The sequence below is a fragment of the Sphingomonas sp. BL2 genome, assembly GCF_056680015.1.
In genome coordinates this window covers 2,565,556-2,621,579 of record NZ_CM155261.1, presented here as the reverse complement: position 1 = coordinate 2,621,579, position 56,024 = coordinate 2,565,556, and the positions used below count along the sequence as shown (strand labels likewise).

The 56,024-nt window shown below is 65.6% G+C and carries 56 protein-coding genes and 1 pseudogene (2 of these 57 only partly in view); 34 read left to right on the top strand and 23 right to left on the bottom strand.

The features are described from left to right. A protein-coding gene (locus AC1ME3_RS12265; RefSeq protein ID WP_480953376.1) for an AMP-dependent synthetase/ligase crosses the window boundary here: on the top strand, positions 1-283 show its 3' end. It extends 1,502 nt beyond the left edge of the window; 283 of the gene's 1,785 nt are visible here — the last part of the coding sequence; its start codon lies off the left edge, out of view; the stop codon is at positions 281-283. A gap of 156 nt (positions 284-439) precedes the next feature. Here AC1ME3_RS12265 and AC1ME3_RS12260 read toward each other — a convergent pair whose 3' ends face one another. Further along, the gene (locus AC1ME3_RS12260; RefSeq protein ID WP_480953375.1) at positions 440-3,343 is read right to left on the bottom strand and encodes a M16 family metallopeptidase; all 2,904 of its coding nucleotides are present in this window, start codon (positions 3,341-3,343) and stop codon (positions 440-442) included. 147 nt (positions 3,344-3,490) lie between these two features. On the opposite strand from AC1ME3_RS12260, the gene AC1ME3_RS12255 reads away from it, so the two are divergent. The 15 genes from AC1ME3_RS12255 to AC1ME3_RS12185 all read left to right on the top strand — a co-directional run bounded on the left by AC1ME3_RS12255 (position 3,491) and on the right by AC1ME3_RS12185 (position 15,784). Further along, positions 3,491-4,378, top strand: a complete 888-nt coding sequence (locus AC1ME3_RS12255) for an aspartyl/asparaginyl beta-hydroxylase domain-containing protein (protein WP_480953374.1) — start codon at positions 3,491-3,493, stop codon at positions 4,376-4,378. A 98-nt stretch (positions 4,379-4,476) separates the two neighbouring features. Then, on the top strand, positions 4,477-5,502 hold the full coding sequence (locus tag AC1ME3_RS12250) for a patatin-like phospholipase family protein (protein ID WP_480953373.1): 1,026 nt from the start codon (positions 4,477-4,479) through the stop codon (positions 5,500-5,502). A gap of 151 nt (positions 5,503-5,653) precedes the next feature. Further along, positions 5,654-6,226, top strand: a complete 573-nt coding sequence (locus AC1ME3_RS12245; RefSeq protein WP_093398839.1) for a NifU family protein — start codon at positions 5,654-5,656, stop codon at positions 6,224-6,226. After that, positions 6,226-6,819, top strand: coding sequence for a malonic semialdehyde reductase (locus tag AC1ME3_RS12240; protein ID WP_480953372.1), 594 nt, complete (start codon positions 6,226-6,228; stop codon positions 6,817-6,819). Before AC1ME3_RS12245 ends, AC1ME3_RS12240 begins: the two co-directional genes overlap by 1 nt. Positions 6,820-6,933: 114 nt before the next feature. Beyond that, on the top strand, positions 6,934-7,551 hold the full coding sequence (gene tsaB, locus AC1ME3_RS12235) for a tRNA (adenosine(37)-N6)-threonylcarbamoyltransferase complex dimerization subunit type 1 TsaB (protein ID WP_480953371.1): 618 nt from the start codon (positions 6,934-6,936) through the stop codon (positions 7,549-7,551). Next, on the top strand, positions 7,548-8,039 hold the full coding sequence (locus tag AC1ME3_RS12230; RefSeq protein ID WP_480953370.1) for a GNAT family N-acetyltransferase: 492 nt from the start codon (positions 7,548-7,550) through the stop codon (positions 8,037-8,039). Before tsaB ends, AC1ME3_RS12230 begins: the two co-directional genes overlap by 4 nt. 74 nt (positions 8,040-8,113) lie before the next feature. Continuing rightward, positions 8,114-8,536: a Fur family transcriptional regulator gene (locus tag AC1ME3_RS12225; RefSeq protein ID WP_056047123.1), complete on the top strand. Its 423-nt coding sequence runs from the start codon at positions 8,114-8,116 to the stop codon at positions 8,534-8,536. A gap of 43 nt (positions 8,537-8,579) precedes the next feature. Continuing rightward, the gene (locus tag AC1ME3_RS12220; RefSeq protein ID WP_480953369.1) at positions 8,580-9,254 is read left to right on the top strand and encodes a lysophospholipid acyltransferase family protein; all 675 of its coding nucleotides are present in this window, start codon (positions 8,580-8,582) and stop codon (positions 9,252-9,254) included. Between the two features lie 291 nt (positions 9,255-9,545). After that, positions 9,546-10,862, top strand: coding sequence for a tRNA (N6-isopentenyl adenosine(37)-C2)-methylthiotransferase MiaB (miaB, locus tag AC1ME3_RS12215; RefSeq protein WP_480953368.1), 1,317 nt, complete (start codon positions 9,546-9,548; stop codon positions 10,860-10,862). A 385-nt stretch (positions 10,863-11,247) separates the two neighbouring features. Further along, positions 11,248-12,252, top strand: a complete 1,005-nt coding sequence (locus AC1ME3_RS12210; protein WP_480953367.1) for a PhoH family protein — start codon at positions 11,248-11,250, stop codon at positions 12,250-12,252. 50 nt (positions 12,253-12,302) lie between these two features. Beyond that, the gene (locus AC1ME3_RS12205; RefSeq protein WP_480953366.1) at positions 12,303-12,557 is read left to right on the top strand and encodes a type II toxin-antitoxin system VapB family antitoxin; all 255 of its coding nucleotides are present in this window, start codon (positions 12,303-12,305) and stop codon (positions 12,555-12,557) included. Then, complete coding sequence (locus AC1ME3_RS12200; RefSeq protein WP_480953365.1) at positions 12,554-12,949, top strand: type II toxin-antitoxin system VapC family toxin; 396 nt, start codon at positions 12,554-12,556, stop codon at positions 12,947-12,949. Before AC1ME3_RS12205 ends, AC1ME3_RS12200 begins: the two co-directional genes overlap by 4 nt. 9 nt (positions 12,950-12,958) lie before the next feature. Next, a complete protein-coding gene (gene ybeY, locus AC1ME3_RS12195) occupies positions 12,959-13,468 on the top strand; it encodes an rRNA maturation RNase YbeY (protein WP_480953364.1) in 510 nt (169 codons plus the stop codon). 8 nt (positions 13,469-13,476) lie between these two features. Continuing rightward, entirely contained in the window at positions 13,477-14,376 is a 900-nt protein-coding gene (locus AC1ME3_RS12190) for a hemolysin family protein (RefSeq protein ID WP_120299875.1), read from the top strand. Between the two features lie 79 nt (positions 14,377-14,455). After that, the gene (locus tag AC1ME3_RS12185; RefSeq protein ID WP_480953363.1) at positions 14,456-15,784 is read left to right on the top strand and encodes a PQQ-dependent sugar dehydrogenase; all 1,329 of its coding nucleotides are present in this window, start codon (positions 14,456-14,458) and stop codon (positions 15,782-15,784) included. A gap of 200 nt (positions 15,785-15,984) precedes the next feature. On the opposite strand, the gene AC1ME3_RS12180 is transcribed toward AC1ME3_RS12185, so the two are convergent. Next, on the bottom strand, positions 15,985-16,182 hold the full coding sequence (locus AC1ME3_RS12180) for a putative signal transducing protein (protein WP_480953362.1): 198 nt from the start codon (positions 16,180-16,182) through the stop codon (positions 15,985-15,987). After that, positions 16,179-16,739, bottom strand: coding sequence for a pyridoxamine 5'-phosphate oxidase family protein (locus AC1ME3_RS12175; RefSeq protein ID WP_480953361.1), 561 nt, complete (start codon positions 16,737-16,739; stop codon positions 16,179-16,181). The genes AC1ME3_RS12180 and AC1ME3_RS12175 overlap by 4 nt, the downstream gene beginning before the upstream one ends. 49 nt (positions 16,740-16,788) lie before the next feature. Here AC1ME3_RS12175 and AC1ME3_RS12170 point away from each other — a divergent pair, with 49 nt between their 5' ends. Then, complete coding sequence (locus tag AC1ME3_RS12170) at positions 16,789-17,034, top strand: type II toxin-antitoxin system CcdA family antitoxin (protein ID WP_060523794.1); 246 nt, start codon at positions 16,789-16,791, stop codon at positions 17,032-17,034. After that, positions 17,035-17,325, top strand: a complete 291-nt coding sequence (locus AC1ME3_RS12165) for a CcdB family protein (RefSeq protein WP_480953360.1) — start codon at positions 17,035-17,037, stop codon at positions 17,323-17,325. It begins immediately after the preceding gene. Here AC1ME3_RS12165 and tldD read toward each other — a convergent pair. Next, a complete protein-coding gene (gene tldD, locus AC1ME3_RS12160) occupies positions 17,322-18,749 on the bottom strand; it encodes a metalloprotease TldD (RefSeq protein WP_133019330.1) in 1,428 nt (475 codons plus the stop codon). The genes AC1ME3_RS12165 and tldD overlap by 4 nt on opposite strands. A gap of 18 nt (positions 18,750-18,767) precedes the next feature. Continuing rightward, positions 18,768-19,001, bottom strand: a complete 234-nt coding sequence (locus tag AC1ME3_RS12155; protein WP_031393477.1) for a zinc-finger domain-containing protein — start codon at positions 18,999-19,001, stop codon at positions 18,768-18,770. A gap of 279 nt (positions 19,002-19,280) precedes the next feature. Here AC1ME3_RS12155 and AC1ME3_RS12150 point away from each other — a divergent pair, with 279 nt between their 5' ends. The 3 genes from AC1ME3_RS12150 (at position 19,281) to AC1ME3_RS12140 (ending at position 23,024) form a co-directional block, all read left to right on the top strand. Next, a complete protein-coding gene (locus AC1ME3_RS12150; protein ID WP_480953359.1) occupies positions 19,281-20,219 on the top strand; it encodes an ABC transporter ATP-binding protein in 939 nt (312 codons plus the stop codon). Further along, positions 20,216-21,793 carry an L-aspartate oxidase gene (nadB, locus tag AC1ME3_RS12145; RefSeq protein ID WP_426281300.1) on the top strand — a complete coding sequence of 526 codons (1,578 nt, stop codon included), beginning with the start codon at positions 20,216-20,218 and terminating at the stop codon, positions 21,791-21,793. Before AC1ME3_RS12150 ends, nadB begins: the two co-directional genes overlap by 4 nt. 118 nt (positions 21,794-21,911) lie before the next feature. Continuing rightward, positions 21,912-23,024 (top strand): serine hydrolase, encoded by a 1,113-nt coding sequence (locus tag AC1ME3_RS12140; protein WP_480953358.1) that lies wholly within the window; start codon positions 21,912-21,914, stop codon positions 23,022-23,024. 190 nt (positions 23,025-23,214) lie between these two features. Here the strand turns inward: AC1ME3_RS12140 and AC1ME3_RS12135 are convergent, their stop codons facing one another. The 5 genes from AC1ME3_RS12135 to hflK form a co-directional block, all read right to left on the bottom strand. Next, positions 23,215-24,459, bottom strand: coding sequence for a M20 metallopeptidase family protein (locus AC1ME3_RS12135; RefSeq protein WP_480953357.1), 1,245 nt, complete (start codon positions 24,457-24,459; stop codon positions 23,215-23,217). Between the two features lie 172 nt (positions 24,460-24,631). After that, positions 24,632-26,275 (bottom strand): helicase HerA-like domain-containing protein, encoded by a 1,644-nt coding sequence (locus tag AC1ME3_RS12130; protein WP_480953356.1) that lies wholly within the window; start codon positions 26,273-26,275, stop codon positions 24,632-24,634. Between the two features lie 111 nt (positions 26,276-26,386). Next, positions 26,387-27,943 carry a Do family serine endopeptidase gene (locus tag AC1ME3_RS12125; RefSeq protein ID WP_480953355.1) on the bottom strand — a complete coding sequence of 519 codons (1,557 nt, stop codon included), beginning with the start codon at positions 27,941-27,943 and terminating at the stop codon, positions 26,387-26,389. Positions 27,944-28,045: 102 nt separating this feature from the next. Further along, the gene (hflC, locus tag AC1ME3_RS12120) at positions 28,046-28,912 is read right to left on the bottom strand and encodes a protease modulator HflC (protein ID WP_235518904.1); all 867 of its coding nucleotides are present in this window, start codon (positions 28,910-28,912) and stop codon (positions 28,046-28,048) included. Next, entirely contained in the window at positions 28,909-30,042 is a 1,134-nt protein-coding gene (gene hflK, locus AC1ME3_RS12115; protein WP_480955822.1) for a protease modulator HflK, read from the bottom strand. Before hflK ends, hflC begins: the two co-directional genes overlap by 4 nt. Before the next feature lie 70 nt (positions 30,043-30,112). On the opposite strand from hflK, the gene AC1ME3_RS12110 reads away from it, so the two are divergent. The 4 genes from AC1ME3_RS12110 to AC1ME3_RS12095 all read left to right on the top strand — a co-directional run bounded on the left by AC1ME3_RS12110 (position 30,113) and on the right by AC1ME3_RS12095 (position 32,423). Continuing rightward, entirely contained in the window at positions 30,113-31,063 is a 951-nt protein-coding gene (locus tag AC1ME3_RS12110; RefSeq protein ID WP_480953354.1) for an Mrp/NBP35 family ATP-binding protein, read from the top strand. A gap of 98 nt (positions 31,064-31,161) precedes the next feature. Continuing rightward, positions 31,162-31,593, top strand: coding sequence for a CoA-binding protein (locus tag AC1ME3_RS12105; protein WP_480953353.1), 432 nt, complete (start codon positions 31,162-31,164; stop codon positions 31,591-31,593). Positions 31,594-31,648: 55 nt separating this feature from the next. After that, entirely contained in the window at positions 31,649-31,984 is a 336-nt protein-coding gene (locus AC1ME3_RS12100; RefSeq protein ID WP_480953352.1) for a hypothetical protein, read from the top strand. A 10-nt stretch (positions 31,985-31,994) separates the two neighbouring features. Beyond that, positions 31,995-32,423 (top strand): hypothetical protein, encoded by a 429-nt coding sequence (locus tag AC1ME3_RS12095; protein ID WP_480953351.1) that lies wholly within the window; start codon positions 31,995-31,997, stop codon positions 32,421-32,423. Between the two features lie 300 nt (positions 32,424-32,723). Here AC1ME3_RS12095 and AC1ME3_RS12090 read toward each other — a convergent pair whose 3' ends face one another. Continuing rightward, entirely contained in the window at positions 32,724-34,013 is a 1,290-nt protein-coding gene (locus AC1ME3_RS12090; protein ID WP_056489170.1) for a homoserine dehydrogenase, read from the bottom strand. Positions 34,014-34,104: 91 nt separating this feature from the next. On the opposite strand from AC1ME3_RS12090, the gene AC1ME3_RS12085 reads away from it, so the two are divergent. Beyond that, the gene (locus AC1ME3_RS12085) at positions 34,105-36,852 is read left to right on the top strand and encodes a [protein-PII] uridylyltransferase (protein WP_480953350.1); all 2,748 of its coding nucleotides are present in this window, start codon (positions 34,105-34,107) and stop codon (positions 36,850-36,852) included. A 112-nt stretch (positions 36,853-36,964) separates the two neighbouring features. On the opposite strand, the gene AC1ME3_RS12080 is transcribed toward AC1ME3_RS12085, so the two are convergent. From AC1ME3_RS12080 to AC1ME3_RS12065, 4 genes are all read right to left on the bottom strand, one after another. Further along, on the bottom strand, positions 36,965-39,877 hold the full coding sequence (locus tag AC1ME3_RS12080) for a TonB-dependent receptor (RefSeq protein ID WP_480953349.1): 2,913 nt from the start codon (positions 39,875-39,877) through the stop codon (positions 36,965-36,967). A 553-nt stretch (positions 39,878-40,430) separates the two neighbouring features. After that, on the bottom strand, positions 40,431-40,961 hold the full coding sequence (gene infC, locus AC1ME3_RS12075) for a translation initiation factor IF-3 (RefSeq protein WP_031396176.1): 531 nt from the start codon (positions 40,959-40,961) through the stop codon (positions 40,431-40,433). A gap of 112 nt (positions 40,962-41,073) precedes the next feature. Continuing rightward, complete coding sequence (thrS, locus tag AC1ME3_RS12070; protein WP_480953348.1) at positions 41,074-43,065, bottom strand: threonine--tRNA ligase; 1,992 nt, start codon at positions 43,063-43,065, stop codon at positions 41,074-41,076. Between the two features lie 75 nt (positions 43,066-43,140). Continuing rightward, complete coding sequence (locus AC1ME3_RS12065; protein ID WP_480953347.1) at positions 43,141-43,956, bottom strand: LD-carboxypeptidase; 816 nt, start codon at positions 43,954-43,956, stop codon at positions 43,141-43,143. Positions 43,957-44,008: 52 nt separating this feature from the next. Between AC1ME3_RS12065 and AC1ME3_RS12060 the strand changes: the two genes are divergently transcribed. The 7 genes from AC1ME3_RS12060 (at position 44,009) to AC1ME3_RS12030 (ending at position 48,957) form a co-directional block, all read left to right on the top strand. Continuing rightward, on the top strand, positions 44,009-45,406 hold the full coding sequence (locus tag AC1ME3_RS12060) for a UDP-N-acetylmuramate--L-alanine ligase (RefSeq protein WP_480953346.1): 1,398 nt from the start codon (positions 44,009-44,011) through the stop codon (positions 45,404-45,406). 24 nt (positions 45,407-45,430) lie between these two features. Next, on the top strand, positions 45,431-45,685 hold the full coding sequence (locus AC1ME3_RS12055) for a DUF6356 family protein (RefSeq protein ID WP_107953758.1): 255 nt from the start codon (positions 45,431-45,433) through the stop codon (positions 45,683-45,685). A gap of 178 nt (positions 45,686-45,863) precedes the next feature. Then, complete coding sequence (locus AC1ME3_RS12050) at positions 45,864-46,268, top strand: hypothetical protein (protein WP_480953345.1); 405 nt, start codon at positions 45,864-45,866, stop codon at positions 46,266-46,268. Then, positions 46,265-46,468, top strand: a complete 204-nt coding sequence (locus AC1ME3_RS12045) for a helix-turn-helix transcriptional regulator (protein ID WP_480953344.1) — start codon at positions 46,265-46,267, stop codon at positions 46,466-46,468. The genes AC1ME3_RS12050 and AC1ME3_RS12045 overlap by 4 nt, the downstream gene beginning before the upstream one ends. A 1-nt stretch (position 46,469) precedes the next feature. After that, positions 46,470-47,399 (top strand): alpha/beta fold hydrolase, encoded by a 930-nt coding sequence (locus tag AC1ME3_RS12040; RefSeq protein WP_480953343.1) that lies wholly within the window; start codon positions 46,470-46,472, stop codon positions 47,397-47,399. 20 nt (positions 47,400-47,419) lie between these two features. Further along, positions 47,420-48,187: an alpha/beta hydrolase family protein gene (locus tag AC1ME3_RS12035; RefSeq protein WP_480953342.1), complete on the top strand. Its 768-nt coding sequence runs from the start codon at positions 47,420-47,422 to the stop codon at positions 48,185-48,187. Further along, positions 48,184-48,957, top strand: coding sequence for a tetratricopeptide repeat protein (locus tag AC1ME3_RS12030; protein ID WP_480953341.1), 774 nt, complete (start codon positions 48,184-48,186; stop codon positions 48,955-48,957). The genes AC1ME3_RS12035 and AC1ME3_RS12030 overlap by 4 nt, the downstream gene beginning before the upstream one ends. Positions 48,958-49,001: 44 nt before the next feature. Here the strand turns inward: AC1ME3_RS12030 and AC1ME3_RS12025 are convergent, their stop codons facing one another. Further along, positions 49,002-50,111 (bottom strand): fatty acid desaturase family protein, encoded by a 1,110-nt coding sequence (locus tag AC1ME3_RS12025; protein WP_480953340.1) that lies wholly within the window; start codon positions 50,109-50,111, stop codon positions 49,002-49,004. Between the two features lie 177 nt (positions 50,112-50,288). Between AC1ME3_RS12025 and AC1ME3_RS12020 the strand changes: the two genes are divergently transcribed. Beyond that, positions 50,289-51,440: an N-acetyltransferase gene (locus tag AC1ME3_RS12020; RefSeq protein WP_480953339.1), complete on the top strand. Its 1,152-nt coding sequence runs from the start codon at positions 50,289-50,291 to the stop codon at positions 51,438-51,440. Between the two features lie 43 nt (positions 51,441-51,483). On the opposite strand, the gene AC1ME3_RS12015 is transcribed toward AC1ME3_RS12020, so the two are convergent. From AC1ME3_RS12015 to AC1ME3_RS11985, 7 genes and pseudogenes are all read right to left on the bottom strand, one after another. Beyond that, positions 51,484-51,810, bottom strand: a complete 327-nt coding sequence (locus AC1ME3_RS12015) for a hypothetical protein (protein ID WP_480953338.1) — start codon at positions 51,808-51,810, stop codon at positions 51,484-51,486. Then, positions 51,811-52,599, bottom strand: a complete 789-nt coding sequence (locus AC1ME3_RS12010; RefSeq protein WP_480953337.1) for a transporter — start codon at positions 52,597-52,599, stop codon at positions 51,811-51,813. Then, entirely contained in the window at positions 52,596-53,366 is a 771-nt protein-coding gene (xth, locus tag AC1ME3_RS12005) for an exodeoxyribonuclease III (protein ID WP_480953336.1), read from the bottom strand. Before xth ends, AC1ME3_RS12010 begins: the two co-directional genes overlap by 4 nt. 7 nt (positions 53,367-53,373) lie before the next feature. Beyond that, complete coding sequence (gene erpA / locus AC1ME3_RS12000; protein ID WP_056057508.1) at positions 53,374-53,712, bottom strand: iron-sulfur cluster insertion protein ErpA; 339 nt, start codon at positions 53,710-53,712, stop codon at positions 53,374-53,376. A gap of 47 nt (positions 53,713-53,759) precedes the next feature. Further along, a pseudogene (locus tag AC1ME3_RS11995) lies at positions 53,760-54,356 on the bottom strand (M23 family metallopeptidase); the annotation flags it as partial. Between the two features lie 443 nt (positions 54,357-54,799). Beyond that, positions 54,800-55,252, bottom strand: coding sequence for a peroxiredoxin (locus AC1ME3_RS11990; RefSeq protein WP_480953335.1), 453 nt, complete (start codon positions 55,250-55,252; stop codon positions 54,800-54,802). Then, positions 55,245-56,024, bottom strand: partial view of a bifunctional [glutamine synthetase] adenylyltransferase/[glutamine synthetase]-adenylyl-L-tyrosine phosphorylase gene (locus AC1ME3_RS11985; protein WP_480953334.1) — the 3' end only. It continues 1,830 nt past the right edge of the window; the window shows 780 of its 2,610 coding nt (coding positions 1,831-2,610); the start codon falls outside the window, past its right edge — the gene reads right to left on this strand; it ends in the stop codon at positions 55,245-55,247. The genes AC1ME3_RS11990 and AC1ME3_RS11985 overlap by 8 nt, the downstream gene beginning before the upstream one ends.

The window sequence follows — 56,024 nt, the reverse complement described above, 5'->3', positions numbered from 1 at the left end:
GCTGATCGTGCCCGATCCCGAGTGGACGCAGGAATGGTGTGCGGGGAATGGCGACGCGTGCAGCTTTGCGCGACTGGCTGAGAATAGCGAGTTCCGCACGGCGATCGGGCATGCGGTCGAGCGGGTAAACGCGGACCTGACGGTCACGGAGCGGGTGCGGCGGTTCGTGCTCGCGGATGGGCCGTTCACGATCGAGAACGAGCAGCTGACGCCGAGTTTGAAGATCCGCCGGCATGTGTTGAAACAGGCCTACGGCGAACGGCTGGACGCGCTCTACAAATAACCCTCTCCCCCACGGGGAGAGGGAGGGGCCCGCGCGCCCTTGCGTGTGGGAGGGTGAGGGGCGTGAGGCTCGCAACGCCTCCGCCAAAGCCCCTCACCCTTCCGTCGCCAAGCGGCTCCTCCCTCCCTCTCCCCTGAAGGCAGAGGGACTAGGCGGTCACTTCTTCGCCGCAGCCGGCACCACGGCCATCGTCCAGTCCTTCTCCGGCCGCAGATACTTCGCGGCCGTCGCCTGCAACTCCACCGGCGTGGTAGCCACCAAGTCCGAAGCGATCCGCTGCGTCGCCGCGATCCGCCGCGGATCGAACGTCGCGCCGCCAAGCTGCTGCAACCAGAACTGGTTCCCGGTCGAGGCGCGCAGGATATACTGCCCCATCGGCTTCTTGATCCGGTCCAGCTCGTCCGCCGCGATCGGCGTCGACACCAGTTCCGCCGCGATCTGTCGCGCGATCTGGAAGAAGAACGACACCTTGTCCGGCGCCACCTGCCCGATCGCGACCATCCGCCCGCCGGTGGTCATGCCCACCGGCCACTGGCTCGACACGTTCGGGCTGTAGCTCGCGCCCGCCGCCTGCCGAAGCCGCTCGAACAAGCGATCACTGAACACCTGCGCCAGCACATCCAGACGCCGCGCCTCGACGATGTTGTCGATCCCGCCACCCGTCGGCCATGCGATTACCGCCGCCGCCTGGTTCTCAGGCCCGGTATGCGCACGCATCACCGGCGTCGCGTTGTGCGCGGGGAAGCCGACCGGCGCCCCGACCGTCGACACCGCCGTCCGCGGCTTCATCGCCCCGAACGACTTCGCCACCGCGGCGATCGCATCCTCGGTCTTCACGTCGCCGAAGATCGAGACCTCGACCGGCCCGGTCTTCAGGATCGGCTCCCAGAATGCGCGGAAGTCCTTTGCATTCAGCGCCTCGACGGTCGGCTTCGACGGCGTACCCCAGCGCGGATCGCCCGCCCGCAGCAAGCCTTCGAGATCACGCGACAACACACCGTCCGGCGACGAATCATACCCCGCAAACCCCGCCAGCGCCGCAACCCGAGCACGCGCCACTGGCGCCGGATCCCAGGCCGGGAACGCGAGTTTCGCCGCCATCAGCCGCAACTGATCGGCATAATCCGCCGGCGACGTGATCGCGCTCAGCGTGAACGCATCGTCGTCGATCCCGAAGTCCAGCCCGATCCGACGCCCCGCCGTCAGCTGGTCGAGATCGCCCTGGTCGAGCTTGCCGATGCCGCCCGCGACCAGAGCGAGATCACCCGCCCAGGCCGGCGTCGGCCGGTTCGACGGGATCGCGGTATACCCACCACCGAACCGCACGCGTACATACACGCGCCCAGTCTCGCCCGCGTTCGGGAACAGCAGCACGCGCGTTCCGTTGGCGAAGTTCACCTGCTCCATGTCGAAAGCGGTGATCTTCTCACGACTGGCGACGACGCCCGGCTTGCCGAGCGACGGCAGCTTCGAGAAATCGACCGCAGCCTGCGCACGACGCTTGCCCGCAAGACCCGAAACATCGGCCTTCAACGCAGTCGCCAGCTTGGCCGCAGCACCCGCATCGGGTGTCTGCGTGTTCACGAGAGCGCGCGTCGTGCCTTCGAAGATCGCCTTGCTCGACGCGAGCAACGTGGCGGGCGTGAACATGCCCTTCGCCTTGGCGTCTTGCAAAATCTTGTACGATGTCTCCGGCCCGGCCACCGTCTCGCGAATATCGAGCGCGCTGACCATGTCGTCCGCCTGCTTCGACCCCGCCTCGACCTTCGCCGTCTCGACGCTGGTCCGCATGATCGTGTCGAAATCGGCATATTCGCGGTCGACTTCGGCCTGGCTCGGCGCGTTGGTCTGCGCGTCGGCGATCACCGCGCGCACGTCCTTCAACGCCGCTTCCCAGTCGGTCCCGATCGGCACGATGTTGACGCTGGTCAGGTTCGCCGAGCGCGACACGTCGTCGATCGACACGCCTGCCTGGAGGAAGCTGCCGCCCGCCCGCGCGCGCGTCTCGAGCCGCCGGCTGATCAGGCGTGTCGCCAGCACGTCGACCTCGCGCCGCTGGTTCATGATCGCGGTGTCGTCCTTATACTCCCAGGGCCGCACCACGCCGAGCGTCACCACCGCGGGAATAGCCGGCTCGGCGATCGTCGCGGAGACCGGCGCCTTCGGATCGGGCTTGCCGAAGCTCGGCGCCGGCACGAACGGCCCGATGCCCTTCCAGTCCGCGAAGTTCTTGACGATCAACCGCCCGAACAGCGCCGGATCCATGTCGCCCGAGATGATGACGACGGTGTTCTCCGGCCGATACCAGCGATCATGGAACGCCTTTACCGTAGCACCAGTCGCCGCCTCGAGCGTCTTGATATTGCCGATCGGCGAACGATCCGCGAGCGGCTGCCCGGCGAAGAACGTCGCGCGGATCGCATCGCCGAACCGCACCTGCGGCCCGGGCTGCTCGCGCTGTTCGGCCAGCACGACCGGACGCTCGGCGGTCACGGAGGCATCGGTAATGACCGGCTTCTCCATCATCCCCGACATGATCTTCAGGCTCTCGTCCAGGCCGGACTCGGTCGCCGACGGAAGATCGAGCTTGAAGGTGGTCGAAGTCGGCGTCGTCTGCGCATTGGTATCAGACCCGAAGGTTGCCCCGAACCGCTGCCACACGCGCTTGGCCTCACCGTCCGGCACATATTCCGAGCCGCGGAACGACAGATGCTCGATAAAATGCGCGAAGCCCCGCTCGCTGTCGGTCTCGTTCAGCGAGCCCGCGTCGATCCGCACGCGCACCGACACCTGGCCCGGTGGCACGCCGTTCTTGCGCACCGCAAACCGCATGCCGTTGGGCAACGTGCCGAACTTCCACTCGGGATCCCGCGTGAGATCGCTGCCCTTGTAGAGCCACGCGGTCGTATCGATTCCCGGCAGCTCGGGAAGCGTCGGCGCTTCCTTCGTGGGGGTGGATACGGCCTGCTGCGTCGCCATCTGGCCGCTCGCCGGAATGGCGACGCCGAGGATGACGGGGAGGAGGACGGGAGCGCGGTACAAGCGCGAAAAGGACACCATGGTTCACCTGTAGCGGTCGCGGGCGTCGCTCGCCAGTGCCCTGCCTCGGCACCGGGCGCGCGGTGCCATCATTTCGTCCAACACTGCCGGTATATCGTGTCCGAACAAGGGGATCGGCGCCGTCGCGCGCCTGGATACAGGGTAGAGATGACGGTCGAAGCCGAACTGGGGCACGAACTGGGCCACGAACTGGGGCAGTGTTCATTGTGGCGGGATTCGGGCGAACCGGCAGTACGCCGCGGCGCCCGCGTGCCCGATCTGAACGTGATCTCGGGCGCACCCAAACCCGGCGCGCCGATGGTCGCCGAGGCCAACCGCCCGCTGATCATCCGCGTCGGCAAGCATTTGCGCGGCGTGTTCGACCGCATGATCGCCTCGTCCTCGCTGGTCGCCAACGATCCGGTGCTCGACGTCCGCGACTTCGCCTGGACCGCGGGCCTGCGAGAGAACTGGGCCGCGATCCGCGACGAGGCCGTCCGCGTCGCGCTGCAAGGCGAAGCGTCGCCCAGCCTCGCGACGATCTCGCCCGATCACCGCTCGATCGCCGAGGTCGACAAATGGCGTTCGTTCTTCCTCTACGGCTACGGCTACCCGATCGAGGAAAGCCTCGCGCGCTGCCCGCACACGGCAGCAGCCGTCGCGCGCATTCCCGGCCTCAACAGCGCGTTCTTCTCGATCCTCGCGCCGGGCACCCACATCCCCGAGCATCGCGGCGTGACCAAGGGCCTCATCACCTGCCACCTCGGCCTGATCGTCCCGCGAGACGGCGACGTCCGCATGCGCGTCCACGACCGTACCGTCCGCTGGGCGGAAGGCGAGACGCTCGTGTTCGACGACACCTATCAGCACGAGGTCTGGAACGACACCAGCGGCACCCGAGTCGTGTTGCTGATCCAGTTCGAACGCCCCTTGCGCAATCCCGGCAAGTGGATCGCCGACCTGTTCCTCGGCGTCGTCCGCCGCTCCGCCTTCGTCCAGGACGCGGTCCGCAACATCGGGAGCTGGAACGCCGCGGTGAAGCAGCTCGACGTCTGAGCGATCCCGCGTGAGAGGTTGCACCGATCCGGACCGATCTCCGGACGTCGTTGTGGTCGTCTACTGATACGCTCAGGCCAGCAGTGGGAGAGGGCGCCGTGGACAGTGATCGTGCGAGACCGAGATACATCCTGACGATCGATGGCGGCGGGACGCGCGGGCTGATCCCCGCGCTGATCCTCGCCGAGCTGGAGCGTCGGATCGGCCGGCCGCTGCACGACTGTTTCGATCTGATCGCCGGTACGTCGACCGGTGGAATCATCGCCGCCGGCCTCACCGCACCCAGCGAGGTGGATCCGAAACGGGCCGCCTGCACTGCGAACGACCTCGTCGATCTGTACCGTAACGAGAGCAAGCGGATATTCCCGCACATCTTCGGCATCCCCCTGCGCGTACCGGGCTGGCCCTATAGCGCCCGGCCGCTCGAACGGATCCTGGCGGCGCGGATCGGCACACGCGTGACGACGCGCGATGCGCTGACGAACATCGTCATTCCGGCGTATGACCTGCTGGCGCGCAAGGCGGTGTTCATGGCCGGCGGCCCCGACTATAACCGCAAGCCCGGCATTCCCGAGCGGGTTTTCCCGCTGCATATCGCCGCGCGCGCGACATCGGCGGCCCCGACGTTCTTCAAGCCGGCCGCGATCGACGATCCCACCAAATTGGAGCCGGATCTGCTGATGGTCGATGGCGGCGTGTTCGCCAATGATCCGACGATCGCGGCCATCATCGAGGGGCGCAAGCTCGGCTGGCATCTCGGCGACATCGAGATCCTGTCGCTGGGTACGGGCCGGTCCGATCGCCCCTATCCCTCTGCGCGGAACTGGTCGTTCCTGGGCTGGGTGAACCCGTTCCGGGGCGTGCCGATCTTCTCGATCCTAATGCAGGCCGGTTCCAGTACGATCTCCTATCAGGCCCGGCGGCTGGACATCGCCGCATATGACCGCGCCGATTTCGCGTTGCCCTCAGGTGATGGCGGACTAGACAATTCGAGTGCCGCGTATCTCGCCGCCCTCACCACGCTGGCCGAGGCCTGGATCGCCGCCAACGATGCCGTGCTCACCCGCTGGGCCGACAAGTTACGGACCAAGCAGTCAGGTCCGCCGCTGCCGCTCGCGGCGTAAGCCCACGACGCAATTTACACGTGTCGCGTTGCCCGACAGCCAGCGCGCGGTACCGGCGCGAACGCGTTAGCCGGAATGCCCTCACCCCTCGAAAGAAACCGTTTCCCGTTCCGCGCTTGATCCCCCGCCCCCTTCGGGCCACATGCCCCTCATGCTCATCGAAACGGAATCCACTCCCAACCCGTCGACGCTGAAGTTCCTGCCGGGACGCACCGTCATGGAAGCCGGCACGCGCGACTTCGCCACGCCTGAAGAAGCGGAAGTAAGCTCGCTCGCCGACGCGATCTTTGGCCTTGGCGACGTCACCGGCGTGTTCTTCGGCCGTGATTTCGTCTCGGTCACCGCCGCGCCCGGCACTGCCTGGTCGGACCTCAAGCCCGACGTGCTCGCGATCCTGCTCGATCACTTCTCCGCCGCGATGCCGCTGTTCAAGCCCGCGCGCGCCGGCTTCTCGGTGCCGTCCGACGAGCCGGCACTGTCGGATGATCCGGCCGATGCCGACATCGTCGCGCAAATCCGCGAATTGATCGACACGCGCGTGCGGCCTGCGGTAGCGAACGACGGCGGCGACATCGTCTATCGCGGCTTCGACAAGGGCAAGGTGTTCCTCCAGCTCCAGGGCGCCTGCGCCGGCTGCCCGTCGTCGAGCGCCACGCTCAAGAACGGCATCGAGCAGCTGCTGAAATACTACGTCCCCGAAGTCACCGAAGTGAGGGCCGTCTGATGCGGCAGAAACTCGACGATACCGTCCTCGACGCGGTCTTCCGCGATGCCCGCAGCTACAATGGCTACACCGATCAGCCGGTCGCTGAGGCCGAGCTGCACGCGATCTGGGACCTGATGAAGTGGGGCCCGACCTCCGCGAACCAGCTCCCCGCGCGCCTGATCTGGGTCACCAGCGACGAAGTCAAGCAGAAGCTCGCCGACGCCTGCAGCGCGCAGAACCAGCCGAAGATCCTGAAAGCCCCCGTGTCGGTGATCATCGGCATGGACACGAATTTCCACGAACACCTGCCCGAGCTGTTCCCGCACGCCGATGCGAAGTCGTGGTTCGACGGCAACGCCGAACTGCGCGAGGCGTCGGCGTTCCGCAATTCGACGTTGCAGGGCGCGTATTTCATCATCGCCGCGCGGATGCTCGGGCTCGATACCGGGCCGATGTCGGGCTTCGACGCGGGCAAGGTCGATGCGGCGTTCTTCCACGACACGCCCGCGGTGCGGACCAACTTCATCTCGACGCTCGGCCACGGCGATCCCGCGACGATCTACGCCCGCTCGCCCCGTCCCGACTTCGCGAAGTTCAACACGATCGCTTGATAAGTAGCCCTCTCCCCCTCGGGGAGAGGGTTGGGTGAGGGGCTGTTCCAGGCGACGCACTGCTTGGCTGCCCCTCACCCTAGCCCTCTCCCCGAGGGGGAGAGGGAATAAGACGTGCGCACTTTAGTTATCGAAACATCCACCACCGCCTGCTCGGTCGCCCTCCTCGAACACGGCGCCGTCATCGCCCGCACGCACGAAGTCGTCGGCCGAGGCCATGCCGAGCGCCTCATTCCGATGATCGCAGAGCTGCCGGAAGGCGGCCGCGCCGGCCGCATCATCGTCGATTGCGGCCCCGGCAGCTTCACCGGCGTCCGCGTCGGAATCGCCGCCGCGCGTGGCCTCGCGCTCGGCTGGGGCGCGAAAATCGCCGGCTTCTCCTCGCTCCCGCTCATCGCCGCCGCTGGTTTCGCCGACCGCTTAACCGACGATATTGCGGTGATCATGGAAGGCGGGCATGGCGAGGTCTTCATGCAAGCGTTCTCCGCCGATCTGTCGCCGCGATCCGACATGGTATCGCTGAAGCCCGACGCCGCGCTCGCCGCGCTGGCAGGACGGCGCGCAGTCGGCAACGGCATCCGCTGGCTCGCCGCACTCGACGACGGCTTGGACCTCACCGAAACGCTTCCCGACGCCGCTTCCGCGATCCTCCTCCCATCAGAACTGACAGCGCTCGCGCCAAGCCCGATCTACGGCCGCGCGCCCGACGCCAAACCGTCGGTCCCGAAATGATGGCCACGCGCCAGGCCGCCACGCGCACCGTCACGCTCCGCACCGGCGACGCGCGCGATCTCGCGATCGTCGACGCGCTGATGACCGAGGCGTTCGACCCGCGCTACGGCGAGGCATGGACGCGCAGCCAGTGCCTCGGCGTGCTAGCACTGACCGGCGTCCACCTGACGATCGCTTTCGTCGACGATTTCCCCGCCGGTTTCACGATGACCCGGTCGGTCGCCGACGAAGCCGAACTCTTGCTGATCGCGGTCGCGCCAGACTATCGCCGCCGCGGCGTCGGCACCGCGCTGATCCGCGCGGCGATCGCCGATTGCTCGGTCGGTAGCATCGCCAGGCTCCATCTCGAAGTCCGCGCCGGCAACGACGCGGTCAAGATGTACGACGCGCACGGCTTTACAAAGGTCGGCGAACGCCGCGCCTATTACCGCGGCAAGACCGGCGTCGCGTATGACGCACATACATATTCGAAAGATATCAACAGTTAAGGCTTATTGCGAGTCACTATCCCTTTTCGCAACAGCGCGGAGGCCCTACATGGCACTCAACGAGGGAACGACACATGCCGCGCAAGATCGATCTGGAAGCACTCTGCAACGAGAAGGGCCTGCGCATTACCGAGCAGCGCCGCGTCATCGCTCGCGTGCTGTCCGAGGCGGACGACCATCCCGACGTCGAGAAGGTCTACGAGCGCGCGTCGCAGATCGACCCCGGCATCTCGATCGCGACGGTGTACCGCACGGTCCGCCTGTTCGAGGAAGCCGGCATCCTCGACCGCCACGATTTCGGCGACGGCCGCGCGCGTTACGAGCCAGCCCCGGAAGCGCATCACGATCACCTGATCGACGTCGAGAGCGGCAAGGTGATCGAATTCGTCGATCCCGAACTCGAGCAGTTGCAGAAGGCGATCGCGGAGAAACTCGGCTTCCGCCTGGTCGATCACCGCATGGAACTCTACGGCGTCGCGCTCACCCGCAAGGACTGACGCGATCGGCCGGATCCGCCTTGGCGCGCGGTTGGCGGCGCTGTTGCTAGCGCTGATTCTCGCGCTGGCGGTGCACGGGACGTGGCGGCTGTTCGGGCGGAAGTCGCCATGGCCGCCGCGCTTTCTCGGGTTGGTCGCGCGGATCGTCGGCGCCAAGGCGCATGTCGCCGGTTCCCCGCTTCGCCATGACGTCGTCTTCGTCTCGAACCATCTGAGCTGGATCGACATCCTCCTCCTGTCCGGCGCGACCGGCACTGCGTTCGTCGCGAAATCCGAACTCCGCAGCGCCCCGCTGGTCGGCTGGCTGTGCACGCTCAACCACACCGTCTTCGTCTCGCGTGCGGACCGCATGGCGGTGACCGCCCAGATCGCCCAGATCCGCGACGCGTTGGCGGCCGACTGGCCCGTAACCCTCTTCCCCGAAGGCACTACGGGAGACGGCACCACGCTCCTACCCTTCAAGGCCGCGTTGCTAGCCGCGCTCGATCCGCCCCCGCCCGGTGTGAAGGTCCAACCGGTCCGCATCGATTACGGCGCAGCCACCGACGAACTCGCTTGGGTCGGCGACGAGCCCGGCCAACACCACGCCGCCCGCGTGCTTAAGCGCCGGGGCACATTCGTTGCGACACTGAAGTTCGCCGAACCGTTCGCCCCCGCAGACTATGGCGACCGCAAAGCCATCGCCGCCGAAGCCCGCCGCCGCATGGAAGCGCTGTAGCCCGAACAAAGAATGTTCCCCCGCGAAGGCGGGGGCCCAGACTGGACTCCCGCCTTCGCGGGAGAACAAGGGAGGGAAGCTCCCACCTATCCCCAATCTCAGCCACCACCCCGGCGAAGGCCGGGGCCCAGTTGGAAAGGTCGCAGTAACGAGGCGCAGAGCTCAGTTAGCGACGTCCCCCAACTGGGCCCCGGCCTCCGCCGGGGTGGTGGCACTTTCCAGGGTTGGCTTCGTGACAGGCAGGAGCAACGCCCCCTCCCCCCACGCGCACAAATTTGGTAGGGCCTCCGCATGTCTCCCCCCAAAACCTTCCACGTCAAATCCTTCGGCTGCCAGATGAACGTCTACGACGGCGAGCGCATGGCCGAACTGATGGCCGCCCAGGGCCTCACGCAAGCCGACGCGGTCGACGCAGACGTCGTCGTCCTCAACACCTGCCACATCCGCGAACGCGCCACCGAAAAGGTTTATTCGGACATCGGCCGCCTGCGGAAGGACCAGCGCCGCAAGTCCGGCAAGACGCCGATGATCGCCGTCGCCGGCTGCGTCGCACAAGCCGAGGGCGAAGAGATTTTCACCCGCGCCAAGGTCGACATCGTCGTCGGCCCGCAAGCCTATCACAACCTCCCCGATCTCGTTGCGAAGGCCGCCGCCGGCACGCCCTCGCTCGACACCGACATGCCGCTGCTGTCGAAGTTCGGCGCGCTCCCCGCCCGGCGGAAGGTCGCCCCCTCGGCGTTCCTCACCGTGCAGGAAGGGTGCGACAAGTTCTGCACCTACTGCGTCGTCCCCTACACGCGTGGTGCAGAGATCAGCCGCCCGTTCGCCGCGATCGTCAACGAAGCAAAAGCGCTGGTCGACGCCGGCGCGCGCGAGATCACGCTGCTCGGCCAGAACGTCAACGCATGGTCGGAAAACGAGCGTGGCCTTCACGACCTGATCCGCGACCTCGACCGCATTCCGGGCCTCGCGCGTATCCGCTACACCACCAGTCACCCTAACGACATGACGCAAGGCCTGATCGACGCGCACCGCGACATCGAGAGCCTGATGCCGTTCCTCCATTTGCCTGTGCAGGCCGGCAGTGATCGCGTCCTCAAGGCAATGAACCGCAGCCACACCCGCGACTCCTACCTCCGTCTCCTCGACCGCGTCCGCGCAGTCCGCCCCGACATCGCACTCTCGGGCGACTTCATCGTCGGCTTCCCCGGCGAGACCGATGCCGAGTTCGAGGACACGCTGAGCCTCGTCGACGCGGTCGGCTACGCACAGGCGTACAGCTTCAAATACAGCCCCCGCCCCGGCACCCCCGCGGCGTCGATCGTCGAACAGGTCCCGGAATCGGTCATGGACGAACGCCTCCAGCGCCTCCAGGTCGCGCTCAACCGCGACCAGCACGCCTTCAACGCCGCCACCGTCGGCCGCACCTGTTCTGTCCTGCTCGAACGCGCGGGAAAACTCCCCGGCCAGCTGATCGGCAAGTCTCCCTGGCTGCAATCGGTCCACCTGATCGGCAACCACGCGATCGGCGACCTGGTCGAAGTAACCCTCGCCGCCGCCGGCCCCAACTCCCTCACCGGCATCGAACGGATCGCCGAAGCCGCCTGATCTCCCTTCTGATCCTCCCCCGCCAGGGGGAGGTGGCAGGCACTTGCCTGACGGAGGGGGAGGGCGCGATAACCGCAGTTGCGTGTCCTCCCCCTCCGTCGCCTGCGGCGACACCTCCCCCTTGCGGGGGAGGATCGCAACGGCGTCCCTGAGGCGTTGGAACGATACGCGCGGCTCGCGAAAACCACCCCCCGCGATTTCGCTGTCCTACACCCCGATCGCCTGCCACACTCGCCTCCGATGCAGCTTCGCCCACGCGACTCGAACCATCTCTCGGCCAGTGCTCCGGCGCGGCTTGAACGCGTCGCCCGCGATGCTCATCTTCCTTTCAAAGGTTACGGTTCGACGCTTCTAGGCGTAACCTTTGACACTCTGAAAGGACCGTATGAGCCGTAAACCCGTTCCCGCCCAGTCCGGTGACCGCGCCCGAGTCGAGCTGCTGTTCGACAAGCCCCAATTGCTCGTCCGGCTCTTCGGCCAGTACGACCAGAACCTGGTAGCGCTCGAAAATCGCCTCGGCGTCTACATCACCGCTCGCGGGAACAAGATCGGCCTGGAGGGCACCGCCGAACAGGTCGCGAAAGCCCGCGACGTGCTCCACGATCTCTACGCCCGCATCCAGCGCGGCGAAGACGTCGACGCTGGCCTGGTCGACGCGTCGATCGCGATGGCGGACGAACCCGTTCTCGAGGGCATCATCCGCGCCGATGCCGGTGGCGGCGGTGCCCCGCCGATCATGATCCGCACGCGGAAGAAGACGATCGTCCCGCGGACGCCGGCGCAGGCGCACTACATGCGCGAGCTCGCCAACAACGACATGATCTTCGCGCTCGGGCCGGCAGGTACGGGCAAGACTTATGTAGCGGTCGCACAGGCAGTGCAGCAGCTCATCAACGGCAGCGTCCAGCGGCTGATCCTGTCGCGCCCTGCGGTCGAGGCCGGCGAACGCCTCGGCTTCCTGCCCGGCGACATGAAGGAGAAGGTCGATCCGTACCTCCGCCCGCTCTACGATGCGCTCTACGACTGCCTCCCCGCCGAGCAGGTCGAACGCCGCATCGCATCTGGCGAGATCGAGGTCGCGCCGATTGCCTTCATGCGCGGCCGCACATTGGCCGACGCGTTCGTCATTCTCGACGAAGCGCAGAACACCACGCCCGCGCAGATGAAGATGTTCCTCACCCGTTTTGGTCAGAACAGCCGGATGGTGATCTGCGGCGATCCGAAGCAGGTCGACATCCCCGGCGGCGTCGCGGCGTCCGGCTTGGCGGATGCAGTCCGGCGGCTCGAGGGCGTCCAGAGCATCTCGATGTGCCGCTTCACCGTCGGCGACGTCGTCCGCCACCCGATCGTCGGCCGCGTCGTCGAGGCGTATGAAGGAACCGATGGTTGATGCTCAGGATATCCCGGAGTATATCTTCGGGATATCCTTGGAGACAGGCGATGGCATCTCTATACATAAAGAACACAGATACCGCGGACCTCGCACGGGAGGTCGCTTCATTGCTTGGCACCAGCAAGACTGCTGCGGTCCACGATGCCTTGCTCCATCGAAAGCGTGCGCTGGAAGCTGAAAAGTATGGGAGCATCCACGATCGCATGAGAGCATGGCGGGCGGCTCATCCGCTCGGTGAATCGACGGGACTTGAGGCCGACAAGGCATTCTACGACTCGCTCAACGACGAAGACGACGATTGATCGCGTTCCTCGACGCATCCGCGATGGTCGCGATCATGACCAACGAACCCGAGGCTTTCGCGTTGGAGAAGCGGTTCGGTAGCGCCGAGGAGGTCTTGTGTTCAGCGATATCGCTTTGGGAAGCAACGCGTGCCATCGCACGGAAACGTTTGGTCCCAACTGCAACTGCACGGGCGGAGATCGAAAAGTTCGTCGCTGACTTCGCAGTTCGGCTCGTGCCGATCGGTGCGGCAGAAGCTCGCTCTGCCATTGCCACCCATGAACGCTACGGCAAGGGCCGCCACCCCGCGAAGCTGAACATGGGCGATTGCTTCGCCTATGCCTGCGCGAAAACCCATGGCGCGGAACTTCTCTACAAGGGTAATGATTTCGCCCTGACCGATCTCGCCTGAAGGACCTGCATGCTCGAAATCGCGCTCTCTTCCGACGCCCCCTGGCCAGAGCAGGATTGGGACGCCCTCGCTTTCCGTGCGGCAACGGCAGCGATCCAGCGGACCCCGCACGGCGAACTGCTGACCAGCGCCGCGACCGTCGAGATTTCGATCCGCCTCGCCTCCGACGAGGAGGTCCACACGCTCAACAAGCAATACCGCCAGAAGGACAAGCCGACCAACGTCCTGTCCTTCCCGATGGTCCAGCCCGATCTGCTCGCCACGGTCAGTCAAAATTCGGACGATGGCGAAGTCCTCCTCGGCGACATCATCCTCGCGCACGGCGTCTGCGTCGCGGAAGCGGCCGAGCGCGGCATCTCGGTCGAGGATCATGCGATGCATCTGATGGTGCACGGCACGCTGCATCTGCTAGGCTATGACCATATCGACGACGACGAGGCCGAGGGCATGGAGCAGATCGAACGCGACGCGCTCGCCGCCTTGGGCCTCCACGACCCTTACTTGATAACAGAGGACTGACGACCACGATGGCCGATGGCCCCAATGCCGGTAACGGCGATAGTAGCGACAGTATCTGGCGCGGGCTCAAGGGCCTGATCTTCGGTGCTCAAGACGAATCCCTTCGCGATCAGCTCGAGGACGCGATCGACCGGCACGAGGGCGATCCCGCCCCCGATGCGAAGGGCGACCTGACGCCGCTCGAACGCCAGATGGTTCGCAACCTGCTTCACTTCAGCGAGCGTGACGCGGGCGACGTCGGCGTGCCGCGCGCGGACATCATCGCGGTCGAGGAGGACACCCCGTTCGCCGATCTCGTCAAGCTGTTCGCCGAAGCGGGCCATAGCCGGCTACCGGTGTACCGCGACAACCTCGATACGATCATCGGCATGGTCCACATCAAGGACGTCTTCAACATCCTCGCAACGGGTGCCGAGCATCCGACGTCGATCGCCGGCCTGATTCGCGAACCGCTCTACGCGCCGATGTCGCGCGGTGCGCTCGATCTGCTCGCCGACATGCGGCAGAAGCACGTCCATCTGACAATCGTGCTCGATGAATACTCCGGCACCGAGGGTCTGGTGACGTTCGAGGACCTGATCGAGGAGATCGTCGGCGAGGTCGAGGATGAGCATGATGAGGCGCCTCAAGTCCTGATGACGCCGATCGAAGGCGGCGCCTGGGATGCCGACGCGCGCGCAGAACTCGAGGACGCCGCAGAACTCATCGATCCACGGCTGGCGGAAGTCGACGGCGATATCGACACGCTGGGCGGCTTGGCGGCGCTCCTGGCCGGGCATGTCCCGCAGATCGGCGAATGCGTCGATCATCCGAGCGGTTGGAAGCTGGAGATTATCGACGCCGACGAGCGGCGGATCAACCGATTGCGCCTGCATCCGCCGGTGGTGCCGGTCGAGGACGACGACTGACACAGCCTCTGCAATGGATCGACGAGCCTTTTGCCCATGATCCATTGCCCCGGCCCTGCCTCCGTTCTAACTTCCCCCCATGCGCAAACACATCCTCATCGTCCTTGGGCTGATCCTGCTGGTGATCGCCGCGGGCGTCACCTATCTCGCCTGGCCCGACACGGCGGAACTATCGGTCGACCAAGTCGCGGGCAAGCTGCCCAAGATCACCGATCCCCGCATCCAGACGATCCCGACCGTCAAGGTCGCCAAGGTCGTCGGCTGGCAGAACGGCGCGATGCCGACGCCTGCTGCCGGGCTGAAGGTCCAGCCGTTCGCGACCGGGCTCGACCACCCACGCTGGATGTACCGCCTCCCCAATGGCGACGTGCTGGTCGCCGAGACGAACTCGCCCCCGCGCGAGGGCGGCGGGATTACCGGCTGGGTGATGAAGGTACTGATGGGTCGCGCGGGCGCAGGCACGCCGTCCGCCAACCGCATCACGCTGCTGCGCGACGCGAACGGCGACGGCGTGGCTGAGACCAAGTCGGTGTTCATGACCGGTCTCAACTCGCCGTTCGGCATGACGCTGCTCGACGGCCAGCTCTACATCGGCAACACTGATGCACTCGTCCGCGTGCCGTACACCGATGGCGCGACCAAGATTACCGCCAAGCCCGAGCTCGTCATCAAGCTTAACCCCGGCGGCAATCACTGGGCACGCAACGTCATCGCCGCAGCCGACGGCAAGACGCTGTACGTCGGCGTCGGCTCCTCGACCAACATCGCCGAGAACGGCATGGATGCCGAGAAATACCGCGCCAACATCCTGCAGGTCTGGCCGAAGGACAAGAACTGGCGGATCTACGCGGCCGGTCTGCGCAATCCCAACGGCATGGCGATCAACCCCAAGTCGGGGGGCCTGTGGACCGTCGTCAACGAGCGCGACATGCTCGGTTCGGACCTTGCTCCCGACTACCTGACGCAGGTCGAGTTCGGCGACAACTTCGGCTGGCCCTGGTATTATTGGGGTGGCTATCCCGACACCCGTGTCGAGCCGAAGAACCCCGCGCTCCAGCAATATGCCAAGCGTCCCGACTACGCACTTGGACCCCACGTCGCTGCGCTCGGCCTGACCTTCTCCGCGGATGCTAAGCTCGGTGCGAAGTTCGCCAACGGCGCGTTCGTCGGCGAGCACGGCTCGTGGAACCGCAAGCCGGTGTCGGGCTACAAGGTCGTCTACGTGCCCTTCGGCGACACCGGCTTCCCGGCGGCAAACGCGAAGCCGGTCGATGTGCTCGGCGGGTTCCTGAACAAGGACGGCGACGCGCAGGGCCGCCCGGTCGGCGTCATCACCGACAAGACCGGCGGACTGCTGATCGCGGACGACGTCGGCGACGCGATCTGGCGGGTCAGCGCGGGGGGCTGATCTCGGCGGAGGGCGTCGAGGGCCCCGCCATCTATACAAAAGGCGTACGATCCCTACTTGTCGTCATCCCGCGGAGGCGGGGACCCATATGCTCAAGGGCTATCGATCGACTCGCGAGCATTGCCAGTATGGGTTCCCGCCTGCGCGGGAATGACGATCCGGGGGCTTAGGCGGCTTCTGTCAGCGCCTAACGCACCCTCTCACCCCGCCAAAATCCCCCGAGCCTCGTCGAGATCATCCTCGTCGACCATCACGCGGACCGGGATCAGCAGCCAGCTCCCCTCCATGATCGACATCCCGGTGTCGAACGCCACCGCCGGAATGCCTTCGCTCTCCAGCCGACCGACGATGATATGCGCCTCGTTGCGGCCATAGCGCCCGAGTTCGACCAGGCTCATGCCCCGGCGCGGTCCGGCAGGACGGTGCCAAGTCGAACCGGCAACCCGTCGATGCTCTCGGTCGGCCCGGCCAGTTCCTCGATCCGTTCCGCCTCGGTTTGCCTGGCGTGATATTTCGACAAGGTCTGCCGTTCGCGCTCGAGCGTCATGAACGGCACGGCCCACCCGCAACTCGTCTGCACCTCGTCGACCGAAATCACGAAGATCTGCCGCGTGCCGGGCAACGGCGTGAACTGCGCATACAAGTCAGCCCAGCCGTCGTCCTGCGGCAACACCGCACGCCCCCTGCCGTAAATGCGGAAGATCTGCGCGGGCTGGTCGAACGCGCAGAACATGATCGTGATGCGACCATCCGCGCCCAGATGCGCGTTCGTCTCGTTCCCCGACCCACCGACGTCGAGATACGCGACCGTCTTCGGATCGAGTACGCGAAAGCTGTCCATGCCCTTGGGACTGAGATTGATCCGCGCGCCTTCCGCGGCCGTCGCGACGAAGAATACCGGCTGCCGGGCAACGAACGCGCGATGATCGTCGGTGAGCGCGGGGAAGAAGTCCATCGTTCGGCTCCGAATTGACGCGCATCATTGACGCGCATATTCTATGCCCATGAAACATGATCCCGTCGCAACCGGCAAGCGCAAATCGGTCAATATGTCGCTCGATACCGGCATCGTAGCGGCGGCACGGGAGGCAGGGCTCAACCTCTCCCAGATCAGCGAACACGCTATCAGGCACGCAACGAAAGTCGAACAGGAGCGGCGCTGGAAGGAAGAAAATCGCGAGGCGATTGAGGGCTGGAACCACTGGTACGAAAAGAACGGCGATCCGCTCGCCCATTTGCGGTCGCTCTGAATGGCACAGTTCGACGTCTACCGCGTTCGCGGCAACGTGCTGGTGATCGATTGCCAGTCTGATCTTCTGGCTGATTTGCCAACCCGCTTCGTGGTGCCGCTTCGCCCGACCGACACCGTCACACTCAAGAGGCTGACGCCGAACTTCGTTATCGACGGCGCAGCACTGACCATGATCACGCCGCTAGCGCGCGCGATCGATGTCCGCGATATCGAAAATACCGTCACGACACTCGACGCAGCACAGTTCGAGATCAAGGGCGCGCTCGATATGTTGATCTCCGGGTTTTAAGCCGCCGTTCCACCGACCGTAAGCCCATCCACCAGCAATGTCGGCTGCCCGACGCCGGCCGGCACCGACTGCCCGCCCTTGCCGCAAATCCCGATGCCCTCGTCGAGCGCGAAGTCGTTGCCGATCCCGCGGACCTTGGTCAGCGAGCTCGGACCATCGCCGATCAGCGTCGCGCCCTTGATCGGGGCACCGAGCTTGCCGTCCTCGATCAGATAGGCCTCGGTGCAGCTGAACACGAATTTGCCAGACACGATATCGACCTGCCCGCCGCCGAACGCCTTGGCGAAGATGCCCTTCTTCACGCGCGACAGAAGCTCCGCGGGATCGTCGTTGCCCGCCTTCATAAAGGTGTTGGTCATCCGCGGCATCGGTGCGTGCGCGTAGCTTTCGCGACGACCGTTGCCGGTCGCCTCAACGCCCATCAGCCGCGCGTTGAGGCGATCCTGCATATAGCCCTTGAGGATGCCGTCCTCGATCAGCACGGTCTCGCGAGTCGGCGTGCCCTCGTCGTCGATCGTCAGCGAGCCGCGGCGATCCTGGAGCGAGCCATCGTCGACCACCGTCACGCCCTCGGCCGCAACGCGCTCGCCGATGCGACCCGAGAAGGCCGACGTGCCTTTACGGTTGAAATCGCCTTCGAGGCCGTGGCCGATCGCCTCGTGCAGCAGAATGCCGGGCCAGCCATTGCCGAGCAACACCGTCATCTCGCCCGCAGGAGCCGCGATCGAGTCGAGGTTGACCAGCGCCTGCGACAGCGCCTCGTCGATCGCGCGGTTGTACGTCGCCGGCTCGAACAGGTCGGTGTAGAGATAGCGACCGCCGATCCCGTAACTGCCCGTCTCGCGGCGGCCGTTCTGTTCGGCGACGATCGACACGTTGAGCCGGACCAGCGGCCGGACATCGGTCGCGACAAAGCCGTCCGCCCGGACGATCTCGACGACCGACCACGTCCCCGAGAGGCTCACCGATACCTGGGCGACACGAGGATCGCGAGCCCGCGCTGCGGCGTCGATCGTCTGACACAAGTTCACCTTGTCAGCGAACGGGACCAGGTCGAGCGGATCAGCGGCGGTGTAGCGGCGCTGGTTGGTGCCCTGCGGCGGACCGGCCTTCGCGGCCACGCCGGGCTCGATCAGCGCCATCGTCTCGGCGGCGCGACGGATCGCGGCGGGGGTCATCTCGTTCGAATGCGCGAACGCGGTCATCTCGCCCGAGACGGCGCGCAGGCCGAACCCCGAGCTCGTATCGTAGGAGGCGGTCTTCAGCCGGCCGTCATCGAACCCGAACGCCTCGGCCTTGCGGTACTGGAGATACAGCTCGCCGTCATCGGCCTTGCCGAGCGCCTTGGCTGTCAGCGCCTGCGCCTGTTCGGGGTCCAGGGTATCGCGGTAGAGGAACGAACGGGGGTCTGCTGCTATCGTCATCCGATAGATATAAGAGGCTTAGCGCCCTGCGCCATCCCCGTGATCGCGCAAAGTCGACTGGTCCGCGCCATCGGCGGCACCGCCGACCAGGATGAAGCGACGATCGCAATAGCCGCAATCGACATAGCCGGTCTCGTCGATCTGCAACCAGACGCGCGGATGGCCAAGCGCTGCGCCGCCGGGGATGTCGGTGGCGCCATCGCAGGCGACGCGGGCGTGGGTGACGCGGGTGGTTTCGAGCGGCGGATGCATCAGGGCGCGATAGCAAGCGCGCGCGAGCCGGGCAATTGGTTCTTCTACCCGCGTCCGTTGCCCTGCGACAGAGGATGGTTCACGCGAAGGCGCAAAGGCGCGAAGATGTTGCGCTTGTCGCACGGCGACTTTTCAATCGCCTATGGCGGCGCAGTTCGTTTTGTCTGCCGACCGATCGTCTGCGCGCCGCATCCTTCGCGCCTTTGCGCCTTCGCGTGAACACATCTTCTTGCAGCATCAGGGGATGACCCGCCTTGCGGCCCCCGCTATGCCGCAGCCATGACCGAAGCTGCGATCGCCATCAAAAACCTCAGCAAGACCTACGCGCCCGTCGGCACCGCGCCGCCCAAACGCGCGCTCGACGATGTGACGTTCGACGTCCCACGCGGCCAGATCTTCGGGCTGCTGGGCCCCAACGGTGCGGGCAAGTCGACGCTGATCAACATCCTCGCAGGGCTGGTCAACAAGACCGACGGCAGCGCCGCGATCTGGGGGTTCGACATCGACGAGCACCCGCGCAACGCCAAGGCGTCGATCGGGATCGTCAACCAGGAAATCCTGTTCGACCCGTTCTTCTCGCCGTTCGAGACGCTCGAAATCCAGGCCGGCCTCTACGGCGTCCCCAAGGCAAAGCGCCGCACGATGGAACTGCTCCGTGCGGTCCATCTCGAGGAAAAGGCGCACGCTTACGCTCGCACGCTGTCCGGCGGAATGAAGCGCCGCCTGATGGTGGCGAAAGCGATGGTCCACTCGCCCCCCGTCCTCGTCCTCGACGAGCCGACCGCGGGCGTCGATATCGAGCTACGACAGCAGCTCTGGACCTATGTCCGCAGCCTCAACCAGGCCGGCGTCACGGTCGTCCTCACCACGCATTACCTCGAGGAAGCCGAAGAACTCTGCGACCGGATCGCGATCATCAACAACGGCCGCCTGATCGCGAACGAACCGACGCGCGAACTCGTCGGCAAGGCGCAGGAGAAGATCGTCGCGGTCACCGTCGACCGCGACGTGACCGATATCCCCGCCAACGCCTGCTTCCAGAAGATCGCGCTCAAGGGCAACCGCACGCTGGAGATCACCTACAAGAAGGACCGCGTGAACGCCGGCGAAGTCCTCGCCGCGATCCAAGGCAGCGGCTTCGGCATCGTCGACGTCTCGACCAAGGAACCCGATCTCGAGGACGTCTTCCTCAGCCTGACCCGCGCCGCCAACGCATGACGAGCGACATCCTGATCGTCGGCTCGGGCGCCGCAGGTCTAACCGCGGCGCTCAACCTCGCCGATCGCTTCAAGGTCACGGTGTTAGCCAAGGGTGCGCTCAACGAAGGCTCGACCGCCTGGGCGCAGGGCGGGATCGCCGCGGTGCTCGAACCCGGCGACACGTTCGAGAACCATGTGGAGGACACGATGGTCGCCGGCGCTGGCCTCAACGACCGCGCGATCGTCGAGATGGTCGTCGAGGGAGCCCCCGCCGCGATCGAGCGCCTCACGCATCTCGGCGTGCCGTTCGAGACCGAGGGCAACGCGCTGCACCTGACTCGCGAGGGCGGCCACTCGCATCGCCGCATCGTCCACGTCGCGGACGCGACCGGCTGGGCGGTGCAGGAGGCGTTGCAGAAGGCCGCCGAAGCACACCCGAACATTACGCTGGTGCCCGACCAGATCGCGATCGACCTCGCCACCGGCCGTCACGAGGAACGCTATTCGGGATCCGGCAACGTCTGGGGCGTCTACGCAGTCGACCGCAAGACCGAGCGCGTCGCCCTTTACACCGCCCGCGCGACGATCCTCGCGACCGGCGGCGCGGGACGCACCTATCTCTTCTCGACCGCCCCCCGCGGCGCGACCGGCGACGGCATCGCGATGGCGTGGCGCGCGGGCGCGCGCGTCTCCAACATGGAGATGATGCAGTTCCACCCGACCTGCCTCTACAATCTGGAGGTCAAGAACTTCCTGATTACCGAGGCGGTCCGCGGCGAAGGCGGGCGGTTGATCAACCCGTCGACCGGCAAGCGCTTCATGACCTATTACGACCCTGCGCGGATGGAGCTCGCGCCCCGCGATATCGTCGCGCGCGCGATCGATGCCGAGATCAAGCGCTACGGACTCGACTACGTCCATCTCGACATCAGCCACATGCCGGCCGAGTTCATCCGCCATCACTTCCCCAACATTCACGAGAAGCTGCTCGGCCTCGGCATCGACATGACGACGCAGCCGATCCCGGTCGTCCCCGCGCAACATTACACGTGCGGCGGCATCGTCATCGACGAACACGGCAAGACCGATCTGCCCGGCTTGTATGCCGCGGGCGAATGCACCGAGTCGGGCCTGCACGGCGCCAACCGGCTCGCGTCCAATTCGCTGCTCGAATGCTTCGTGTTCGGCGAAGCGGCGGCGGACAGCATCGCAGCCGCGTGGGACTCACTGCCCCCGCCCCCGCCGATCCGCCCCTGGGACGAAAGCCGCGTTACCGACTCGGACGAAGAGGTCGTGATCAAGCAGACCTGGACCGAGATCCGCCGCTTCATGTGGAATTACGTCGGCATCGTCCGCACCACCAAACGGCTCGAACGCGCCAAGCACCGCATCGAATTGCTCAACGACGAGGTCGCCGAATATTATCAACATTTCCGCGTCACGCCCGACCTGATCGAGCTGCGCAACCTCCTCCAGACCGCCGAGCTGATCGTCCGATCCGCACTGCACCGGCACGAGAGCCGCGGGCTGCACTTCACGCTCGACTACCCCGAGACGCTGCCCGAGGCGGTCGACACGGTTCTCGTTCCATAGCGTGGCGGCGGCTCGGCGCATCGTCGGCGCACTTCGTCGCAGCGACGTGCCGCCGCAGTTACGCGTGGCCGATCAACGGATAAGGATCGATGCTTCAGTGCAGGGCGTTCAATCCATCATGACATCGGCGAGTGCATTCCAGCGCCTTCTGGCGACCACGCTTTTTGGCGCAGCGCTCGCCGGATGCGGTTCGGCATCGCGGCCGACCCCGCCGGCAGTCACGCCCGTGCATCAGGAAGAGGGGTTCGTGTCGATCCCGGTGCCGCCGCCCCTGCCCCGTACGCCGCGCCCCGCGCCCGCCGGTCTCGTCAACGCGATCTCCGAACTGCAGAGCGGGTTCCAGGGCAAGGCGGGTATCGCGATACGCGCGGTCGACGATGGCTGGACGGTCGAGGCTGGCGGCCGCCAGTTGCTGCCGCAGCAATCGGTCAGCAAGCTCTGGGTCGCGATGACCGTGATGGACCTGCGCGACCAAGGCAAGATCCGCCTCGACGAGCCGATCGTCGTGCGGCCGCAGGACCTGACGCTGTTCCACCAGCCGATCGCGATGCTGGTGAAGGGCGACGGCTATCGGACGACGGTCGGCGAATTGCTGACGCGCGCGCTGACGCACAGCGACAATACCGCGAACGACCGGTTGCTCACGCGTGTCGGTGGGCCATCCGCGGTGCGGTCGATGATCGCGCGCAAACAACTCGGTGCGATCCGGTTCGGGCCGGGCGAGCGGCTGTTGCAGAGCGGCACGGCGGGGCTCGTCTGGCAGCCGTCCTACGCGGTCAATGGTGGCTTCATGACGGCACGCAACCGGCTGTCGCCCGCGGTGCGGGAGGCTGCGCTGAACGCGTACGTGCGCAATCCGCCCGACGGTGCCGCGCCGATCGCGATCGCCGATGCGATTGCCCGGCTGGCGAAGGGCGACCTGTTGTCGGAGACCTCGACCAAGATCCTCCTAGACACGATGGGCCGCTCGGTAACCGGCCGCGCTCGCCTGCGCGCCGCACTCCCCGGCGGCTGGGAGATCGCGCACAAGACCGGCACCGGCCAGGACCTCGGCCGCCGCAACGCCGGCTTCAACGACGTCGGCCTCCTCACCGCCCCGGATGGACGTCGTTATGGAATCGCAGTGATGATCGGCGACACTATCCGGCCGATGCCCGAACGCCAGAAATTGATCCAGGCAGCTGCGGCGGCGGTGGCCAACTATGCGGGCACCACGCGCCCAAGAGGCTAACCCCCCCATGCTGCAGTGCAGCATGGGGTGGCCGAGACCGGGTGCCCGTGCGCTACTCGGACGCAGCCTCGAACACCGTCTTGGTGTGACTTTATCGTAACCTTTGGGACCGCGCGGGCTGTCCAGCCGTGTGCGGCCCGCCCTAAACCGCTACGTCCGGCCATTCCAGGCAGACCGCAGCAACCGCCGGTCAGTCGAACCCGTTCGCCAGGAACCGTTCCGCCACCGCGCAGTGCATCGCGATCCCATGCGCCATCACGCGTTCGTCGATCGTCATCTTCGTGTTGTGAAGCGGCGGGTTGGTACGCGGATCGCTGCCCTCGGGCGCGGCGCCCATGAACGCCATCGCGCCGGGCAACTTCTGCAGCACGTACGAGAAGTCCTCCGCACCCATCATCGGCGGCATCACCTGATACGCGCCCTCGCCACCAATCGCCGTCGCACACGCCTTCATCAAATCGGTTGCGCGCTCGTCGTTGACCGTGACCGGATAGCCCTCCTCAATCGTCGGCGTACCAACCGCGCCGTGCGCGGCGGCGATCCCCTCGACCATGCGGATGAACGCCGCGCGGACCTGCTCGCGCGTCCGCTCCGACAACGTCCGCATCGTGCCGAGCATCTCGACGGTCGACGGAATGACGTTGTGCGCAGAACCCGCGTTGAGCTTGGTGATCGAAAGCACCGCAGGATCGGTGACCGCGACCTGACGCGCAACATAGGTCTGGAGCGCGGTAACGATTTCGCAGGCGATCGGCAGCGGATCGAGACAGTCGTGCGGCATAGCGGCGTGCCCCCCGCGACCGGTGATCGTCGCGCGGAGCGTATCGGTCGAAGCCATCAGCGTGCCCACGCGACTGACGACATGGCCCATCGGCATGTTCGGCGAGATGTGCAGCGCGAAGCCGGCCTCGGGCAGCGGCGCGTCGAGCAGGCCGTCGGCGATCATGTGGCGCGCGCCGTGATGCCCCTCCTCGCCCGGCTGGAACATGAACACAACCGTGCCGGGCAGTTCGTCGCGCCGCGCGCACAGCGCCTTGGCCGCACCGACCAGCATCGCGGTATGCGAGTCATGCCCGCAAGCATGCATAGCGCCGTCGATCTTCGACGCGAACGGCAGACCGGTTTCCTCCTGCATCGGCAACGCATCCATGTCGCCGCGCAGTAGTACCGTGCGCCCGTTGCCACGAGCATTGCCTGCGCGCCCGCCACGCAGGATCGCAACGAAGCCGGTGGTTGAAGTCCCCTCGCGGATTTCGAGCGGGAGGCCGGCTAGGGCTGCCTTCACCTTGTCCGAGGTGCGCGGGCAATGGAGCCCGACCTCGGGATCGGCGTGGATCGCGCGCCGGAGTGTGATCGCATCGTCGAGGCTGTTCGCGCCGATGGTGGTCCAGTCGGTCGGGGCCCAGTCGGTAGTGGATTCGAACTCGAGGGACATCGGAAACTCCTGTCTAGCATTTGAGCCCCACCCCGGCGGAGGCCGGGGCCCAGTTGGGGAACAGCAGCAACGGCGGACGGCGCCCCGTTCCATCGACCTTGCCAACTGGGCCCCGGCCTTCGCCGGGGTGGTGCTTTGGTGGGGGCAGCCCGCCCCCGATCGCTGAGGCAGTCTACCCCCGGAAGAGGCCGCCTAAAACCCCGCGCAGTACCGTACCGACCAAGCCACCGCTCGACGACGAGCGGCGGGACTTGGTGCCGAAGACTTGCTTGCCGATCTCGTTCGCTACCTGCCGCCCGATCGAGGAACTCGCCGCGCGCGTCGCCGACGAAGCCATCTTCGTCCACGGCGAGTTCGCCGCCTCGCGGTCGGCCTCGCGCTGCTGACGATCCGCCTCGCGCTGGTCCGCAACCCGGGCCCGTTCCGCCTCTTTCGCCGCCTTCGCATCGAGCTTTGCCTGAACAGCCGCAGCCTTCTCGGCCTCGGTCGTCGCCTTCGCCTCGGCCGCCGCGGCACTCGCTTCCTGCGTCTTCGCAGCCAGCAATTCCTCCGCGGACTCCCGATCGACCAGCGTGTCGTATTTCGCCCCGACCGCATCGGTCTCGATCATCACCTTACGCTCCGCCGGCGTGATCGGCCCCACGCGCGACGCGGGCGGCTTGATCAGCGTGCGCTCGACCGGCGTCGGCGCGCCATCCGCCTGCAGCAGCGACACCAGCGCCTCACCGACCTTCAGTTCGGTGATGATCGTCGCGACATCGACGCCCGGGTTCGCCCGGAACGTTTCCGCCGCCGAGCGCACCGCGGCCTGATCGCGCGGCGTGAACGCACGCAACGCATGCTGGACGCGGTTGCCAAGCTGCCCCGCCACCGTGTCGGGAACATCGATCGGGTTCTGCGTGATGAAATAGACGCCCACCCCCTTCGAGCGGATCAGCCGAACCACCTGTTCTATCTTTTCCAACAGCGCTTTCGGCGCCTCGTCGAACAGGAGGTGCGCCTCGTCGAAGAAGAAGCACAGCACGGGCTTGTCCGGATCGCCGACCTCGGGAAGATGCTCGAACAGCTCACTCATCAGCCACAGCAGGAACGTCGCGTACAGCTTCGGCGACGCCATCAGCTTGTCCGCGGCGAGAATGTTGACGATCCCCCGCCCCTTGTCGTCGACGCCGATGAAGTCGTTCATCTCCAGCGCCGGTTCGCCGAAGAAATTCTCCGCACCCTGCGTGCGCAACTGGAGCAGCGAGCGCTGGATCGCGCCGATCGACTGCTTCGAGACGTTGCCGTAGGTCACCGTAAGCTCGTCCGCCCGGCCGGCGCATTCGGTCAGCATCGCCTGGAGATCGTCGAGGTCGATCAGCAGCAGCCCCTCCTTGTCCGCAACGTGGAAGGCGATCGTCAGCACGCCTTCCTGCACTTCGTTGAGGTCCATCAGCCGCGACAGCAGCAGCGGTCCCATCTCGCTGATCGTGGTGCGGATCGGATGCCCCTGTTCGCCGAACAAGTCCCAGAACCGCACCGGATTGTCTGCATAGGCCCAGCTATCGTCACCGATCGCCTTGGCGCGCTCGGCAAATGTCGCGTGCGTCTTCGCGGTCGGCGAACCGGCCATCGCCAGGCCGGACAAGTCGCCCTTCACGTCGGCGACGAAGCAAGGCACGCCGTTCGCCGAGAAGCCCTCGATGATGCCCTGCAACGTCACGGTCTTGCCGGTGCCGGTCGCACCCGCGATCAAACCGTGGCGGTTGGCGCGCTTCAGTTCGAGCGTCTGCGGCTTGCCGTCCACGCTCGCGCCGATGAAGATGCCGTCGGTCATGCTTGTCGCCCTCTGTATCCGGCTCGGACCCTAACCCCGCGCGCCGTAAAGAAAAAGGACCGCCGCTCAGGGGAGCGACGGTCCTTTCCAATCAGTCGTGTCGGTCGTGGATTACTTGATCTTGACCGGCAGGAACTGTGCCGGGGTACGACCACGCTTGACCTGCAACAGCACCTGTGGGCGACCGGCCGACTTGGCAACGTTGACCGCGTTCTGGACGTCGACCGCGGTACGGACGGGCGTCCCGTTGACCGAGATGATGACATCGCCACGCTTGAGTTTGCCGAACGCATCGCTGGTCTGCGCCACTACGGCGATCACGACGCCCTGCGTGCCCGCCTCGACGCCAACCGCCTGCGCGATCGCCGGCGTGAGCGGCTGAACGCCGATCCCGAGCGCCGCGCCTGCCGTCGGTGCGGCGGGGGTGGCGGAATCGTCGCCATCATCGCCGTCGTCGGTACCGAAGCCTTGGGCATCGCCGCCAACAACAGCTGCCAACTTGTCTGCGCTGGGCCGCGGTACGACGACCACGTTGGCGACCACCGGCTTGCCGTTGCGCAGAATGTCGAGACGCGCGGTCTGACCCGGCTTCACGTTCGACACGAGGTAGGACAGCGACTGCTCGGCGGTCACCGGCGTACCGTTGACCTTGGTCACCACGTCACCGGCACGTACGCCAGCCTTCGCCGAAGGACCGCCGGCAGTCACGTCATTGATCAGCTCGCCCGAGTTCTTGGCGATGCCGAGCGCTGCTGCCGTATCCTCGTCGATCGGGCCACTACGACCCAATTGCACGCCGATGTAACCGCGCTCAATCGTACCGCCCTTCATGAAGGTCGCGATGATAGGCTTGGCCACGGCGGCGGGGATCGCGAAGCCGATGCCGATGTTGCCGCCCGACTGGCTGAAGATCTGCGAGTTCACGCCGATCACGTTGCCGTTAAGATCGAACATCGGCCCGCCGGAGTTGCCTTGGTTGATCGACGCGTCGGTCTGGATGAAGCGGTCATACGCGCCGCCCTGCCCGGTGACGCGGTTGATCGCCGAGACGATGCCCGCGGTGACGGTACCGCCAAGGCCGAACGGCTCGCCGATCGCAACGACCCAGTCGCCGACGCGCGCACCGTTCGAATCGCCGAACTTCACGAACGGCAGGTTCGCCGCGTCGATCTTCAACAGCGCCAGATCGGAGTCCTGATCCTTGCCGATGACCTTGGCGACATATTCCTTCTTGTCGCTGAGCGTCACGGTGATCGAATCGACCGTCGCGCCCTGCGCGCCCGGCGAGATCACGTGGTTGTTCGTGACGACATAGCCGTCCGGAGAGATCAGGAAGCCCGACCCAAGCGAGGCACCTTCGCGCTTCACCGGCGCGCCACCCTGGCCGCCGCCGCCCATGCCGCCGAACAGGTCGCCGAACGGCGTACCCGCGAACGGATTGGCCTGCTGCTTCTGGACGATCGTCTGCTTGGTCGAGATATTGACGACCGCCGGCTGGAGCCGCGCGACCATGTCGGCGAAGCTCATCGGCGCGCCGGGCTTTGGCGTAACGGCCTGGATCGCACCGGGTTCGTTCTGCGCGACCTGCGCGCCGCTCGGCTGGAGCGCGAGCGTCGCGGTCGCGCCGCCGAGGAGAAGAGCACTGGTAATGGCGTAGGCGTAACGCACTAGATGTTGTCCTCTCGTTTCATCAATCGAAACAGATCGCCGTTAGGCAAGCCGTCCTGAACGATGCTTGAATATGAACAGGGGTTCAAAGGTTCCGCAGGCTTAACGCCCGCGGCCTTCGAATTCCCTCAGGTAACTGTTGTTCGGCGACAGAATGATCGAGGTCGATCCTTCCGGTGCCGGTCCACCATCCGCACCAAACGTATGCCGATATGACTGCATCGCGCGGTAGAAGTCGTAGAAATCGGCGTCTTTGCCAAAGCTCTCGGCGTAGATTTTCGCCGAATCCGCATCCGCCTGCGCACGGACAATCTGCGCCTGCTTCTGACCCTCCGCACGGATCGTGATCGCCTCCTGCTGGCGCGCGCTCGACATGCGCTTGAGCGCGCTTTCGAGCGGCAGACCGACAGGCAGGTTTGCCTGCTTGATACGGACATCGACGATCTCGACGCCGTACTGGCTGGCAACGCGCTGGAGACCCTTCTGGATGTTGTCCATCAGCTCGGACCGCTCCGGGCTCAGCAATTCGACAAAGCGCCGCTTGCCGAGTTCGTTGCGCAACGCCGAACCAAGAATTGGACGAAGCTGATCGGGGATCCGGTCCTCGCTGCCGACCGCGTTGCGCATCTTCCGCGGATCGACGATCCGGTAACGCGCATAGGCATCGACCTCGAGCCGCAGCTGATCGGTCGACAGCACCAGCGTGTTGTCCAGCTCCAGATCCTGGACACGCTTGTCGATCCAGACGATCCGGTCGACGAACGGAATGCGCGCGATCAGACCTGCGCCGGTCTGGCCGAACGGCGTGTTCGGCTGCCACGCGTTGACGGTGCGGATCGGCTGGCCGAAGCGCAGGATCACTGCCTGCTTGGTCTCGGGGACGATCGCGAAGGTCGATGCGGCGAGAATTACCAGCAGCAGCGCGATGATCCCGGCGACGATCGGGTTACGGAAGCTCACGGCGTTCACTGGGCAGCTCCAGACTGGGGGGCAGCCGCCGCCGCGGCAGGCGCTGGCGTCGACTGGACAGCCTCGGGGTTCGGCAGACGCTTGGCGTTAGACAGCGGCAGATACGGCACCACCCCGCCCGGCGTCTCGACGATCGTCTTGTCGCTCTTGGCGAGCACCGCCTCCATCGTCTCGTAATACATGCGGCGACGTGTCACTTCCGGCGCGAGCTTGTACTGCTCGTAGACCTTGTCGAACGATGCGGCCTCGCCCTGCGCGCGCGCCACGACCTGCTGCGCGTAGGAGCGCGACTGGTTGAGGTTGGCGATCGCCTCCTGCTGCGCGGCGGTAACCGCGTTGAAGTCCTCGACGATCCGCGCGGGCGCAGCGGCCTGCTTGATCGCGACGCCCTGAATGCGGACGCCCGACTTGTAGTCGCTAAGAATCTGCTGCGTCAGTTCGGCGACGCGCTGCTCGATCACGGTACGGCCGGTGCCGATCGCCTGGTCGAGTGTCGTGGTCGCGACCACCGCGCGCATGGCGCTCTCGGCAGCGGCACGAACAGTGTCGTTCGGCTCGGCAAGCTGGAAAACGTAATCGCGCGGATCCGAGATATCCCAGCGGACTGAATACGCCAGATCGATGATGTTCTGGTCGCCCGTCAGCGTCAAATTCTCGCCTTCACCGACGGGAAAATTGTCGGTCCGGATCTTTTGGACGTCGACCACCGTCACGTCGGCGATTGGTGCTGGCATCGTCAGGCGAACGCCCGGATCGAGCGTGCCGGCGTATTTGCCGAAATAGGTGACGACGCCGCGCTGCTGAGGGCCGATCTGATGCACTGAGGTGAACAGGATCCAGACCACCGCGATGATGGCGACGCCGATCGCCCAAAGCGCCCGGGCGTTGGCTCCCGACGGCAAGCCACCGAAGCCTCCATTACCGCCGCCACCACCGCCCGAGCCGCGCGCTTTACGCAGGAACTCGTCGAGCGCGGTCGGCTTGGCGGCAGGCTTGCGGCCACCTGGAGGTTGCGCCCAAGGATTGCGCGGGCCGCTGTTACCGTCGTCGCCCGAGCCGCCCCAGGGGCCTTTCGGTGTTTCGGTGGCGAGGATATCGGGGCGCCGGAACCAGCGCGAGAAGATCGTCATACCAACCTTTATAGGTGTGCGCTGGCGGAAAAACAGTGCCAAGCAGCCTTAGCGGTCCTATCTGGCGCGGATGATCGACATCGAAGGCGTAAAGGCGGCCGTTGCTGCGGTAGCGGGCAAGCGGGCGACCGTCCGGCTAGAGGGAACCCGAGCGGGCATCATCATCGACGCGACCGGGCTCGACCCGCAGGCGCGTGATGCGCTGGAAGCGACCGTGCGGATGGCAGCGACTCAGCCCGGCATCTCCGAGGTACGGATCGCGGTAACCGCCGAACGCTCCACGCGAAGGCTCATCGCGGTCGCCAGCGGCAAAGGCGGCGTCGGCAAGTCGACGCTCGCCGCCAACCTCGCCATCGCGATGTCGCGCGCCGGGCGCCGCGTCGGGCTGGTCGACGCCGACATCTACGGGCCGTCGCAGCCGCGCCTGATGAACGTCGAGGGCACGCGCCCGACTGCGAAGGACAAGGTGCTCGACCCCGTCCCGACCCCCTATGGCGTACCGCTTTTGTCGATGGGTCAGCTGGTCGAACCCGGCAAGGCGATCGCCTGGCGCGGGCCGATGGCAGCGGGCGCGCTTGGCCAACTGGTCGAGGCGGACTGGGGCCTGACCGACACGCTGGTGCTCGATCTCCCGCCCGGCACCGGCGACGTTCAGCTGACGATGGTCCAGAAATACCGGCCGGCAGGCGCGGTGATCGTCTCAACCCCGCAGGATCTCGCGTTGATCGATGCCCGCCGCGCCATCGACCTTTTCGAGAAGGCCGGCATCCCGATCATTGGCCTGGTCGAGAACATGGCCGGCTATATCTGCCCGCATTGCGGCGAGGCGTCGGACCCGTTCGGCAATGGTGGCGCCGAGGCAGCGGCGCGCGAACTCGGCATCCCGTTCCTCGGCCGCGTGCCGCTGACGATCTCGATCCGCACCGCGTCCGATGCCGGCACGCCGCCCGCCTCGAACCCGAACGATATGATTTTCATGCCGATCGCGGCTCAGGTCGTCGCATGGCTTGGAAAACTGTGAAACCCGCAGGCCTGATCCACGTTGTCTGATTACCGGTCGTACCCGACGCGTAGAGTCGCGGTACGAGCGGACCAGGTTTCTTCTCGCAGGAGGCATCGATGCCGTTGACCGCCGATGCCGACATCAAGACGCTGCTAGAAAACGCGCGCACGATCGCGATGATCGGCGCCTCCGACCGCCCGGATCGCCCGTCGTACGGCGTGATGGTCAAGCTCCAGGCGCATGGCTACCGCGTGATCCCGGTCAACCCGCAGATCACCGGCGAGCATGTCCATGGGGAGTTCGTTTTCCGAGACCTGTCGCAACTCGGCGACCCGATCGACATCGTCGACATCTTCCGCAACTCGGCGGCTGCTGGCGAAGCGGTCGATCAGGCGATCGCGGCGGGTGCGAAGGCCGTTTGGATGCAACTCGGCGTCGTCAACGAAGAGGCCGCGGCACGTGCCGAAGCCGCCGGCCTGCAGGTCGTGATGGACCGGTGCCCGGCGATAGACATTCCCCGGCTCGGAGTCGCCAAGATCGAGCAATGACGCTTGCCCTCCCCGACGATCGCGGCCAGTCTGCGTGTCTGTCCGGGAGGCGCCGATGCTCGCGATGCTGCTGTCGATACTGATCGAAGACCCGCTGATGGCAACTGCCAGGGCCCGCATGGCCGCCGAGCAACCCTGCATCCAAAGCGCCGACGAGACCGACATCACGGTCTGCGGACTGCGCACCGCCGATCGGTTCCGCGTGCCGCTCGTGGTACATGACGCGGGCGACCCCAAGCATGAGAGTGTCCGTAACGAACGTACCCGCTTGCTCAATCGCACATCCCCGCTTGCCGATCTCAGCCCGTTCCAGGTTGGCGGCGGGATGGCGGGCGTCACGATGACGGTCGGCGGCGAAGGCGGCACGTCGTTCCGCAAGCCCGCGCCGTAAGGACCTGATCATGTTCGCCATAATCCTGTCCGCGCTGCTCCAAGCGTCTGCCACCACCGCTGCGCCCGCGGCACCGCCGGTGCCGGAACGCTTCTCGATCCTCGTCGACCCATGCGCGACGCAGACGAAGGACGGGAACGAAGTCGTCGTCTGCGGCAAAACCGCGACGACCACCCCACGCCTGCCGATGCGCGACGATCGCGGCCCGCCCGATCACGCCGCCGCCTCCAACCCCAACCTCACCGCCGTCCGCGCGCTGGAGTTGTCGGATACGCCATGTGCGGCGCGGCAGGGAGGATGCCAGGTCGGCTTCGGCCCCCCGATCGCCCCGATCGCGAAGGCCGCGGTAGGGTTGATCAAAAGCGCCCTCGCGAAGAAGCCCGACAAACGCGGCCGCGTGCCGATCGATCTAGACGGTCCCGTCGGCTCAGTGAACTAGGCGAATCGGTTGGTGGAGTAAGGTAGTGCGGCGCCTCACTTCAGCACGATCGCCGTCCCCTTGTTTCCCCGCGAGGGCGGGGAAACATTCGGCCTCCCGCCTTCGCGGGAGAACAAGGGGGAGGTAGCTTTGCTGTCAACCACCCCGGCGAAGGCCGGGGCCCAATTGGGGGACGGCGCTAACGAAGCACGCGTATCGTTACTGCGACCTTTCCAATTGGGCCCCGGCCTTCGCCGGAGTGGTCGCCGATGAGCGGGGCGGTGCCACTAAAGTTGCCGAGCCCCGCTCAATCCCTCTCCCTCAATCCAGAATATGCATCCACATCGGCTGCCCCACCAGGCTCTGCGACCCCCGCAGTTTCTCCAACGCCTGCGCGATCGAGCGTTCCGGGCTCTCATGCGTCACGATCGCCACGAGCACACTGCCGTCCGCGATCGCTCCGCGCTGGATCAGGCTCTCGATCGACACGCCCGCGTCACGCATCGCCGCAGCGATCTCGGCCAGCACGCCGACCCGGTCCGCAACGGTGAAGCGCAGATACGCACGCCCCCGCCGCTCACCGCTGTCCGCCTTGGGCGCTGCCGTAAGCGACACCACCGGCATCGCGAACGGCGGGCCGAACTCGCCGCGCGCGATGTCGATCAGGTCGGCGACCACCGCGCTAGCGGTCGGACCATCGCCCGCACCCGCACCCTGGAACAACAGGCGACCGACGAAGTTGCCCTCGGCCACCACCGCGTTCAGCGATCCTGTGACGTGCGCCAACGGATGATCGATCGGCACCAGATGCGGATGCACGCGCTGGAACAGCCCATCCGCCCCCGCTTCCGCCAAACCCAGAAGCCGCACGCGATACCCCAAAGCCGCCGCCTCGGCGATGTCCGCACCCAGCAGATGCCGGATACCACTGATCGCGACGTCGTCGAACGCCGGCTGCGTCCCGAACGCGACCGCCGCCAGGATCGACAGCTTGTGCGCCGCATCGACGCCGTCGATGTCGAAACTCGGATCGGATTCCGCAAACCCCAAGGCCTGCGCTTCTGCCAGCACCTCGGCAAAGTCGCGCCCTTCCGATTCCATCTTCGACAGGATGAAATTGCACGTACCGTTGAGGATCCCATAAACGCGGGCGATCTCGTTCGCCGCAGCACCTTCCCGCAGCCCCTTGATGACCGGGATGCCGCCCGCGACCGCCGCCTCGAACTTCAGCGCGACGCCTGCCCCTTCGGCTGCCTGCGCGAGTTCGAGCCCGTGATGCGCGATCATCGCCTTGTTCGCGGTGACGAAACTCCGCCCCGCCCCCAGCGTGCTCCGCGCGAGCGTCAGCGCCGGTCCATCGGAACCACCGATTAGCTCGACCACGACGTCCGCCCCCGGCTGTTTCGCCAGCGCGGTCGTATCGTCGACCCACGCGAACCGCGACAGATCGACGCCGCGATCCTTGCCGCGGTCGCGCGCAGAAACCGCGACGATCTCGATCTCGCGCCCGGCCCGGCGCGCAATCAACTCGCGGTTCGCATCCAGCAATCGGATAACCCCGCCGCCAACGGTCCCCAGACCCGCAAGGGCCACGCGCAATGGTTCGCTCATTTTCGTCCTCCACTCGCGCGTCCGGTTACGTTTCGTGGACGTTTTGCGCAATCCTGATGACGCACGCGCCCGGCGCCCCTATCTGAGCGTCATGTCCGGCCGCTTCGATCACCTCCCCAACCGTCGCACGATCATCGATCGCCGCGCCGTCGCCGAAACCATCGCCGCGTTGGAGGGTGTTGATCCGACCGCGCTGCGACGCGACGCGACCACGCTGCTGAAGGCAGCGCTCGAGAAAGGTCGGGTAGAAGTCGAACGTCGCCTCGTCGAACACCCATCGCGCGGGTTGGAAGCATCGAGTGCGCAGGCATACCTGATCGACGCGCTGCTCCGCATCCTGTTCGATTTCACGACGCAGCGGCTCTACCCCCTGCCCAATCCCACCTCGGGGGAGCGCCTCACGCTTATCGCCGTCGGCGGTTACGGCCGCGTGGAAATGGCGCCGCATTCGGACGTCGACATTGGCTTCCTGACCCCCGGCAAGCAGACGCCCTGGGCCGAGCGCGTGATCGAATCGATGCTCTACGCGTTGTGGGATCTCGGACTGAAGCTCGGCCAGTCCAGCCGCTCGCTTGACGAAATGGTTCGCCAGGCCAAGAGCGACGTCACCGTCCGCACCGCGTTGCTCGAGGCCCGCTACGTCTGTGGCGACACCGAACTGTACGAGCAGGCGTCACACCGCTTCAAGACCGAGGTCCAGGCCGACACCGCGCGCACCTTCATTGCCGACAAGCTCGCCGAACGCGACGCACGACATCGGAAGATGGGCGACACGCGCTACGTCGTCGAACCCAACGTCAAGGAGGGCAAGGGCGGCCTGCGCGATCTCCACGCGTTGTTCTGGATCGGCAAATACATCTACGACGTCCAGCGCGCCGCCGAACTGGTCGAGGTCGGACTGTTCACCAAGGCCGAATACCGCCTGTTCCACCGCGCCGACAATTTCTTCCAGGCGGTGCGCTGCCACCTTCACAGCATCACCGGCCGCGCCGAGGATAGGCTAACCTTCGACCTGCAACGCGAGATCGCCGACCGGATGCGGTTCTCGGATCGACCCGGCAAGTCGAAGGTCGAGCGCTTCATGCAGTTCTACTTCCTGCAGGCAAAAACCGTCGGCACACTCAGCGGCGTCTTCCTCGCGCATCTCGACGAGAAGTTTGCAGCGCGAGGCCGGCGTTTCGGATTGCCGACGATCCGCCGCTCACCGCGCAAGCTCAACGGCTTCGTGCTCGATCGCGGGCGGCTTGCACTGCCCAGCGACGACTTCTTCCGGGCCGATCCCAAACGCCTGATCGAGATCTTCCAGCTCGCCGACAAGCACGGCGTCGAGATCCACCCGCTCGCGATGCGCGCCGCTGCGCGGGATGCGAAGCTGGTCGACGACGTCCGCAACAGCCCGACGGCGAACGCGCTGTTCCTAGACGTGCTGACCTCGCCCCGCGATCCCGAACTCGTGCTGCGCTGGATGAACGAAGCCGGCGTGTTCGGCCGGTTCGTGCCCGATTTCGCGCGCGTCGTCGCGCAGATGCAGTTCGACATGTACCACCACTACACCGTCGACGAGCACACCATCCGCGCTATCGGCCTGCTCGCGCGGATCGAGAACGGCACGCTGAAGGAGGACCACCCGCTCGCCAGTGCGATATTCGAACAGATCGTGTCGCGGCGCGCGCTGTACGTTGCGGTGCTGCTCCACGACATCGCCAAGGGCCGCGGCGGCGATCATTCGATCCTCGGGGCGGAGGTGGCGCAACGTCTGTGCCCACGCTTCGGCCTGACGCCTGCCGAAACCGAAACCGTCGCCTGGCTGGTGCGCTGGCACCTGCTGATGTCCGCCACCGCGTTCAAGCGCGACCTGAGCGACTTCAAGACGATCCTCGATTTCTGCGACGTGGTGCAGAGCCCGGAGCGCCTCCGCCTGCTGCTCACGCTGACGATCGTCGACATCCGCGCCGTCGGGCCGGGCGTGTGGAACGGCTGGAAACGGCAGTTGCTCGGCGACCTCTACGAATCGGCCGAGGAAGTCCTTCGGTTGGGGCATAAGCAAAAGGGTCGCGCCGAGCGGATTGCGGCCAAGCAGCAGCATCTGCGGGACGCGCTAGGCTGGAGCGAGGAGTCGTTCGCGACACTCGTTCACCGGCTCCCCGAAGCCTATTGGATTGCCGAACCCGAAGACGTGTTGGCGCACAACGCCCGCTTCCTGGCGACCACGGGCGACGCGCAGCTCGCAATCGACGCACATGTCTATCCCGGGCGCGGGGCGACCTTGGTGACGATCTACGCCGCAGATCATCCGGGGCTGTTCTACCGCATCGCGGGTGCGATCCACGTTGCCGGCGGCAACATCATCGACGCGCGCATCCATACCACCCGCGACGGGATGGCCGTGGACAACTTCCTCGTGCAGGATCCGTTCGGGCGGCCGTTCGACGAGTCCGGGCAGCTCTCGCGCCTGAAGACCGCAATCGAGGACGCGCTCGCCAACCGCGGCAAGCTTGCCGACCGCCTCGTCGCGAAACCGCTTCCCCGCACGCGCGCGGAGGCGTTCGACATCGTGCCGAATGCGCTGGTCGACAACAAGGCGTCGAACCGGTTCACCGTGGTCGAGGTCAACGCGCGCGATCGGCCGGCGCTGCTGAATCAACTCGCCAATGCGCTGTTCCAGTCGAAGGTGACGATCCACTCCGCGCACGTCGCGACCTATGGCGAGCGGGCCGTGGATACCTTCTACGTCACCGACCTGACCGGCGATCGGATCACCCAGCCCGCGCGGTTGAGGACGCTGGAGCGGCGTCTGCTGGCGGCAGCGGCAGGCGAAGAGATCGATCTGGCCGCTTAGCGCGCTTCCGGTTCTCCTGCGTTCGCAGGAGAACCGGGGTTTTCACGGAGCACGAGCACGAAAAAGCCGGCCCGCAGCGAACTGCGCGCCGGCTTTTCATTCAGTCACCCGATCAGAAGCGCGAGCGCAGCGTCAGGCCGTAGGTGCGTGGCTCGGCGAGGAATGCCGAGTAGAGCGCGTTGCCGGTGCCACCATAGGCTGCGACGTTGGCCGAAGACCCGGCACCCTGGAACGGCGTGTTGAACGCGACTTGGATGTAGTTCTTGTTGAACACATTCTGTGCCCAGAACTCGAGCGCCCAAGCCTGGTCCTTGCCGCGCAGGCCAACGCGGGCATTCACCACGGCGAAGCCGTCCTGCTTCTTCTCCGGCGCCAGATCGGAACCGGTATTATAGTCCGACGACAGCCGGCTATCGACATAGATCAGCCCCGACATGCCGTTCGAGCCGAGATCCGGCGTCCAGGCGAACGACGTCGTGACGACGTTCTTGGGGGCGTTCGACAACTGGCTGCCCGGCAGCAGGAAGAGTGCGCGGTCGAGCGGCTCGCCGGTGGTCGAGCTGCCGATCAGGTTCTTGCGGAAATGGGTATCCGCATAGGTGTAGCCTGCCGTGAACGTGACCTGCTTGATCGGCGACATCGTCGCCTCCAGCTCGACGCCCTGCGAGATCACGCCCGGCTTCTTCGAACGGTTGGTCGGGCACCCTCCGGTCTGCGCACCGGTGACAGGATTGAACCCGTTGTCGCTATCGAGGCCGTTCAGATTATCCTTACAAGCTTCGATGTTCTGCACGACGAAGATCGAGCCGTTGAAGGTGTTGAGCTGGAAGTCGGTGAACTCCTCGCGGAACGCGGCGACATTAAACGTGAAGCCGCGCGTGTTGAACTTCGCCCCGAGCTCGTAATTGTTCACCTTCTCGGCGTTGAAGCGCAGGCCCGGTGCGTCGGCATTGGTCCGCGGCGTCAGCACGCCGTTTACCCCGCCGAGATCCGAACGGTCGAGGTTGTAGCCGCCCGCCTTGTAACCCTTGGCGAACGACGCGTAGGTCAGCAGCTTGGTGAACGGCTTCCACGACAGGACCGCCGTGCCGGTGAACTCGCCGTCGCCGAAGCTGTCGTTGAGGCTGAGCGCGTTCAACGCCGGGCTGGAGTTGCCGGTGCAGGTCAACGTCACGATGCCCTGTGCGAACGCCGTGGCGCCGCTCTGCGACTGCGTGAGGGGAGCGAGAGCCGCCTGCTGGATCGGGCAGACCGTGTTGTTGTTGTTGAACTTCGCGTTGAACTTCTTCGTTTCGTGCGTGTAGCGAAGACCGCCGGTCAGCGACAACGTGTCGGTCAGATGCAGGATGTTGTGTGTGAAGAACGCGTAGTTCTCGCTCTTCTGGCGATAGATCGAGCCGGAGTCGCCGACGTTGTTGACCCCGCCACCGAGACCGACCCCACCGGTCAAGCGATCGAGCGCCGACGTGATCAGGCCGCCAGCCGGGCCAAAGGCGCCGGCAATTGTCGCGCGTCCGGCCGCGCTCATGCAGCCTGGGTTGTTCTGGTTCTGCAGCACGGCATTCGGGCTGACCGTTGCAACGAGGCGGCAGGCAGCAAACTGCCCGTATTGCGCGCCGAAGACGACGTTATCGACCAGCTTCAGTTTCTCGTTCGAGTAGAAGCCGCCGACCAGCCAGTCGAGCTTGTCGTTGAACAGCGAACCTTGGAGGCGCGCTTCCTGCGTGAAGGTCTTGAACTGGCGGTAGGCATTGCCATCCGCCGCGCGGTGCGTGAGATCGACATTGGTATAGTCGACATCGCCCGCATTGCCCGACTTGTACTGGCGATACGCGGTGATCGACGTCAACGTCGCGCCACCAAGATCCCAGTCGGCTTGCAGCGAGCCGCCGTAATCCTTGGTGGTATTCCGGAAGGTCTGACCGGGCGTGATCGCGACGTCGCGGCTGAACGGATCCGGCGTGTTGCCGGCCAGCGGGAACACCGCACCCTGGCGACGCAGGATGTCAACGATGCGGTTCGTCGTGTTGTTCGTGACTGCGCCATCGGCGTTGACCGTGGCGAAGAACGGCGCGACGCCCGCTGCGTTCGGGGTGGGATCGGTCGTCTCGACCTGGTTGTAATAGACCGCGCCGCAGCAGCTTTCCTTGCGATGCGAATAGTCGCCGATCAGGCGGAAGCTCAGGGTATCGGTCGGCTTGAACAGCAACTGGCCGCGGACGAAATAGCGATCGCGGTCGTTGACGCGGCTCTCGCTGCCGTTGGCCGCCGTGACGTTCTTGTAGAAACCGTCGCGATTCACATAGACGCCGTCGACCCGGAAGGCGAGCTTGTCGGCGATCAGCGGGCCGGTGATGCCGCCCGCAAGCCGCTTCTGGTCGTAATTGCCATAAGTCGCCTCGGCGTTGCCGTGCCAGTCGAACTCGGGCGACCGTGTAATGATGTTGATCAACCCCGCCGAAGCATTACGCCCGAACAACGTACCCTGGGGGCCGCGAAGGACTTCGACCCGGTCGATCTCGCCGAGTTCGTTGAGCCCAACGCCCGTGCGGCTGCGATAGACACCGTCGATGAAGACCGCGACCGAGCTTTCGAGGCCGGGATTGTCGCCGACCGTACCGATTCCGCGAATACGCGCGGACGCGTTCGATTCGTTACCGGTCGACGAGATCAGCAACGACGGCGCAAGCTGGTTGAGAGAGCGGATGTCGCTGCCGCCCGAATTCTGCAGTGCCTCCTGACCGACTGCCGAAACCGCGATTGGCACGTTCGACAGACGCTCGGAACGGCGCGTCGCAGTGATGACGATGTCGCTGGCGTTACCCTGAATCCCGGCGTTGGCACTTGCCGCCCGCGTGGTGTCGGCGTCCGTTGCAGCGTTAGTCTGGCCCGCAACCGATGCGTTGGCGGTACCCTGCGAGGGCGACGCCTGCGCTTCGACGGTGGACGTCGCCTGTTGCGCGAATGCCGGCGTGACGATGGCCGCAGTCGCGACGGCGGACAACAGATATGCGGTCATACGCATCGGCATTCTCTCCCTGACGTGTTCGAATGTTTTCGAACTTATGGTTTGGCCGTTAGGTAGAGATATTCCAGCCTTCGCGTCTACTGATTTCCGCATACGGAAATCTATTTTTGAACATTGTGTCTCCAAACCGCCACATAGTGGCAGGCACCAAACCCTAGTTTCAAATCGCAACTGTTTCAAGGAGGGGGAGCCCAAAGAGGGCTCTAGTGATTTCGATGTCGGTCGCGTCTCGCCGGCAACGCGGGCGAGATCATTTCCACGGCGATGGCCGGCCGGGGTGGGAGAAGTCGCCGCGATGACCCCATCCGCCGCCATTCCGCATTCGCAAATTTGGAGAGCAGGCCTTGTCGAGATGGCCTGCTCCAAGCCTCTAGCCACTCCGCCGATACCCATGTCGTTGCCGTCACCAAGCTGCTGGATCGTAAGAGACGGCGGACTTGAATGTGTGAGGGCGCGCCGCAAACATGCCATACGCAAAAAAGGCCGGCCGATCCCTCGGGACCGACCAGCCTTCAAACTCACAAAATGGCAGCCTTAGGCTACTCGGCCGTTACTTCGGTGCGAGCACCATCAGCATCTGGCGACCTTCCATGCGGGGATACGCCTCGATCTTGGCGATCTCCGCGACGTCGTCCTGAACGCGCTTCAACAGGTTCATGCCGAGCTGGCCGTGGCTCAACTCACGACCGCGGAAACGCAGCGTGATCTTGACCTTGTCGCCCTCACCGATGAAGTCGTTCACCTTCTTCATCTTCGTGTCGTAGTCATGGTCGTCGATGTTCGGACGCATCTTGATCTCCTTGATCTCCTGCGTCTTCTGCGACTTGCGTGCGAGGTTCGCCTTCTTCTGCGCCTCGTACTTGAACTTGCCGACATCGAGGAACTTTGCGACGGGCGGATCGGCGTTAGGCGACACTTCGACCAGGTCGAGGCCGTGCTCGGCTGCCTGCTCGATCGCTTCGCGCGTGTACATCACGCCCAGATTCTCGCCCTCGTGATCGATCACGCGGACCTTCTGGCTCTGGATGAATTCGTTGAATCGCGGGCCGTTCATTGCGGGCGTCTGCATCGGCCGGCGCATCGTGGGAGGACGTATGGGGTTTGCTCCTGAAGTTTCTGACAATATTTGGGCCGGCTTATAGCGCAGAAACCCGCGCTCGGAAAGCCGGCCCTCCCAAGATCAATTGGCTACGTCACATATCGGGTGCGCGTGCCTCGTCCGCAAGACGCGCGATCGCTTCGTCGAGCGTCAGGATGGTCTGGGCCTGGCTGCCGAGCGTGCGGAGTGCGACCTTGCCCTCCTCGGCCTCGCGCTTGCCAACGACCAGCAGGTTCGGCACCTTCGCCAGCGAATGCTCGCGCACCTTGTAGTTGATCTTCTCGTTGCGGAGATCGGTCTCGACGCGGATCCCGGCAGCCTTCAGCTTGGCCGCAACCTCAAGCGCATAGTCGTCGGCATCCGACACGATCGTCGCGACGACCGCCTGCACCGGCGCGAGCCAAAGCGGGAAGCGGCCGGCATGATGCTCGATCAGGATGCCGATGAAGCGCTCGAACGTACCGAGAATCGCGCGGTGGAGCATGACCGGGCGATGCCGTTCGCCGTCCGCGCCCACGTACGACGCATCGAGTCGCTCGGGCAGCACGCGGTCCGACTGGATCGTGCCGACCTGCCACGTCCGGCCGATCGCGTCGGTCAGGTGGAATTCGAGCTTCGGAGCATAGAACGCGCCCTCACCCGGCAGTTCCTCGAAGTTCGCCTTGATCGTGTCGCTCAGGCCCGACTGCATCACTGCCTCGCGCAGTTCCGCCTCGGCCTTGTCCCACATCGAATCTTCGCCGAACCGCTTCTCGGGGCGCAACGCGAGCTTTACCGCGTAATTGTCGAAACCGAGGTCCTTGTAGACGCTGTCGAGCAGCTCGCAGAACTTGCGCACTTCCTCGACCAGCTGGTCCTCGCGAACGAAGATATGCGCGTCGTCCTGCGTGAACTGGCGGACGCGCATGATGCCGTGCAGCGCACCGTGCGGCTCGTTGCGGTGGCAGCAGCCGAACTCGGCCATCCGGATCGGCAGATCGCGGTACGACTTGATCCCCTGCTTGAAGATCAGGACGTGCGCGGGGCAGTTCATCGGCTTGAGCGCCATCAGGTCGCCCTCGCCCGACAGCACGGCACCCTCATCCTCGACGTTCGGGATCTCGTCGGGCACGACGAACATGTTCTCGCGGTACTTGCCCCAGTGGCCCGACTGCTCCCACTGCTTGGCGTCCATCAGCTGCGGGGTCTTGACCTCGGCATAGTCGGCAGCATCAAGACGGCGGCGCATATACGCCTCCATCTGGCGCCAGAGCACGAAGCCCTTGGGATGCCAGAACACCGAGCCCTGCGCTTCGGACTGGAGGTGGAACAGATCCATCTCCGCACCGATCTTGCGATGATCGCGCTTGGCGGCTTCCTCGAGGCGGAAGAGATGCTGGTCGAGCTGCTTCTTGTTGAGCCAGCCGGTGCCGTAGATGCGTGACAGCATCGCGTTCTTCTGGTCGCCACGCCAATACGCACCGCTGACGCGCGTCAGCTTGAAAGCGGCAGGATCGAGCTTACCGGTCGAGGCCATGTGCGGCCCGCGGCACATGTCGAGCCACTCGCCCTGGCGGTAGATCGTCAGTTCCTCGCCCTCGGGGAGTTCGGCGGCCCATTCGGCCTTGAAGCTCTCACCCTGCTGCGTCCAGCGATCGATCAACTGCTGGCGTGACCAGACCTCGCGCAGGAACGGCTCGTTCCGGGCGATGATCGCACGCATCTCGGCTTCGATCGCAGGCAGGTCCTCCTCGGTGAACGGGCGGTCCTTCGGCGCGAAGTCGTAATAGAAGCCATCGTCGGTGGCTGGGCCGAAAGTGATCTGCGTTCCGGGGAACAGGTGCTGCACCGCTTCGGCCATGACGTGCGCGAGATCGTGGCGGACGAGTTCGAGCGCGTCGGCCTCGTCGCGCGCGGTCACCAGCGCGAGTGCGGTGTCGCCCTCGAACGGCCGGTTGAGATCGCGCACCTGCCCGTCGATCCGCGCGGCGAGCGCGGCCTTGGCGAGGCCCGGCCCGATCGCGGCGGCGACATCCGCGGGGGTAGTCCCGGGCGCAACCTCGCGGACGGAACCGTCGGGCAGCGTGATTCGGAACATGGCGGACATGGAGGACTTTCTGGTGTTGGAAGAGGCGCGGCTTATGCCGTCGCCTACCCTATATAGGCAAGACGGCGTCGAACGTCACGCTACCCCGAACGGGACGACGTGGTTTGCCTGTGTGTGGCCGACCTCCGCGCGGCCGAGATACGGCACGCCCATGTCGCGGCTCCACCGCACCATCATGTAATCGAGCGTCTCGCCCCAGGGCGGATCATTATCCTGGACCGCAGTCACGGCGCCGAGGCGCAGTCCGGCGATGCCCTTCAACTGCGTGGCGTTGGCGACTTTGAAGAGCATGCGGTCGATCGCGTACATCGGTTCGGACACCTCCTCGACGATCAGGACGTGATCGGTCAGGTCGGGCAGCCAGGGCGTACCGATCAGCGAGGTGATGATGCTGAGGTTGAACGCGGCGGACGGTTGCCCGTTCAGTCCCGGCTCCAGACCCGCCCTATCACCGCGCCCCATCCAGCCGAGCGAGCGCGCGACGGTTGCCTCGCCGTCATGCCGGTTGATGTCGCTGACCATCGGCCCGTGCACCGGGCGCCCGATCCGCCGGGCATAGAGCGCGCCGAGCAGGAAGCCGACGTCGGAATAGCCGAGGTACGTCTTGTGGCGTGCGGCGCGGCCGAGTTCGGGCATGACCATCGCCAGGATGCGGTTGGAGCCATAGCCACCACGCAGGAACCAGATCGCATCGAACGCCGGATCGTTGGCGTATTCGAGGAATGCCGCCGCCCTGTGGAAATCGGAACCGGCGAAGTGGCCGTCGGTCTCCAGGCATTGCGGGTGGAAGACGAGTTCGACCTCCGGGAATGCGGTCGCCGCGTAGGCGGTGATCTTGGCGATCGCCGCGGGATTGGTCCGGCTCGACGCGGCGAGGACACCGATGCGCATTGTTCGTGTTCCCGACCTTGCCCCGTTACCAAACCGCCCATATCGCGGGCCGATGGATATCAGCAAACCCTGTTTCTTCGTCGGCATCGGCGGCAGCGGCATGATGCCGCTCGCGATGATCCTAGCGGGCCGCGGCGCGACCGTCGCGGGCTCGGATCGCAACCTCGACCAGGGCCGCGTGCCTGCGAAGTTCGACGACCTCGCGGCGAAGGGCGTCGCGCTGTTCCCGCAGGACGGCAGCGGCATCGTCTCGGCCGACCAGGTCGTCATTGCCTCGGCGGCGATCGAGCCGACCGTGCCGGACATGATTGCGGCCGACGCGCTCGGCTGCACCCGCTCGACCCGTGCGGCAATGCTGGCGTCGCTGTTCAACGACAGCCGCCTGCCGATCGGTGTCGCGGGCACGAGCGGCAAGTCGACCGTGACCGGCATGATCGGCTGGATCCTGCACGCCGTCGGGCGCGATCCGACAGTGATGAACGGCGCGGTGATGAAGAACTTTGCCACGGCTGACGCCCCGTTCGCCAGCGCGCTGGTCGGAGAGGGTGAGGCTTTCGTCAGCGAAGTGGATGAGAGCGACGGGTCGATCGCCGGCTATGCGCCGAAGATCGCGGTGCTGAACAATGTCAGCCTCGACCACAAGTCGTTGGAGGAACTGCGCGTCCTGTTCGGGGACTTCATCGCGAAGGCCGAGACGGCGGTGGTGAACGCGAACGATCCCGATGCGGCGGCACTCGCCTCTCGCCTGCCGCGGGGTCAGATCACCACCTTTGCGATTGATGCGTCGGCGGATCTACGTGCCGAGAATCTTAAGCCGGAGCCGTTCGCGATCCGCTTCGACATCGTCTCGCGCGGCGTGCGGACGCCGGTGAAACTGGCCGTGCCCGGGCGGCATAACGTGTCGAATGCGCTGGCTGCGATCGGTGCGGCGATGGCGGCGGACGTGTCGTTGGCCGATGCGGTGAAGGCGATTGCCGGGTTCACGGGGCTGCGTCGTCGCTTCGACCTCGTGGGAGAGGCCGGCGGGGTCGCCGTAATCGACGATTTCGGGCACAACCCGGACAAGATCGCCGCCACGCTCGATACGCTTCATGCGTTTCCAGGGCGGCTGCTCCTGTTCTTCCAGCCGCATGGCTATGGGCCGTTGAAGGTCATGGGGCGCGAGCTGGTCGCGACGTTCGTCGACCGGATGGCGGAGGACGACGTGCTCGTCCTGCCAGACCCCGCCTATTACGGCGGGACGGTCGCGCGGGAGGTCACCAGCGCGGACATCGTCGGGCAGATCGTCGAAGGGCGGCGGGACGCGCGGCATGTCGCGGACCGCGCAGTGGCCGCAGCGGCGCTGGTCGCGGAGGCGCGGCCGGGCGACCGGATCGTGGTGATGGGCGCGCGCGACGACACGCTGAGCGTGCTGGCGGCGGGAATGGTCGACGCCTTGGCCGCTACCTGATACAGAGCAAGCAGGAGACCGCCTATGTTCCGCCGCCTGTTCCTCGACCACCCTGCCACCGTCGGGGAGAGCTATGTCGAGCATTTCGGCGTCGCCGGACGCTTCGGCGTGACGATGATCAAGGGCGGCCTCGGCGCGCTGGTCCATGCGTTCGTGCCGGCGCTGTGCAAGACGCGGGGGAGCGACACGGTCGCCGAACTGCACCGCCAGATGGTGCTGAAGCGCGGCGCGGTCGCGGCCGACCAGACGCAGATGAAGACGGTCGAATTCATCATCTGACGATGCTTCGGAAGCCCGCCGGTTTCCAAAGGTTAGGATAAAGTCACACCCAGGACGCGTTCGCTCGCGTCTGGCAGCGATGCGTTATGACAAGCGAACCCCTCTTAGTGTAAAGCTCGGTTGACACAGCTTAGCCATAGTGACAAGCTCCCTTTACTGATTCGAAAGGGTGCTTTCCATGACCAAGGGTCCGGCGATTCGTCGCTACAATCGACGCGTCATCGTGTTGATGCTTGCCTACGCAGCGATCCTCATGATCGTCGTCTACGGTTTCAGTCGTCATCTCCTGAACGGGCCGCCGGCGTATTTCGCAGCGATCCTACCGGCGCTGCCGATCATCGGTGTGTTCGGCGCGATCGGTCGGTATTTGGTGGAAGAAACCGACGAATACGTTCGTATGCTGACGATCCGCCAGACGCTGTACGCAAGCGGCTTCGCGCTGAGTATCGCGACGATCTGGGGATTTCTCGAGGCATTCGATCTCGTCGGCCATATCGAGTCCTATTACGTCGCGGTGCTGTGGTTCGCAGGGCTCGGGTTTGGAAGTTGCATGAACGCGCTGACCAAGCCGCGCGAGGCATGAAGAACCGCCTCAAGGTGCTGCGCGCCGAGCGGGACTGGAGCCAAGGCGACCTCGCCGACCGTCTCGAAGTGTCGCGGCAGAGCGTCAACGCGATCGAGACGGGGCGCTATGATCCGTCGCTGCCGCTCGCGTTCAAGATCGCCGAGCTGTTCGAGCTCAGAATCGAAGAGATTTTCACGAGCCCGTCGAAGGAGTCATGACATGATTTCGCATCTCAAAGCCCGTCTCGCCGCTACCGCCGTGACGCTGATGATCGTCCTGCATCCCGGTGTCAGCCACGCGCAGGTTGCGACCGCCGCCGCGCCTAAGGTCGGTGCGACCGAGACGCAGATGCCGCATATCTCGGTGCAAACCATCGGCAAGGGGACACCGGTGATCCTCGTTCCGGGGCTGTCGTCGCCTCGCGCGGTGTGGGCGGGCGTCGTGCCAACCCTAGCAAAGTCGCACCGGGTGTATGTCGTACAGGTCAACGGCTTCGGCGGCGACGATCCTCGCGCGAACCTGTCGCCCGGCATCCTCGATGGGATCGTCGCCGATCTGCACACGCTGATCGCCCAGTCGAAACTCGGCAAGCCGGCGATCGTCGGGCATTCGATGGGCGGGCTGGTCGCGCTGATGCTGGCGAAGGCGCATCCGGAGGACGTCGGCAAGTTGATGATCGTCGATTCGCTGCCGTATATCGGCGAGATCTTCGCACCCGGCGCGACGGTGGCGGCGCTCGAACCGCAGGCCAGCGCGATGCGCGCCGGGATGGCCGCGGCGTACGGGAAGCCGGCGAACCCGGCGGCGAACGAGGCGCTTGCCGCGCGCATGGCACTGAAGCCGGACTCACGCACGACCGTGGCCGATTGGGCAGCGAAGGCGGATGCGCGGGTCTCGGCGCAGGCGATGTACGAAGATTTGACCACCGACTTGCGTCCCGACATGGCGTCGATCGCAGCGCAAATTACGCTGGTCTATCCTTGGAACGCGGCGGGGCCGACCAAGCCAGTCGCCGATGCGCTCTATCGGAAGGCCTACGCGACGGCACCGCACGTGACCTTCGTCGATATCGGCGATGCGGCGCATTTCGTGATGCTGGATCAGCCTGCCGCGTTCCAGGCTGCACTGGACGCCTTTCTCCGCGACTGAGGGGCGGCTAAGGTGTCGGCATGACCGATACCGCCACGCCGCCTGCACCGACGCCGCCCGCCAAGGAGCGCCCTCGCCTCGCCTATCATCATACGCCCGCAGCCGAGGGCGTGACGGGACCGACGATCGTGTTCCTGTCGGGCTATGCGTCCGACATGATGGGGACCAAGGCGGTAACGCTGGAGGCGTGGGCGAAGTCCGAGGGGCGCGCGTTCCTGCGGTTCGACTATGGTGGCTGCGGGCAGAGCGAAGGCGCGTTCGAGGACCAGACCCTGGTCGACTGGCGCGACGACGTGCTGGCGATGATCGATGCGCTGGTGGAGGACTCGGCGATCTTCGTCGGATCGTCGATGGGCGGTTGGCTGATGCTGCTGGCGGCGAAGATGCGGCCCGATCTGGTGAAGGGGCTGGTCGGCATCGCGCCGGCGCCCGACTTCACCGACTGGGGCTTTACCACCGACGAGAAGATGGCGCTGCTCAGCAACGGCCGGATCGAGCGCAAGAACCCCTATGGCCCCGAGCCGACGGTCTATACGCGCCCCTTCTGGTCGTCGGGTGAGGCCAACCGGCTGATGTTCGGCGAGATCGCGTTCGATGGTCCGGTCCGACTGGTCCAGGGGCAGCGCGATCCGGACGTGCCGTGGCACCGTACCGCGCGACTCGCCGAGCTGTTGCGTTCAGCCGACGTGCAGACGTGGCTGGTCAAGGACGGGGACCACCGCCTGTCGCGTGACAGCGACATTTCCCTCATCATCCGGGCGGTCGAGGATGTGATCGCCGCCTTATGATCCTGATAGTCTTGCTTGCTGCTGCGCAGGCCGCCGCCCCCAGTGCCACCACCGGTCCCGCCACCACCGGTCCCGTCGATGCGCAGGGCGATCGGTTCGCCCGGTGCGTCGCACTGACGCAGAGCGATCCCGCCGCCGCACGCGCCGAGGCGGGTCGCTGGCGGATCGGTGGGGGGCGATATTTTGCGCGGCAGTGTGCAGGCCTCGCTTTCGCCGCCGAAAAGAACTGGCCGTCCGCGGCCGGCGAGTTCGAGGAGGCGGCGCGGGAGGCTGAGCTCGCCAAGGATACGCGGTCCGCGAACTATTGGGCGCAGGCCGGCAATGCCTGGCTTGCATCCGGACAGCCTGCCAAGGCGCGCGTTGCGCTGGATTCGGCCTTGGCGGCGGGGTCTATGATAGGCCTGCCGCTGGGTGAGGCACAGCTCGACCATGCGCGGGCGCTGGTCGCCGCAGGTGAGCTGGATGCGGCGCGCAGCGATCTCGATCTCGCGCTGACGACCGCCGGCGACGATCCACTGGCGTGGCTGTTGTCGGCGACGCTCGCGCGGCGGATGGACAATTTGCCGCGCGCCAAGTCAGATATCGCGCAGGCCCTGAAGCGCTCGGCGGACGATGCATCGGTGCAGTTGGAGGCGGGCAACATCGCCGCGCGGTCCGGCGACGAAGCGGCGGCGCGCGAAGCGTGGGGAACCGCTGCGAGACTGGCACCGACGAGCGAGGTCGGGCGCAACGCCGTCACGGCGCTGAAGCAGTTCGACGCCGCAAAATAACAGGATGATTGGGCCAGTCGCGAACGACCGGCCCGATCGGGATATCAGCGGCGAACCATCGTGCTGCGCGCGATCTTGCTCACCAGACCGGGCAGACCAGGATAGCTCGCCTTGTGATACGGCGAGAGCGCGTCGAGTTCGGCGGTGATCCGCCGGTGAGCCTCGCCGAGTGCGTGGTAGGGTAGACCCGGCAACAGGTGATGCAGTGCGTGGTAGCGCAGACCAACCGGTGCCCACAGCGCGGGCAGCAACGCCGGCGGCGGGACGTTGACCGTGTCGAGATACTGCGCGGTGACCGTCATCGGCTCGCCGTCATTTTCCCAGAGATGCGCGACCAGCGTGCGGACCTGGTTGAGCACCGCGAATGCCGAGGCTACCGCGAAGATGGTCACGAACGCACGCAACGGCAGCACGCCGGTCACGGTGATCGCGATCAGCGTGATCGCCCACAGGCTCGCGGCCATCTCGAGCCGATCCCAATATACCTTCGCCTCGCCTTCGGGCGCGCGACGGCGGAACTGCGGGTTGATCGCAAGTGCCGAATAGCGCTCGACGATCATCGTCCGCAGTTTGGGCGACAGCAGCGAGATCGGCGACAGGATCGCGAACCGGATCAGCAGCGCGATCGGTGCGAGCGCCGATACGACGATGAACAGCGGCAGCGTCCACGGCTTCATTAGCGCGAGCGGCAGATATTCAGGATCCTCGACCGTGCCGTAGCGGGTCTTGGCGTGATGGAGGTTGTGGACGCCCTCGTACATGAACGACGGGGTCAACAGCGGAACGCCGACCAGTACGTTCCAGCCGAGCCGGAAGTTCGGCACGGAGGCGTGCTTCATGTGGCTGACTTCGTGGATGAAGCTCAGGCCGCGATAGAGACCCAGCATCGCCATTATGCCGGCGACGATCACCACCGGCGTCGACGTCGAGGTGGCTGCCACTACCAGTGCACCGTAGCCCAGCACCATCGAAGAGATCAGGTCGGCCCAGTAGATCGCCGGGCGCGGCTTCACCAGATCGCGCGTCAGGTCGGCAGCTGCACGCAGCATCGCCTTGTCGTCGGCAACGCGCTCCATCCCTCCGACACGGGGCGAACCCGCGGGACTGGAAGCTGGAGCGGCCGTGCCGCGAGCGAGGCTGAGCGATGTGTCCATGGGCATATCCATTGCCCGAAGATAGTGGCGGTACCGTGGCATTTACAGGCCGCGCGGGTGCCGCCGTGCCGGAGGAAACCCGATCACTCTGACAGGGTCCTGCGATGACGCAGGTGTCACTCGCCTTTATTCGCTTCGCTGGGTAGACACGCGCAACTGCGTATTCGGGAACACGACATGGCCAAGCTCATCATTCGACCGGTCGAGACCAAGAAGGACCGCAAGATCTTCATCGATCTGCCGTTTCGTCTCTATGCCGACGATCCCAATTGGGTGCCGCCGTTGAAGTCGGAAGCGCTGGGACTGATCACGCCCGAGAAGAACGGCTGGTTCAGCCATGCCAAGGCGCAGTTGTTCCTGGCCGAGGAGGACGGCCGCGTGGTCGGGCGCATCTCGGCGCACATCGATACGCTCGCGCTGACGATGCCGCCCGAGCAGGGGTTCGGGCCCGGCGTCGGCCAATGGGGCTTGATGGAAGCGGAGCGGCAGGACGTGTTCCAGGCGCTGCTGGAGCGCGCCGAGACATGGCTGCGCGAGCAGGGCATGACGCGCGCGCTGGGGCCGATCAGCATGTCGATCTGGGAGGAACCGGGCCTGCTGATCGACGGATACGACCATCCGCCGACGATCATGATGGGCCATGCCAAGCGCGAATATCGCGGCTGGATCGAATGGGCGCAGTACCGCCCGATCAAGCAGCTGATGACCTATGAGGTCGACGTCACCAAGCAGTTCCCGCCGATCGTTCAGCGCATCATCAAGTCGGGTGAGAAGAACCCGCGGATCAGCGTCCGCAACGTCGACAAGACCAAGTTCGAGGAGGAGGCGGCGATCATCCTGTCGATCCTCAACGACGCGTGGCGCGACAATTGGGGGTTCGTGCCGCTGACCCCGCCCGAGATCAAGGACGTCGGCGTGAAGCTGAAGCCGATCGTGTTCAACGATCTGATCCGGATTGCCGAGCTGGATGGCAAGCCGGTCGCGTTCATGATCACGCTCCCCGACCTGAACGAGGCGATCAAGCCGCTGAACGGGAGCCTGTTGCCGTTCGGCTGGGCAAAGCTGTTGTGGTGGTTGCGCAAACCCAAGGTGCGGACGGTGCGCGTGCCGCTGATGGGGGTAGTGAAGGAGTTGCAGGCGTCGCGGATGGCGAGCCAGCTGGCCTTCATGATGATCGAATATATCCGCCGCGCGTCGGTCGAGAATTACGGTGCGCAGCGCGCGGAGATCGGCTGGATCCTGGACGACAACCAGGGGATGCGGTCGATCGCGGAGACGATCGAAAGCAGGGTGAACAAGGTGTACCAGGTGTACGAGCGGGTGCTGTAACGCGCGCCCCTTCTTCGTCAGGATGACGGAAGGCATCGTGCCGCTACTCCCACTTCCCCTTACCGAAGGGCATTTTAAGCGTCACCGCGGCCCCCTGCCCGATCGCGCCCGGCAATTCGGTTCGGATCGCGTGGACGTTCCCCTTGCCGCCACCCGGCAGCCGGAACGACAGCGGGTCACCCCGCGGCGGCTGGACCGGCTCGGCTAGAGTCGCCAGCCTCTGGTCGGTCGAACGCGCACAGACGACGATCTCGCCATCGGGATCGGTCTGGACCGGACACGGCATCGTCGACCGAACAGGCCGCTTGCGCAATTCAGGTGGAAGCGGCGGCCCGGCTACCGCCTGGAGCAGGAGCAGGCCGGCCAGCATCTAGAAGCGCCGGGATATGCCAGCATACAGCCGCGCATCCGGGGTGTTCGCGTTCAACCCCGCTGCGCCGAATATATCGAACTGGAGATCGTCGTTCGCCATCCATGCCAGCGACAGCGCCGCGACCGCCTGCGTCTCATGCTCCTGCGGATCGTCGTCGCGGAGCGCCTGCATCTCGCCGGTCAGCGTGAAGGCCTTGTCGAGTTTCACCGCCAGGCCAGCGGTCGAACTGTACGCGAGATGCCGGCCATTGCCGTCCTGATCGACCGCGGCATCGATCTCCGGCGTCAGGTCGAGCGAGACCGTGTCGGAGATCTCGTACGTGACGGGGACGAGGAAACCTGCGCCCCAATCGCCGGCGCCGATCGACGAGCGGCCGACCGGCAGCGTCACGAACGGCAGCACCGATACCGACAGGCCGGCGCCGTCGGGATTGTGGAGGTTCGCCTTCATCCCGAGCGACACGTCGCCGACACCGTTCACCGTATCGACGCCGGTCGAATCGCGCATCCGGTCGTGACCGAGCGGCGTCCAGCCGATCCGCGCCTCGATCGAGTCGCTGACGCCGACGCGGACGAGCGTATCGCCGAACAGGATATTATCCTCGCGCGACCCTGGCTGGTCGTCGCGCGTCCAGTCCGCGATCGACGTCTCGACCGAGATTTTCCCGGGCGCGATCGTGCAGGCCGGCGTATCGATGCCAGGACGATCGGAGCAATATTCTCGGTCCTGCGCCATCGCAGCGCCGGACAGGCTCGCCAACGCGATACCGAGAAGCAGGCGCCTCATCGCAGGCGAACCCAGGTCGGTGCGTGATCGCTCGCCTTTTCGCGCCCGCGATAGGCCTTGTCGACGCCCGCGTCGATCATCCGGTCGGCGGCCTGCGGGCTGAGCAGCAAATGGTCGATCCGGAAGCCGGCGTCGCGTTGCCAGGCACCGGCCTGGTAATCCCAGAACGTCCAGACGCCGCCCTTGGGGAATTGCGTACGCAGCGCGTCGGTCCAGCCCTGTGCGACGAGCGCGCGGTAATGCTCGCGGCTTTCCGGTTGCATCAACGCATCGTCCTGCATCGCGCGGACCGAGAAGGTGTCGTCGTCGTTGGCGATGACGTTGTAATCACCGGCGAGAATCGTCGGCTTTTCCTCTGCGAGCAGGACGCGCGCGCGAGCCGCGAGGCGGTCCATCCAGCGGAGCTTGTAGTCGAACTTCGGGCCGGGCTGCGGGTTGCCGTTGGGCAAATAGAGCGCGGCGACGATCAGGCCGTTTATCTCCGCCTCGATATAGCGGCTGTGCTCGTCCTCGGGTTCGCCTTCGAGTCCGCGCTGGCGCACGACGGGCGTGCCGCTCTTCGCGAGGATCGCGACGCCGTTCCAGGCTTTCTGGCCGTGCCAGACCGCGCCGTAGCCGGCGGCCTCGATGTCGGCGATCGGGAAGGTGTCGTCACTCGACTTCAGTTCCTGGAGGCAGACGATGTCGGGCTGGTCTTCGGTGAGATACTCGATCAGCCGCGGCAACCGTGCCTTGATGCCGTTGACGTTGTACGTGACGATTTTCATGGAATCGTCAGACCGAGAAGCTGGAGCCGCAGCCGCAACCCGATGCGGCATTGGGGTTCTCGACCTTGAACGCGGCGCCGGCGAGCGACTCGACGTAATCGACCGCGCACCCGCGGACGAGATCGATGCTGACGCTGTCGACGACCAGCTTCACGCCGTCATGCTCGGCGATCACGTCGTCGGATTCGACCGAATCGGCGAACCCGAACTTGTACTGGAATCCGGAACAGCCGCCGCCGTCGACCGAGAGACGCAGGATCGCCGGCTTCCCCTGCTTGACGGCGATCGCCGCGACGCGCGCCGCAGCGGAGGGGGTGAGGATGATGTCTTGGACCAGCGTTGCCATGCGCTGGAGATAGGAGGTTGCGCTATCCGCGGCAACCTTGGGGTTGATCAGTCCTGCGCGGCGGGGCCGCTCGTCGAAACCGGGATCGCGTTTACCGAGCGGTCCTGCGCGGCGAGGAGGTAATCCGCGGTGGTCAGAAACGGTACCGGGTTGACCGCATGGCCGTCGATGCGGACTTCGTAATGGAGATGCGAACCGGTCGAGCGGCCGGTCGAGCCCATCAGTGCGATCAGCTGGCCGCGAACGACGCGGGCGTTGTCGCCGACCAGGATCTTCGAGAGATGGCCGTAGCGCGTCGCGATGCCCTTGCCGTGGCTGATCTCGACCATGTTACCGTAGCCGCCCTGGCGACCAGCGTGCGCGATGATGCCGTCTGCGGTGGCGTAGATCGGCGTGCCGACCGGGCCGGGAATATCGACGCCAGCATGCATCGCCGCGGTGCCGCGGAACGGATCGGAGCGAATGCCGAAATTGCTGGTGAACGAGAGCGAGTGAACCGGCTGAACCGACGGGATCGCGATCACGCCCTGCTGAGTCGCGTCAAGCTTCTTCCAGGTCTGGAACAGCGTGCGGAACTGCGCGTCGGCGCGGAGATCGGCGGTGGCTTCCTCGGTGTTCGCGGCGATCATCGGACCACCGGTTGCCGCGACGTGGCGCGCTATTTTCGAAGCTACGACCTGGGCCTCGGCGGTCGCGCCGACCGTGGTCATCCCCATCACGGTTGCGGCAATCGCCAACCGGCGGAACGTGAACGACTTGGACGCCGTCGACACGGCCTTGAGGCGCGTCACGATGGCTGCTGCGGTAAATTCGACCATTGGTCCCCGACACAAAAATGCAGGGCCGTTCGCTTCAAGGCGGACGGCTCCGAAACTCTGTCCTGACTCGCAGCCCCTCCGCGCACCAGACACTCTGGGTTAGGCCGGATACCGCTGTTCCGGGCAATAGCTCCGCGCGGTCGGAGCGGCGGAGCGGCAGGTTGCTGCGGCGAGTTGATGCAAATTGGGACGATTGCGAGGGAACAGGAAGTCCACGACGACATCGGACGTTAAATGTCGGCGAATCTCCGAACGTTACTGCGGGCTGTTCAGAGCGCCTTGGCGGCGACCAGAACTGCTTCGGCATGGCCCGCCACGCGGACCTTGCGCCACGCCTTCGCCAGCGTCCCATCGGAGCCGAACAGGAACGTCGCGCGCTCGATCCCCATATATTTACGACCGTACATCGCCTTCTCGATCCACACGCCGAAAGCCTCGCATGCGATACCTTCGACATCGCTGGCAAGCCGGACCGCAAGTCCATGTTTCGCAGTGAATTTTGCGTGCGATGCGACACTGTCCTTCGAGACGCCAACGATGGTCACGCCCGCTGCTGAGAACGCGCCGGACAGTGTGGAGAAGTCCTTCGCTTCGGTGGTGCAACCGGCCGTGTCGTCTTTCGGGTAGAAATACACCACCAGCGGCGCGCCGAGGCTCGCGAGCGAAACCACGGCGTCATCGATCGTCACCGATATGTCGGGGATCTTCGAACCTTCATCCATCCTGCTCTCCCGTCACCTGCGCCCAAAACCGGCGCACCTCCTGCCGCGTTGATTCGAGCGTGGCAATCACCGCCGCCCAGTCCGCCACCCCGATCGCGCGTGCGATGAGGTCCTCCGTGGCATGCCCCGGCGGCGCGGCATCGGGCGCGACGAGGCGCAGCGTCACGAGCAGGCGCGTGAGGACGTCGTGCGCCGGGCGGAGCGACGGCGGGACCAGCCCTTCCCGGATCAATGCATCGATCGCGCCGCCTAGATTGGGATCGAAGCCGGCCCTGTTCACGAGCTGGACGACGTGGGTCGCGAATTCGAGATCGACGAGGCCACCGGGTAGAAGCTTGGCGTCGAGTGCGCCCTTGGGCGGTTTGTGCGCGGCCATGTCGCTGCGCATCGTCCGCGCGTCGGCGATCACGTCGCGCGCCGGTCGATCGCCTTCGAGCACGTCGCGGACGATCGCCGCCACTGCATCCCGAGCGTCGGTCGATCCGAACACCGGGCGAGCGCGGGTGAGCGCCATGTGCTCCCAGGTCCAGGCATCCTCGCGCTGGTAACGGGCGAAGCTGTCCAGCGTGACGACCAGTGGCCCCTGCCCGCCTGATGGCCGCAACCGGGTGTCGATCTGGTACAGCGGGCCCGCGGCGGTCGCGACCGACAGAGCGCCGGTCAGCCTCTGTGCGAGACGATTGTAATAGAGCGTTGCGCCGAGCGGCTTCGGGCCGTCGGACTCTGCGGCAAAATCGCCCGTAAACAGATAGATGAGATCGAGATCGGATGC

What these genes read in the sequence shown, in the direction of transcription:
- AC1ME3_RS12050 (WP_480953345.1), top strand. Translation starts at nt 45,864, where the DNA reads ATGACCAAGGGTCCGGCGATTCGTCGCTACAATCGACGCGTCATCGTG.
- AC1ME3_RS12015 (WP_480953338.1), bottom strand. Translation starts at nt 51,810, where the DNA reads ATGCTGGCCGGCCTGCTCCTGCTCCAGGCGGTAGCCGGGCCGCCGCTT.
- hflK (WP_480955822.1), bottom strand. Translation starts at nt 30,042, where the DNA reads ATGACGATCTTCTCGCGCTGGTTCCGGCGCCCCGATATCCTCGCCACC.
- AC1ME3_RS12110 (WP_480953354.1), top strand. Translation starts at nt 30,113, where the DNA reads ATGATCGACATCGAAGGCGTAAAGGCGGCCGTTGCTGCGGTAGCGGGC.
- AC1ME3_RS12065 (WP_480953347.1), bottom strand. Translation starts at nt 43,956, where the DNA reads ATGCGCATCGGTGTCCTCGCCGCGTCGAGCCGGACCAATCCCGCGGCG.
- AC1ME3_RS12185 (WP_480953363.1), top strand. Translation starts at nt 14,456, where the DNA reads ATGCGCAAACACATCCTCATCGTCCTTGGGCTGATCCTGCTGGTGATC.
- AC1ME3_RS12080 (WP_480953349.1), bottom strand. Translation starts at nt 39,877, where the DNA reads ATGCGTATGACCGCATATCTGTTGTCCGCCGTCGCGACTGCGGCCATC.
- AC1ME3_RS12045 (WP_480953344.1), top strand. Translation starts at nt 46,265, where the DNA reads ATGAAGAACCGCCTCAAGGTGCTGCGCGCCGAGCGGGACTGGAGCCAA.
- AC1ME3_RS12150 (WP_480953359.1), top strand. Translation starts at nt 19,281, where the DNA reads ATGACCGAAGCTGCGATCGCCATCAAAAACCTCAGCAAGACCTACGCG.
- AC1ME3_RS12060 (WP_480953346.1), top strand. Translation starts at nt 44,009, where the DNA reads ATGGATATCAGCAAACCCTGTTTCTTCGTCGGCATCGGCGGCAGCGGC.
- thrS (WP_480953348.1), bottom strand. Translation starts at nt 43,065, where the DNA reads ATGTCCGCCATGTTCCGAATCACGCTGCCCGACGGTTCCGTCCGCGAG.
- AC1ME3_RS12175 (WP_480953361.1), bottom strand. Translation starts at nt 16,739, where the DNA reads ATGGACTTCTTCCCCGCGCTCACCGACGATCATCGCGCGTTCGTTGCC.
- AC1ME3_RS12100 (WP_480953352.1), top strand. Translation starts at nt 31,649, where the DNA reads ATGCTCGCGATGCTGCTGTCGATACTGATCGAAGACCCGCTGATGGCA.
- AC1ME3_RS12225 (WP_056047123.1), top strand. Translation starts at nt 8,114, where the DNA reads ATGCCGCGCAAGATCGATCTGGAAGCACTCTGCAACGAGAAGGGCCTG.
- AC1ME3_RS12085 (WP_480953350.1), top strand. Translation starts at nt 34,105, where the DNA reads ATGTCCGGCCGCTTCGATCACCTCCCCAACCGTCGCACGATCATCGAT.
- AC1ME3_RS12170 (WP_060523794.1), top strand. Translation starts at nt 16,789, where the DNA reads ATGAAACATGATCCCGTCGCAACCGGCAAGCGCAAATCGGTCAATATG.
- AC1ME3_RS12155 (WP_031393477.1), bottom strand. Translation starts at nt 19,001, where the DNA reads ATGCATCCGCCGCTCGAAACCACCCGCGTCACCCACGCCCGCGTCGCC.
- AC1ME3_RS12260 (WP_480953375.1), bottom strand. Translation starts at nt 3,343, where the DNA reads ATGGTGTCCTTTTCGCGCTTGTACCGCGCTCCCGTCCTCCTCCCCGTC.
- AC1ME3_RS12030 (WP_480953341.1), top strand. Translation starts at nt 48,184, where the DNA reads ATGATCCTGATAGTCTTGCTTGCTGCTGCGCAGGCCGCCGCCCCCAGT.
- erpA (WP_056057508.1), bottom strand. Translation starts at nt 53,712, where the DNA reads ATGGCAACGCTGGTCCAAGACATCATCCTCACCCCCTCCGCTGCGGCG.
- AC1ME3_RS12025 (WP_480953340.1), bottom strand. Translation starts at nt 50,111, where the DNA reads ATGGACACATCGCTCAGCCTCGCTCGCGGCACGGCCGCTCCAGCTTCC.
- AC1ME3_RS12095 (WP_480953351.1), top strand. Translation starts at nt 31,995, where the DNA reads ATGTTCGCCATAATCCTGTCCGCGCTGCTCCAAGCGTCTGCCACCACC.
- AC1ME3_RS12190 (WP_120299875.1), top strand. Translation starts at nt 13,477, where the DNA reads ATGGCCGATGGCCCCAATGCCGGTAACGGCGATAGTAGCGACAGTATC.
- tldD (WP_133019330.1), bottom strand. Translation starts at nt 18,749, where the DNA reads ATGACGATAGCAGCAGACCCCCGTTCGTTCCTCTACCGCGATACCCTG.
- AC1ME3_RS12010 (WP_480953337.1), bottom strand. Translation starts at nt 52,599, where the DNA reads ATGAGGCGCCTGCTTCTCGGTATCGCGTTGGCGAGCCTGTCCGGCGCT.
- AC1ME3_RS12165 (WP_480953360.1), top strand. Translation starts at nt 17,035, where the DNA reads ATGGCACAGTTCGACGTCTACCGCGTTCGCGGCAACGTGCTGGTGATC.
- xth (WP_480953336.1), bottom strand. Translation starts at nt 53,366, where the DNA reads ATGAAAATCGTCACGTACAACGTCAACGGCATCAAGGCACGGTTGCCG.
- AC1ME3_RS12240 (WP_480953372.1), top strand. Translation starts at nt 6,226, where the DNA reads ATGCGGCAGAAACTCGACGATACCGTCCTCGACGCGGTCTTCCGCGAT.
- AC1ME3_RS11990 (WP_480953335.1), bottom strand. Translation starts at nt 55,252, where the DNA reads ATGGATGAAGGTTCGAAGATCCCCGACATATCGGTGACGATCGATGAC.
- AC1ME3_RS12255 (WP_480953374.1), top strand. Translation starts at nt 3,491, where the DNA reads ATGACGGTCGAAGCCGAACTGGGGCACGAACTGGGCCACGAACTGGGG.
- AC1ME3_RS12135 (WP_480953357.1), bottom strand. Translation starts at nt 24,459, where the DNA reads ATGTCCCTCGAGTTCGAATCCACTACCGACTGGGCCCCGACCGACTGG.
- AC1ME3_RS12090 (WP_056489170.1), bottom strand. Translation starts at nt 34,013, where the DNA reads ATGAGCGAACCATTGCGCGTGGCCCTTGCGGGTCTGGGGACCGTTGGC.
- AC1ME3_RS12020 (WP_480953339.1), top strand. Translation starts at nt 50,289, where the DNA reads ATGGCCAAGCTCATCATTCGACCGGTCGAGACCAAGAAGGACCGCAAG.
- AC1ME3_RS12130 (WP_480953356.1), bottom strand. Translation starts at nt 26,275, where the DNA reads ATGACCGACGGCATCTTCATCGGCGCGAGCGTGGACGGCAAGCCGCAG.
- AC1ME3_RS12140 (WP_480953358.1), top strand. Translation starts at nt 21,912, where the DNA reads ATGACATCGGCGAGTGCATTCCAGCGCCTTCTGGCGACCACGCTTTTT.
- AC1ME3_RS12210 (WP_480953367.1), top strand. Translation starts at nt 11,248, where the DNA reads ATGAGCCGTAAACCCGTTCCCGCCCAGTCCGGTGACCGCGCCCGAGTC.
- nadB (WP_426281300.1), top strand. Translation starts at nt 20,216, where the DNA reads ATGACGAGCGACATCCTGATCGTCGGCTCGGGCGCCGCAGGTCTAACC.
- AC1ME3_RS12230 (WP_480953370.1), top strand. Translation starts at nt 7,548, where the DNA reads ATGATGGCCACGCGCCAGGCCGCCACGCGCACCGTCACGCTCCGCACC.
- AC1ME3_RS12040 (WP_480953343.1), top strand. Translation starts at nt 46,470, where the DNA reads ATGATTTCGCATCTCAAAGCCCGTCTCGCCGCTACCGCCGTGACGCTG.
- AC1ME3_RS12180 (WP_480953362.1), bottom strand. Translation starts at nt 16,182, where the DNA reads ATGAGCCTGGTCGAACTCGGGCGCTATGGCCGCAACGAGGCGCATATC.
- AC1ME3_RS12055 (WP_107953758.1), top strand. Translation starts at nt 45,431, where the DNA reads ATGTTCCGCCGCCTGTTCCTCGACCACCCTGCCACCGTCGGGGAGAGC.
- miaB (WP_480953368.1), top strand. Translation starts at nt 9,546, where the DNA reads ATGTCTCCCCCCAAAACCTTCCACGTCAAATCCTTCGGCTGCCAGATG.
- AC1ME3_RS12245 (WP_093398839.1), top strand. Translation starts at nt 5,654, where the DNA reads ATGCTCATCGAAACGGAATCCACTCCCAACCCGTCGACGCTGAAGTTC.
- AC1ME3_RS12105 (WP_480953353.1), top strand. Translation starts at nt 31,162, where the DNA reads ATGCCGTTGACCGCCGATGCCGACATCAAGACGCTGCTAGAAAACGCG.
- infC (WP_031396176.1), bottom strand. Translation starts at nt 40,961, where the DNA reads ATGCGCCGGCCGATGCAGACGCCCGCAATGAACGGCCCGCGATTCAAC.
- ybeY (WP_480953364.1), top strand. Translation starts at nt 12,959, where the DNA reads ATGCTCGAAATCGCGCTCTCTTCCGACGCCCCCTGGCCAGAGCAGGAT.
- AC1ME3_RS12205 (WP_480953366.1), top strand. Translation starts at nt 12,303, where the DNA reads ATGGCATCTCTATACATAAAGAACACAGATACCGCGGACCTCGCACGG.
- AC1ME3_RS12035 (WP_480953342.1), top strand. Translation starts at nt 47,420, where the DNA reads ATGACCGATACCGCCACGCCGCCTGCACCGACGCCGCCCGCCAAGGAG.